This is a genomic window from Archangium sp. (genome assembly GCF_045802675.1).
In the GTDB taxonomy this organism is placed as follows: Bacteria; Myxococcota; Myxococcia; order Myxococcales; family Myxococcaceae; genus Archangium.
In genome coordinates, this window is the sequence record NZ_JBJMQO010000101.1 from 1 (window position 1) to 54,962 (window position 54,962).

At 69.6% G+C, this 54,962-nt stretch carries 51 protein-coding genes (1 of these 51 running past the window's edge); 31 read left to right on the forward strand and 20 right to left on the reverse strand.

Features of this window, described 5'->3' with window-relative positions:
- Positions 1-188: helix-turn-helix domain-containing protein (locus tag ACJ8AN_RS28810; protein WP_407758708.1), on the reverse strand; the 188-nt coding region annotated here is incomplete at its 3' end.
- 149 nt (positions 189-337) lie between these two features.
- Positions 338-1,159, reverse strand: a complete 822-nt coding sequence (locus tag ACJ8AN_RS28815) for a TonB C-terminal domain-containing protein (protein WP_407758709.1) — start codon at positions 1,157-1,159, stop codon at positions 338-340.
- 399 nt (positions 1,160-1,558) lie between these two features.
- On the opposite strand from ACJ8AN_RS28815, the gene ACJ8AN_RS28820 reads away from it, so the two are divergent.
- The 10 genes from ACJ8AN_RS28820 to ACJ8AN_RS28865 all read left to right on the forward strand — a co-directional run bounded on the left by ACJ8AN_RS28820 (position 1,559) and on the right by ACJ8AN_RS28865 (position 11,157).
- The gene (locus ACJ8AN_RS28820; RefSeq protein ID WP_407758710.1) at positions 1,559-3,013 is read left to right on the forward strand and encodes a nicotinate phosphoribosyltransferase; all 1,455 of its coding nucleotides are present in this window, start codon (positions 1,559-1,561) and stop codon (positions 3,011-3,013) included.
- Positions 3,014-3,031: 18 nt separating this feature from the next.
- Positions 3,032-4,006: a nicotinamidase gene (locus ACJ8AN_RS28825; RefSeq protein ID WP_407758711.1), complete on the forward strand. Its 975-nt coding sequence runs from the start codon at positions 3,032-3,034 to the stop codon at positions 4,004-4,006.
- 10 nt (positions 4,007-4,016) lie between these two features.
- Positions 4,017-5,042: a DUF2169 domain-containing protein gene (locus tag ACJ8AN_RS28830; protein ID WP_407758712.1), complete on the forward strand. Its 1,026-nt coding sequence runs from the start codon at positions 4,017-4,019 to the stop codon at positions 5,040-5,042.
- A gap of 16 nt (positions 5,043-5,058) precedes the next feature.
- Positions 5,059-5,523 (forward strand): DUF4150 domain-containing protein, encoded by a 465-nt coding sequence (locus ACJ8AN_RS28835; protein ID WP_407758713.1) that lies wholly within the window; start codon positions 5,059-5,061, stop codon positions 5,521-5,523.
- 24 nt (positions 5,524-5,547) lie between these two features.
- Entirely contained in the window at positions 5,548-6,084 is a 537-nt protein-coding gene (locus ACJ8AN_RS28840) for a DUF6484 domain-containing protein (RefSeq protein WP_407758714.1), read from the forward strand.
- Positions 6,085-6,089: 5 nt separating this feature from the next.
- The gene (locus ACJ8AN_RS28845; protein ID WP_407758715.1) at positions 6,090-7,412 is read left to right on the forward strand and encodes a TIGR02270 family protein; all 1,323 of its coding nucleotides are present in this window, start codon (positions 6,090-6,092) and stop codon (positions 7,410-7,412) included.
- On the forward strand, positions 7,409-8,602 hold the full coding sequence (locus ACJ8AN_RS28850) for a hypothetical protein (RefSeq protein ID WP_407758716.1): 1,194 nt from the start codon (positions 7,409-7,411) through the stop codon (positions 8,600-8,602). The genes ACJ8AN_RS28845 and ACJ8AN_RS28850 overlap by 4 nt, the downstream gene beginning before the upstream one ends.
- The gene (locus tag ACJ8AN_RS28855) at positions 8,544-9,665 is read left to right on the forward strand and encodes an AHH domain-containing protein (protein ID WP_407758717.1); all 1,122 of its coding nucleotides are present in this window, start codon (positions 8,544-8,546) and stop codon (positions 9,663-9,665) included. The genes ACJ8AN_RS28850 and ACJ8AN_RS28855 overlap by 59 nt, the downstream gene beginning before the upstream one ends.
- 70 nt (positions 9,666-9,735) lie before the next feature.
- Positions 9,736-10,335, forward strand: coding sequence for an imm11 family protein (locus tag ACJ8AN_RS28860; RefSeq protein WP_407758718.1), 600 nt, complete (start codon positions 9,736-9,738; stop codon positions 10,333-10,335).
- Positions 10,336-10,350: 15 nt separating this feature from the next.
- On the forward strand, positions 10,351-11,157 hold the full coding sequence (locus ACJ8AN_RS28865; RefSeq protein ID WP_407758719.1) for an Imm49 family immunity protein: 807 nt from the start codon (positions 10,351-10,353) through the stop codon (positions 11,155-11,157).
- A 416-nt stretch (positions 11,158-11,573) separates the two neighbouring features.
- Here the strand turns inward: ACJ8AN_RS28865 and ACJ8AN_RS28870 are convergent, their stop codons facing one another.
- Positions 11,574-13,844 (reverse strand): type VI secretion system Vgr family protein, encoded by a 2,271-nt coding sequence (locus ACJ8AN_RS28870; RefSeq protein WP_407758720.1) that lies wholly within the window; start codon positions 13,842-13,844, stop codon positions 11,574-11,576.
- 245 nt (positions 13,845-14,089) lie between these two features.
- Between ACJ8AN_RS28870 and ACJ8AN_RS28875 the strand changes: the two genes are divergently transcribed.
- The 4 genes from ACJ8AN_RS28875 to ACJ8AN_RS28890 all read left to right on the forward strand — a co-directional run bounded on the left by ACJ8AN_RS28875 (position 14,090) and on the right by ACJ8AN_RS28890 (position 19,065).
- Positions 14,090-14,548: a hemerythrin domain-containing protein gene (locus ACJ8AN_RS28875; protein WP_407758721.1), complete on the forward strand. Its 459-nt coding sequence runs from the start codon at positions 14,090-14,092 to the stop codon at positions 14,546-14,548.
- 52 nt (positions 14,549-14,600) lie between these two features.
- Positions 14,601-15,407, forward strand: coding sequence for a methylase (locus ACJ8AN_RS28880; protein ID WP_407758722.1), 807 nt, complete (start codon positions 14,601-14,603; stop codon positions 15,405-15,407).
- 67 nt (positions 15,408-15,474) lie between these two features.
- Positions 15,475-18,144 (forward strand): TonB family protein, encoded by a 2,670-nt coding sequence (locus ACJ8AN_RS28885; RefSeq protein WP_407758723.1) that lies wholly within the window; start codon positions 15,475-15,477, stop codon positions 18,142-18,144.
- A 3-nt stretch (positions 18,145-18,147) separates the two neighbouring features.
- Positions 18,148-19,065, forward strand: a complete 918-nt coding sequence (locus ACJ8AN_RS28890) for a hypothetical protein (RefSeq protein ID WP_407758724.1) — start codon at positions 18,148-18,150, stop codon at positions 19,063-19,065.
- Between the two features lie 22 nt (positions 19,066-19,087).
- Here the strand turns inward: ACJ8AN_RS28890 and ACJ8AN_RS28895 are convergent, their stop codons facing one another.
- From ACJ8AN_RS28895 to ACJ8AN_RS28915, 5 genes are all read right to left on the reverse strand, one after another.
- Positions 19,088-20,434 carry a hypothetical protein gene (locus ACJ8AN_RS28895; RefSeq protein ID WP_407758725.1) on the reverse strand — a complete coding sequence of 449 codons (1,347 nt, stop codon included), beginning with the start codon at positions 20,432-20,434 and terminating at the stop codon, positions 19,088-19,090.
- Between the two features lie 100 nt (positions 20,435-20,534).
- Positions 20,535-21,635 carry a glycerate kinase gene (locus ACJ8AN_RS28900; protein ID WP_407758726.1) on the reverse strand — a complete coding sequence of 367 codons (1,101 nt, stop codon included), beginning with the start codon at positions 21,633-21,635 and terminating at the stop codon, positions 20,535-20,537.
- Entirely contained in the window at positions 21,632-22,015 is a 384-nt protein-coding gene (locus ACJ8AN_RS28905; RefSeq protein ID WP_407758727.1) for a hypothetical protein, read from the reverse strand. The genes ACJ8AN_RS28900 and ACJ8AN_RS28905 overlap by 4 nt, the downstream gene beginning before the upstream one ends.
- Complete coding sequence (locus ACJ8AN_RS28910; RefSeq protein ID WP_407758728.1) at positions 22,012-22,503, reverse strand: YkgJ family cysteine cluster protein; 492 nt, start codon at positions 22,501-22,503, stop codon at positions 22,012-22,014. The genes ACJ8AN_RS28905 and ACJ8AN_RS28910 overlap by 4 nt, the downstream gene beginning before the upstream one ends.
- Before the next feature lie 87 nt (positions 22,504-22,590).
- Entirely contained in the window at positions 22,591-23,883 is a 1,293-nt protein-coding gene (locus tag ACJ8AN_RS28915; RefSeq protein ID WP_407758729.1) for a class I SAM-dependent rRNA methyltransferase, read from the reverse strand.
- Positions 23,884-23,938: 55 nt separating this feature from the next.
- Between ACJ8AN_RS28915 and ACJ8AN_RS28920 the strand changes: the two genes are divergently transcribed.
- The 3 genes from ACJ8AN_RS28920 to ACJ8AN_RS28930 all read left to right on the forward strand — a co-directional run bounded on the left by ACJ8AN_RS28920 (position 23,939) and on the right by ACJ8AN_RS28930 (position 25,556).
- Positions 23,939-24,424 carry a hypothetical protein gene (locus ACJ8AN_RS28920; RefSeq protein WP_407758730.1) on the forward strand — a complete coding sequence of 162 codons (486 nt, stop codon included), beginning with the start codon at positions 23,939-23,941 and terminating at the stop codon, positions 24,422-24,424.
- A gap of 52 nt (positions 24,425-24,476) precedes the next feature.
- Positions 24,477-24,938 carry a dirigent protein gene (locus ACJ8AN_RS28925; protein WP_407758731.1) on the forward strand — a complete coding sequence of 154 codons (462 nt, stop codon included), beginning with the start codon at positions 24,477-24,479 and terminating at the stop codon, positions 24,936-24,938.
- 87 nt (positions 24,939-25,025) lie between these two features.
- The gene (locus ACJ8AN_RS28930) at positions 25,026-25,556 is read left to right on the forward strand and encodes an FxsA family protein (protein WP_407758732.1); all 531 of its coding nucleotides are present in this window, start codon (positions 25,026-25,028) and stop codon (positions 25,554-25,556) included.
- Between the two features lie 38 nt (positions 25,557-25,594).
- Here the strand turns inward: ACJ8AN_RS28930 and ACJ8AN_RS28935 are convergent, their stop codons facing one another.
- Complete coding sequence (locus ACJ8AN_RS28935; RefSeq protein WP_407758733.1) at positions 25,595-26,317, reverse strand: hypothetical protein; 723 nt, start codon at positions 26,315-26,317, stop codon at positions 25,595-25,597.
- Between the two features lie 312 nt (positions 26,318-26,629).
- Here ACJ8AN_RS28935 and ACJ8AN_RS28940 point away from each other — a divergent pair, with 312 nt between their 5' ends.
- On the forward strand, positions 26,630-27,688 hold the full coding sequence (locus ACJ8AN_RS28940; protein ID WP_407758734.1) for a hemolysin family protein: 1,059 nt from the start codon (positions 26,630-26,632) through the stop codon (positions 27,686-27,688).
- Positions 27,681-29,018 carry a hemolysin family protein gene (locus ACJ8AN_RS28945; protein ID WP_407758735.1) on the forward strand — a complete coding sequence of 446 codons (1,338 nt, stop codon included), beginning with the start codon at positions 27,681-27,683 and terminating at the stop codon, positions 29,016-29,018. The genes ACJ8AN_RS28940 and ACJ8AN_RS28945 overlap by 8 nt, the downstream gene beginning before the upstream one ends.
- An 11-nt stretch (positions 29,019-29,029) precedes the next feature.
- Here the strand turns inward: ACJ8AN_RS28945 and ACJ8AN_RS28950 are convergent, their stop codons facing one another.
- The 3 genes from ACJ8AN_RS28950 to ACJ8AN_RS28960 all read right to left on the reverse strand — a co-directional run bounded on the left by ACJ8AN_RS28950 (position 29,030) and on the right by ACJ8AN_RS28960 (position 31,179).
- Entirely contained in the window at positions 29,030-29,500 is a 471-nt protein-coding gene (locus tag ACJ8AN_RS28950; RefSeq protein ID WP_407758736.1) for a DUF2019 domain-containing protein, read from the reverse strand.
- A 91-nt stretch (positions 29,501-29,591) separates the two neighbouring features.
- The gene (locus tag ACJ8AN_RS28955; RefSeq protein WP_407758737.1) at positions 29,592-30,179 is read right to left on the reverse strand and encodes a hypothetical protein; all 588 of its coding nucleotides are present in this window, start codon (positions 30,177-30,179) and stop codon (positions 29,592-29,594) included.
- Positions 30,180-30,192: 13 nt separating this feature from the next.
- Entirely contained in the window at positions 30,193-31,179 is a 987-nt protein-coding gene (locus tag ACJ8AN_RS28960) for a class I SAM-dependent methyltransferase (protein ID WP_407758738.1), read from the reverse strand.
- 136 nt (positions 31,180-31,315) lie between these two features.
- Between ACJ8AN_RS28960 and ACJ8AN_RS28965 the strand changes: the two genes are divergently transcribed.
- The 3 genes from ACJ8AN_RS28965 (at position 31,316) to ACJ8AN_RS28975 (ending at position 33,614) form a co-directional block, all read left to right on the forward strand.
- Positions 31,316-32,458: a cystathionine gamma-synthase gene (locus ACJ8AN_RS28965; RefSeq protein ID WP_407758739.1), complete on the forward strand. Its 1,143-nt coding sequence runs from the start codon at positions 31,316-31,318 to the stop codon at positions 32,456-32,458.
- A gap of 261 nt (positions 32,459-32,719) precedes the next feature.
- Positions 32,720-33,175, forward strand: a complete 456-nt coding sequence (locus tag ACJ8AN_RS28970; RefSeq protein ID WP_407758740.1) for a VOC family protein — start codon at positions 32,720-32,722, stop codon at positions 33,173-33,175.
- Between the two features lie 64 nt (positions 33,176-33,239).
- Complete coding sequence (locus tag ACJ8AN_RS28975) at positions 33,240-33,614, forward strand: DUF488 domain-containing protein (protein ID WP_407758741.1); 375 nt, start codon at positions 33,240-33,242, stop codon at positions 33,612-33,614.
- Positions 33,615-33,621: 7 nt separating this feature from the next.
- On the opposite strand, the gene ACJ8AN_RS28980 is transcribed toward ACJ8AN_RS28975, so the two are convergent.
- From ACJ8AN_RS28980 to ACJ8AN_RS28995, 4 genes are all read right to left on the reverse strand, one after another.
- A complete protein-coding gene (locus ACJ8AN_RS28980; RefSeq protein WP_407758742.1) occupies positions 33,622-35,223 on the reverse strand; it encodes a DUF4403 family protein in 1,602 nt (533 codons plus the stop codon).
- A 120-nt stretch (positions 35,224-35,343) separates the two neighbouring features.
- Complete coding sequence (locus ACJ8AN_RS28985; protein ID WP_407758743.1) at positions 35,344-36,561, reverse strand: MFS transporter; 1,218 nt, start codon at positions 36,559-36,561, stop codon at positions 35,344-35,346.
- Between the two features lie 55 nt (positions 36,562-36,616).
- The gene (locus tag ACJ8AN_RS28990) at positions 36,617-37,213 is read right to left on the reverse strand and encodes a manganese efflux pump MntP family protein (protein ID WP_407758744.1); all 597 of its coding nucleotides are present in this window, start codon (positions 37,211-37,213) and stop codon (positions 36,617-36,619) included.
- 168 nt (positions 37,214-37,381) lie between these two features.
- Entirely contained in the window at positions 37,382-38,746 is a 1,365-nt protein-coding gene (locus tag ACJ8AN_RS28995; protein ID WP_407758745.1) for a pyridoxal-phosphate dependent enzyme, read from the reverse strand.
- A gap of 313 nt (positions 38,747-39,059) precedes the next feature.
- Between ACJ8AN_RS28995 and ACJ8AN_RS29000 the strand changes: the two genes are divergently transcribed.
- Both ACJ8AN_RS29000 and ACJ8AN_RS29005 read left to right on the forward strand, forming a co-directional pair.
- Entirely contained in the window at positions 39,060-40,097 is a 1,038-nt protein-coding gene (locus ACJ8AN_RS29000) for an aminoglycoside phosphotransferase family protein (protein WP_407758746.1), read from the forward strand.
- Between the two features lie 21 nt (positions 40,098-40,118).
- The gene (locus ACJ8AN_RS29005; RefSeq protein WP_407758747.1) at positions 40,119-41,147 is read left to right on the forward strand and encodes a sugar phosphate nucleotidyltransferase; all 1,029 of its coding nucleotides are present in this window, start codon (positions 40,119-40,121) and stop codon (positions 41,145-41,147) included.
- 32 nt (positions 41,148-41,179) lie between these two features.
- Here the strand turns inward: ACJ8AN_RS29005 and ACJ8AN_RS29010 are convergent, their stop codons facing one another.
- The 3 genes from ACJ8AN_RS29010 to ACJ8AN_RS29020 form a co-directional block, all read right to left on the reverse strand.
- Complete coding sequence (locus ACJ8AN_RS29010) at positions 41,180-42,442, reverse strand: hypothetical protein (RefSeq protein WP_407758748.1); 1,263 nt, start codon at positions 42,440-42,442, stop codon at positions 41,180-41,182.
- 333 nt (positions 42,443-42,775) lie between these two features.
- Entirely contained in the window at positions 42,776-43,540 is a 765-nt protein-coding gene (locus tag ACJ8AN_RS29015) for a Stp1/IreP family PP2C-type Ser/Thr phosphatase (RefSeq protein ID WP_407758749.1), read from the reverse strand.
- A gap of 119 nt (positions 43,541-43,659) precedes the next feature.
- Positions 43,660-44,016: a DUF192 domain-containing protein gene (locus ACJ8AN_RS29020; RefSeq protein WP_407758750.1), complete on the reverse strand. Its 357-nt coding sequence runs from the start codon at positions 44,014-44,016 to the stop codon at positions 43,660-43,662.
- 18 nt (positions 44,017-44,034) lie between these two features.
- Here ACJ8AN_RS29020 and ACJ8AN_RS29025 point away from each other — a divergent pair, with 18 nt between their 5' ends.
- From ACJ8AN_RS29025 to ACJ8AN_RS29050, 6 genes are all read left to right on the forward strand, one after another.
- Positions 44,035-44,538 carry a tRNA (cytidine(34)-2'-O)-methyltransferase gene (locus ACJ8AN_RS29025; RefSeq protein ID WP_407758751.1) on the forward strand — a complete coding sequence of 168 codons (504 nt, stop codon included), beginning with the start codon at positions 44,035-44,037 and terminating at the stop codon, positions 44,536-44,538.
- Positions 44,539-44,571: 33 nt separating this feature from the next.
- The gene (locus tag ACJ8AN_RS29030) at positions 44,572-49,056 is read left to right on the forward strand and encodes a DnaJ domain-containing protein (RefSeq protein WP_407758752.1); all 4,485 of its coding nucleotides are present in this window, start codon (positions 44,572-44,574) and stop codon (positions 49,054-49,056) included.
- A 308-nt stretch (positions 49,057-49,364) separates the two neighbouring features.
- On the forward strand, positions 49,365-52,046 hold the full coding sequence (locus ACJ8AN_RS29035; protein WP_407758753.1) for a DUF4388 domain-containing protein: 2,682 nt from the start codon (positions 49,365-49,367) through the stop codon (positions 52,044-52,046).
- A gap of 34 nt (positions 52,047-52,080) precedes the next feature.
- Positions 52,081-53,079, forward strand: a complete 999-nt coding sequence (tsaD, locus tag ACJ8AN_RS29040) for a tRNA (adenosine(37)-N6)-threonylcarbamoyltransferase complex transferase subunit TsaD (protein WP_407758754.1) — start codon at positions 52,081-52,083, stop codon at positions 53,077-53,079.
- Positions 53,080-53,092: 13 nt separating this feature from the next.
- Positions 53,093-53,923 (forward strand): 16S rRNA (adenine(1518)-N(6)/adenine(1519)-N(6))-dimethyltransferase RsmA, encoded by an 831-nt coding sequence (rsmA, locus tag ACJ8AN_RS29045; RefSeq protein WP_407758755.1) that lies wholly within the window; start codon positions 53,093-53,095, stop codon positions 53,921-53,923.
- 61 nt (positions 53,924-53,984) lie between these two features.
- The gene (locus ACJ8AN_RS29050; protein ID WP_407758756.1) at positions 53,985-54,383 is read left to right on the forward strand and encodes a hypothetical protein; all 399 of its coding nucleotides are present in this window, start codon (positions 53,985-53,987) and stop codon (positions 54,381-54,383) included.
- On the opposite strand, the gene ACJ8AN_RS29055 is transcribed toward ACJ8AN_RS29050, so the two are convergent.
- On the reverse strand, positions 54,380-54,664 hold the full coding sequence (locus ACJ8AN_RS29055; RefSeq protein WP_407758757.1) for a hypothetical protein: 285 nt from the start codon (positions 54,662-54,664) through the stop codon (positions 54,380-54,382). The genes ACJ8AN_RS29050 and ACJ8AN_RS29055 overlap by 4 nt on opposite strands.
- A gap of 210 nt (positions 54,665-54,874) precedes the next feature.
- Between ACJ8AN_RS29055 and ACJ8AN_RS29060 the strand changes: the two genes are divergently transcribed.
- Positions 54,875-54,962: the beginning of a deoxynucleoside kinase gene (locus ACJ8AN_RS29060; protein WP_407758772.1), read on the forward strand. It continues 557 nt past the right edge of the window; 88 of the gene's 645 nt are visible here — the first part of the coding sequence; it begins with the start codon at positions 54,875-54,877; its stop codon lies beyond the right edge, outside the window.

The window sequence follows — 54,962 nt, forward strand, 5'->3', positions numbered from 1 at the left end:
CACTCGTACACCGTGCGCGCGCTCAGCCCCAGGGTTGCTGCAATGCTGGCTGCACTCTGCCCCTGCGCACTCAGCAGGACGACGCTGGCCCGCAGTGCCACTCCCCCCTGGCCTCTCTGCCGCATGGCCCTCTGTAGTACCAGCCGCTGCTTGGGGGTCAGCCGGATGCTACTCTGCTCAGGGGTCATCGCCCCTCCTCACTCCTACCGAGCGGCGATGCTACCCCCTGAAAGAACTTAGTTCCTATGGCTTAGCCGCGCTTCGAGATGAAGGTCGATGGCCAGGCGGGCCAGCGGGTGCTCTCCGAGGACAAGCCGCTGGAGCCGACGGCGCGGAACTAACGCACCTCGAGCAGCCGCACGCGCTTGTAGAGGCGCCGGTCGAGCGGCAGCCGCATGTCCGCGAGCTTCATCTCCGCGTCGAACTCGACGCTGACGGTGGGCACGGGCGGGCTGATGGAGATGATGAGCTCGATCTGCCACAGGCTCACCAGGTGCGTGCGGCCCTGGAGGGCCTCGGGGGGCGGAACGGGGAGGCTCGCCGCGGCGGCGCGGATGTCGGCGATGGCCTCGCGGTCCACCTGCACGTCGTTGCTCGGGGTGACGAGCTCCACGCTGAGCAGTCTTCCCTCGGTGTCCTGCACCACGCGCACGGTGGCGCGGCGGGTGGCTCGGAACTGCTCCTTCATCTGCTTGCGCAGCGTGCGGCGCGCCTCGAGCAACGCGTCTCCTCCTGAAGGCAGCCGGTCGTAGGCCTCGGGCGTGTCCTCGTTGAGCGGTGAGCCGGTGTTGGCGTAGGCCGAGGCGCGATCGGACCAGACCTTCATCCACTCCTTGGAGTTGCCGCGGGTCTGGCCGAGGAAGCCCTGGACGCCCTTCGCGGTGACGGCGCGCTCGGCGTCCCAGTGCTTCAGCAGGGATTTGCCCAGCGCGGAGAAATAGGGGTGCACGAGGCCTCGATCCACCTTCCCGCGGCGCACGCCATCCATCACCATGTCGGCGACCTTCTCCTCCGGCGTGGAGGGGACGGGCACGCCCGCGTCCGGCACATCGACGCCCCGCTCCGGGCTCCACGACAGCGAGGGCGAGGGCAGCAGCCGCGAGACGCCCAGGCCAGGACCGTCCGCACGAGGCGCGTCCGCCCGAGGCACATTTGCCATGGGAGACGCCGGGGCCTCGGTGACGGTGGGGGGCTCGACCGGAGTGGGGGCGGGCGCTTCTCGAGGCGGGGGCGGGGGCTTTGTCGCCTGCGCGACTTCGGGGGGCGCGCGGCGGGGCGGCTTCGACGGGGGAGGCCGTGAGGGTTTCGGAGGCTCGGGCGGGGGCGGGGGCGCCACTTCCACCTCGACGAACTGGAGCGTCGCCTGGGCAGGGGCCGGAGGGGTTCGCTGCTCCGCGAGCGGGGAACGCCACGACTCCATCCACAGCCAGAAGCCGGCGTGCAGCCCGAGGCTGAGGAGGAGGGTGTACAGCAGGCGGCGCCGCGCGTCCGTCATCGCGGGTTGGATTCAAGCACCCTTCGCGCCCATTGGTTAGAGTCGTCTCCCTGGAGGCAATACATGGGGAGCTCGCTGCTCGCGACGGACGGCTACAAGTTCAGCATGGCGGAGGCCGGCTGGCCGCTGCGTCGGGAGACGTTCTACTACTCGCACCGCAAGGGCGGGCAGCAGGTGGTGCCGTTGGACCTCGAGTCCCATGTGCGCGCGCTGCTCCCGGAGCCGAGCGAGAGTGACTACGTCTACCTGGCGCGCAACAGCTACGAGATGGGCGCGGGCTTCAAGGCCGCCATCCAGCAGAAGCACAAGCTGGTCGTCCGTGCCCTGCCCAGGGGCGCCCGCTTCTACCCGCGCGAGCCGGTGTTCACGCTGACGGGGCCCTCGGCGCTGGTGTCGTGGTTGGAGCCGCTGCTCCTGCAACTCAATTTCCGCATCCAGGTGGCCACGCAGGCGCTGGCGGACCGCGAGGCCCTCGCGAAGGCGATCGCGGTGCTGTCGTGCGAGGAGGAGAAGCGCATCGCCCTGGAGACGCTCGACGCGGTGGGGGTGAAGCCGGTGCCCATCACCGTGGACTCCGAGGGCTATTACGCCCGGGTGCTGGCGGTGGTGCGCGAGCTGGTGGATGCGGTCCAGGACCCGAGCCGCATCTTCGAGGTGGGCCTGCGCGCGGCCACGTGCCTGGAGCAGCATGAAATCGCCCTGCGCGCCTGCAAGGACGCCGGCGTGACGCGCACCAGCAACGTGTTCGGGGCGCAGAAGCTGGGGATGATTCCGGTGGGCACCATGGGCCATGAGCACGTGCAGCGCTACGGCTCGGACGAGCTGGCCTTCCGCGCCATCCGTGAGCGGCGTCCGGAGCGCTCCAGCTACCTGCTCGATACCTACGACACGGTGACCTCGGGCCTGCCCACCGCGTTCCGCCTCGTCCACGAGGAGCCCAACGCGGGGGACTCCATCCGCTTCGACTCGGGGGACAAGAAGAAGCAGTACACGCTGGCGGTGTCGCGGGCGAAGGAGGAGGGCATCAAGCCGGTGCTCATCCTCGAGGACGGACTGGACGCGCAGGCCACGCGCGAGTTCGAGGCGCTGCGGAGCCAGTACGGCTGGGAGCCCTCGAAGCAGTTCTACGGCTACGGTGGCTTCATCGTGGCGCGCACCATGGCGTGCCCCTACACGCGCGACCGGGTGGCGGCGGTGTACAAGCTGTCGCGCACGGGCCACGTGCCGACGATGAAGTTCGGCAACGAGCTGGCCGAGGGCAAGCAGAGCATCCCCGGCGCGCCGGTGGTGTTCCGTCGCCGGAGCGGCTCGGGGCCCATCGGGCTCATCGGTCAGGAGGGCGAGCCGGTGCCTGAGGGCTATGAGTTGCTCTCCGGTGCCACGCCCGAGATCGCCGCCTCGATTCCCGCGCCGGGTGGGGCCGAGGAGCTCCGCGTCGCGTACACGCCGGCCACGCAGGCGCTGGTGGACGAGCTGCGCCAGCGCCATTTCCCGCGCGCCGCCGCGCACCCCGCTTGAGATTCCCCGGAGGACGCCATGCCGTTGCCCATCCCCGAGTTCCATGACGACAAGCGCGTGGGCTCGCTGTACCTGGAGCGAGCCGCGCAGGTGACGGAGGAGGCCCGCCGCTACGCGGTGGCGCACCAGGTGAAGCCAGCGCGGGAGGATGGCGTGCGTATCGCCGCCTTCGGCATCGACGTGCAGGTGGCGTTCTGCCAGCCCGAGGCGAGCCTCTTCGTCCCGGGCGCGGTGGAGGACACCCAGCGCACGCTGCGTTGGCTCTACGCGCACCTGGCCCGCATCACCGGGCTGGTGTTCTCGCTGGACACCCACCGCGTCTTCCAGGTGTTCCACCCGGCGTGGTGGCAGGACGCCGAGGGCCGGCCGCCGCCGCCGATGACGCCGATTACGTCGGCGGACCTCCGCGCGGGGAAGTGGAGGGCCACGCGCCACCCGGAGGAGAGCCTCGCGTATTGCGAGCGGCTGGAGGCCACGGGCCGGTACGTGCTGACGGTGTGGCCGTACCACGCGCTGCTCGGGGGGCTCAGCCACGCGCTGCTGCCGTCGGTGATGGAGGCGAGCCTCTTCCACTCGGTGGCGCGGGACACGCAGACGCGCTTCGAGCAGAAGGGCGAGGAGCCGCTGACGGAGAACTACTCGGTGCTGTCGCCCGAGGTGACGGAGCTGCCGGGGGGGCGCAAGGTGGGCGAGTTCAACCAGGAGCTCTTCGACCACCTGCTCACGTTCGACCGGGTGTACGTCTTCGGGCAGGCGAAGTCGCACTGCGTGCTGTCGACGCTGATGGACCTCCAGCAGCACATCGAGGCGACGGACCGCTCGAAGATGGGGCGCATCCACATCCTCGAGGATGCGATGAGCCCGGTGCCGGCGCCCCCGTTGAAGCCCCTGCCTCCGGGGCTGGACTTCCCGCGCGTGGCCGAGGAGGCGATGCGGCGCTTCCGGGCGTCGGGAATGAAGGTGGTGCGGACCACCGATCCCCTGGACGGGTGAGGGCACTCGCATGGGACATCCAGCGGTCGAGAACACGACGCCGTTCGTCTTCGACTTCATGGGGCTTGCGGATGAGGAAGGGAGGCCCGTCCTCCTCCTGCTGGTGAAGGCCACCTATGAGTTGGGAGACACGGGGCTGAAACTCGCCGAGCAGCAGGTGCCGGTGAACTGGGGTGGAGAGCCCTGGGGCAAGCCAGGGGAGTCCAGCGACAAGTACGAGCCGGAATGCGCCTTCATCAAGCCGGCCACGGACGTGGTCCTCATCGGCCACGCATATCCCTCGAAGAATGATGCCTCCGAGGTGCTGGTGTCCTTGCAGGTGGGACCGCTGAAGAAGGTGATCCGGGTGGTGGGGGAGCGCACATGGTTCAAGAGCCTGGGTCAGGTCTCCATGACGAAGCCGTTGCCCTTTGAACGCATGCCGCTCCTCTGGGAGCGTGCCTTCGGCGGCTGGGACCGGACGAACCCGGACCCGAAGAAGCACTCCTTCGAGCCATGCAATCCCGTAGGAGTGGGCTTCCGGGCAAGTCCGAGGAACTTCGAGGAGGGACTGCGGTTGCCCAACCTGGAGGATCCATCGCTTCCGCTTCGTGAGTTCGGGCAGCGCGTCCCTCCGGTGGGGTTCGGCTTCACCTCACCGCACTGGCAGCCGCGTACGGCCTACGCGGGGACTTACGACGAGGCGTGGTCCAAGACACGCAAGCCGTTGTTGCCAAGGGATTTCGACCGGCGCTTCTTCAACGCCGCGCCACCGGGGCTCGTGGCTTCGGGCTACCTCCAGGGAAACGAGCCCGTCACTCTATCCAATGCCTCGTCCCGGGGCCGGCTCGGCTTCGCGTTGCCCGGCCAGCCAGCACCGAAAGTTACAGTCGTCGCCGCAGGTGGCGCGGACATGCGGCCCGAGATGCGCCTGGACACCATCATCCTCGACACGGACGCCCATCGCGTCCTGCTGCTGTGGCGGGGTAATATCTCTCTGCCCGGGGGAGTGCGTGACGTGCGGACCATCTCCTTGTCGTCCGTGAACGCCCATTGAGGGGGACAGAAACCACATGGCCAATACCGTTGGTGTGAACAAGATGTCCGTGGTGACCAAGGACTCCAACGGGGTCTCGACGGCCTTTCCGGATGTCTGCAAGACGCCCAGCCCGGGCGGGCCCGTCCCCATTCCCTATCCCAACGTCGCGAAGTCCTCGGACACCGCGCAGGGCACCAAGAAGGTCTCGGTGGAGGGCAACCCGGTGTGCGTGAAGGACTCGAACTTCAGCACCAGCACGGGCGACGAGGCTGGCACCGCGGGTGGTGGCGTGGCCTCCAGCAAGACCAAGGGCAAGGCCGAGTTCGTCAACTTCTCCTTCGACGTGAAGTTCGAGGGCAAGAACGTGGCGCGTGCCATGGACCTGATGCTGCACAACGACAAGAACACGCCACCCTTCCCCCTGATTCAGCCGCCTGTCATCGGCATCGGGAAGGACGATGACAATGCGGTCTGCGGCGTTTGTGACAAGGATTTGTAGGCCGGACCGGAGGAGGGCTTCGACATGGGAACACGCTCGGGCAGTTCGGAGTCGGAGGTTCAGGAACTGGCGGCTCGTACGGAGAGCCGGGAGCCCATCTTGGGGAGCCGCGCCGGCTGCGTCGTCGGCATCGACGACGCTGGAAGGCCGCTGGTCGATTTCGAGGGCAACGCTGATGGACCCGTGGCCGCGCAACTGGCTGCCCCAGTGGACTCCCAGGCACTGCGGGCCGCGGCGACTCGTCGGCAGCGGGCGCTCCTTCTCTTCGAGAATGGGGATCCTCGCCGCCCCTTCGTCGTGGGGCTCATCCAGGAGCCAAGCCCGAGTCCTCTTACGGACGAGCTGCTCGATAAGGCGCAGGAGGCACCGCGCCGGCCGGTGGAGGCCTGGGTCGATGGTCAGCGGGTGACCATCGAGGGCAAGGAGGAGGTCGTCATCCGCTGTGGTGCGGCCAGCATCACCCTGAGGCGCAACGGCAGGGTCGTCATCCAGGGCACCTTCGTGGAGACGCGCGCCAGCGGTAAGAACCGCATCAAGGGTGGTTCTGTCGAAATCAATTAGGAGCCATGAGTTACCGTGCCGACCTCATCCTGAATTGGGACATCTACGAGGAGCACCTCGACGAGGCTGCCTTCTTCTGGGGCCGGTGGGAGCGTTCCCTCTCCGCGCCCGACGAGGTGCTGCCCGAAGTCGTTGCCAGCGAGGAGCGGCTGCTGGCGCGTCTGGATGCGCTCGTGCTGGGAGGGGACGCGGTGGCCGAGCGACTCCTGTTACCGGCGCTTGCCTCGGATGAGCCCGAGCGCCTCGCTTCCGCTGCCTTTGCGCTCCTCTGCGACGGTTCGTCACGGAGAGGGCGCGATGCGGTGCTCACGGCCCTCGAGGACGCGAGTCCCGCGGTGCTCACGGTCCTCCAGCGAGCACTTGAGCTGCTCGACACCGCCGCCCTTCCGCCCTGGCTGATGCCGGTGCTGCTCCAACGCCAGATCCCGCTCCGAGCCCTGGCGCTGGATGTGCTCGGCGCTCACGCCATCCCTCCCGAGCTCGCGTTGGCGGACCTGCTCGTGGAAGGGGAGCCGCGGGTGTCCGCCGCTGCGCTCCGTGCCGCGGCGCGGCTCCGGGTCCGCCTGGAGCCGAGGGTGCTGCAACGTTTCTTCTCGTCCTCCGAATCCACCGTGCGAGATGCCGCCCTCGTCGTTGGACTGCTCCAGGGGCAGCGGGATGCGTGGGTGTTTTGTCGGCGGGTGGTGGAGGCGCGGGGCCGGGACCTGGAGACACCCCTGTTGCTACTCGCGCTAGGAGGGGACGCCGGGGAGCTGGACTTGCTCCAAGGCCTGCTCGAGGTGGAGGCGCTTCGTCCCGACGTCCTCTGGGCGCTCGGGTTTGGTGGACGCGTGTCTGGAGCCGAGGCCTGCCTGGAGCTTTTCGGTGATGAAAGGGTGGGCCACCTCGCGGCCGAGGCGTTCTGCGCCATCACGGGACTCGTGCTCGAGGGCCAGTACGTGTCTGGGGAACAGCCCCAGACGGGTGAGGAGACAGCGCCGGAGGAGCCCTCCAGCCCGCTCCGGCATCCCGAGCCGGGCCCGGGCCTGCCCCGTGCCGAGGTGGGGGCGGTGCGTGCCTGGTGGACGGAGTCCAGGAGCCGCTTCAATGCTCATACGCGCTACCTGCGGGGGCGGCCCTGGACTCCGGCTGTCCTGCTCCAGGGGCTCTGGACGGAGCCCATGCGGCGGCGGCATGTCCTGGCGCTGGAGGCCGCCTTCCGCAGCCAGGGGGCTGTCCAGCTGCGCACACGGACCTTCGCGCGCCACCAGCTCGCGGCGTTGGAGCTGCTCCGCACCGCGGCTCCCTTCCTGTCCTCGGGTCCGCTCGTGACGAGGCTCTCCGCATGATGTCCTCCCACCCTGCTCCCTCCGTGTCTCCAGGCGCCATCGCCATCACCGGCCTGGGGCTGACCACCTCGATCGGATTGGATGTGGTGGCCAGTTGCGCGTCGGCGCGGGCGGGCGTGACGCGCTGGATGCCGCTCGACATCGAGGAGCCGGATATCGAGACGTTGGAGAGCATTCCCTTGAAGGGGCACGCCGTGCGTGGCCTTACCGATGGCTTCGAGGGGCTCGGGCGGCTCATACGGCTCGGGAACGCGGCGCTGGCGGATCTGGTCGGCTACTCGGGCTTGACTTCGGCGGTCCCGCCGCGCACGGGCTTCTTCGTGTGCCTGCCGGGAGACTTCCATGCCACCCAGCGGCTCCAGGCCGGGCTGTTGGCGGGCCCCGCGCCGGACGAGGTCGCGTGGGACGAGCTTCAGGCGCACTTCGCGGAACAGCAGCGACTCCGGGAGAAGATGACGACGCACCTGATGTCGGCGCTGCTGTCGTTGAACGGGCTGTCCATCCACTCCTCGCTCCGGGCCTGTTTCTTCGGCGGGCCGGCTGCCTTCTCCCGGGCCGTGGAGCAGGCGGTGGCGCGGCTGCTGGCCAGGGAGCTCGACCGGTGTATCGTGGGTGGCATCGACTCGTACGTGCATGGTGCCGCGTTGGCGGACGCCTACGAGCTGGGCTTGTTACGGACGGAGGACCAGCCCTCCGGCTTCTTCCCAGGAGAGGCGGCCGCTTTCCTCCTGTTGGAACGGGCCGATGCTGCCCGCGCCCGTGGTGCCCGCACCGAGGCCCTGCTGGGACCCGTGGCGACCGCGGAAGAGCCGTTCCATCGCTTCACGGGAGTGGCGCCGCAGGGGGTGGCCCTCGCCACCACGGCGGAGGCGTGTCTCCGTGAGAGCCAGGCTCGGCCCGGTCTCGTCATCGTCAATCTCAACGGGGATGACTTCCGGTCCCGGGACTTCGGTGGCGCGCTCGTCCGTCTGGGCCAGTCGCATCTGCCCGAGGTCTTCCAGCAGTGGTACCCGCCCGCATCCTTCGGGGAGATCGGCGCCGCGACCGGTGCCGCCTCCGTGTGCCTCGCCGTCCGGGGATTCGTTCGCGACCATGCGGGCAGCCGCAGTGCCCTCGTCTTGCTACAAGGGGATGACGAGGCCCGCGGCGCTCTGCTCATCGAAGCTGTCCGGCCGTCAGGATCGAGGTGAATCCATGAGCAACCGTGAAGCGATGCGGCGTGCGTTCGAGGAGTACAAGCAGCGAGCCGATGCGGCTCGTCAGGCCAGGCAGGAGGCGAACCAGACTCGCCAACTCGCTGACAAGGCCGAGGGCAAGCTGCAACAGGCCGAGCAGGACTACGCCAAGGCGCAGCAGGAAGGGAAGGGGAAGACCAAGGCGAAGGAGGCCCTCAAGGAAGCCGAGAAGCCCTCCAAGGCGGCCAAGAAGGCCGAGGACAAGGCAAAGACAGCCGAGAAGAACCAGCACCTCTCCAAGCTGAAGACGAAGGACAGCCATCAGGAGGGAGAGGACAACGGGTGTGTCACGCGCTGTGTCTGGGAACAGGGAGGGCGCCCTCCCAACTACCGGCCCCGGTGTCTTTTCGAGGGACACAATCACAAAGAAAACGCCATCAAGTACCACGTCGCCAATAACCAGAGCTGGTTCAACCCGAGCTTCGAGCGGGCGGGAAGCCGGGCCCGGAAGCGGCTCGAGTCCCAGGCCAAGGCCGTCCATCTCTCCCAGCGGGCCCAGAAGAACAACCCCCTCCTGACGCCCGGAGCCTGGGACATGGGGATGGGTGGTGAGAACTTCTGGGGGGGGTCCAAGAAGCCCTGGTCGCACGAGGCGCACCACATCATCCCGACGGATGTGCTCTATCAGGCTTTCAAGGAAGACCTCGGCCTGCTGCAGCAACTCAAATACAATATCAACAAGGGCATCAACATCATCATCCTGCCCAGGCGGATGGCGTTCGCCAGGGTTTATTTGCTTCCCGCCCACAACAACAGCCACGGCGCTTACAGTGTCGATGTCCAGAAGCGCGTCAAGAGGGTGCGCGACGCCGCGAGCAAGCAGCAGGAAAAAAAGGAGGGTCACCCGGAGGTGTCCGATGCTCCCAACAACAGCTGGAAGTCCCAGCTGGAGAACCATTCGAAACAGCTCCGGAGGGTCATCCGCCGGGAAGGCATCCGGATGGGGCTGACCGCCGAGGCTTCCAACACGCTGGATGACGTCTTCAAGCCCCGGGACACTGCTTCAGCGTCCGGCTAGGCGCCTGGCATCGGGTTCGATCCTCCCTTCTGCTACTTCGCCCAACCCCATCCTTTCGATTCAGTCTTCCATGACCGCAGCCACGCACGCCTACTTCATCCTTTCCGCTGACTACAGCGACCAGAACTGCCGCATCGATGAGCTCCCCAGGCCCCTGGACAAGAAGGGCTGGAGGGCGACGGAGGGCGAGCGGATGGGGGAGCATTTTCCAGCGGGGGTCCGGCTGGAAATGTCCAGAGAACATCGGGGACTGGTCATCCCCGATTACATTCCCAATACCCTCCTGATGCCTATGGTCACCGGCAAGCTCAAGACGTTGCTCGAGCAGGAGTCCGGGGCCGAGATCGAGTTCCTCCCGTTCGCGCTCTACAATCACAAGGGCCGGGTCGTCGCCCCGGAGTGCTTCATCGCCAACGTCATTGGCAGCAGGGACTGGGCCGACATGAAGAAAACCCGGGGCGAGAAGTCCATCATCTCGCCAGGGACCTTCGAGGCGCTCTTCCAACTCCAGCTCGATCCCGAGAAGGTGGACCCGCAGGCGAAGCTCTTTCGTCTGAACATCATTCCCCGCTTCCTCATCGTCCGGGACGACCTGCGCGCCGCTTTCGAGCAGAACGGCATCACGGGAATGAAATATACCGCCATGGGCGAGAGGTGCCGGCTCGTCTGAGCCTGGGAGCTGGGTATGCCGATGGACCTGGAGACGATCGAGGACAATGCCCGTTTCTCCCTGGAGCAGGCCCTGCGCATCATCAAGCACGGAGGCGTGGCCAAGCGCTCCGGAAAGGCCTACGGCGCGGCCGCGCTCATGTACCACCGGCTCGCCCTGTGCTCGCTGCTCGCCGAGGCCCGGGCCGATCGCTTCCAGGTCCATCTGTGCAAGTCCGCGCTGGTGCGGCTCCACCTCGTCCAGCTCGTCGCGGGGGGATTGTCCGTGCATCCTTCCACCACGTGCGCGAGCGCGAACTTCTCCTTCGTGGATGCGGTGGTCGCGGGGCAGCTCAAGCTGGCCGCGGACGTCGCACGCCTGACGACGGACACCCACGAGCCTACCTGCGAGTACGAGGACGATTTCCTCCTGCACCGTTTCCTGCAGAGGTACTTCCTGCACCTGCATGCCGGGGCTCCCCACGGCTTTCCGGCCCTCTTCGAGCGCTGGGAGCGGGTGCTCGAGGGGGAGCACACCCCGTACTTCGACGTGTGCCGCGCCCTGTTCCATCGGGATGCGGCCGGGTTCGACGAGGCCTTGCGCGAAGTCATCGAAGCGCGGGCCCGCTCCTTCCGCCAGCGGGACGTGCACTCGGAGGAGGCTCGCCGGACGGACGGGGCGGTGTTCATGAATGGCCTGGCGCTGGTGAGGATGGCGGAGCTGAGCGGTCTGCCCACGCACCGGGAGTACCCGAACATCCCCGGTCTGGCGCGCCTGCCGTCCAATCAGCTGCCGCTGTCACCCGCTGCCTGGATGAATCCTGACGAGGGATACCCTGCGTAGCCTCGCTGGGTGAGGCCTGGCGGGCAGGCCTCCACCCCGGGCCGGGGACTGCTCGACTCAAGAGCATTCGATAAATCCCGGAGCTCGCAAGTTGGGTGATCCAGAGGGCGGAGGCCAAGGCGGTGGAGGGACACCCCGGGCGCCCGGTGACAAGCCCGCGGCTGTTGTTGGCGCTGTGGGTGTACGGGATTCAGCAGGGAGTGGGGTGTCGTTGCACCAGTCCCCGCGGCCCTCGAGCGCAGCCGAGCCCTCCAGGCTGCATGTTGAAGGCCCGCTCGCGATTGCCTCTGCCAGAAGAACACCGGCTTGGCGCTGCTACGCACCACCGCATGGGCGCTCGAGTCGCCCCTTCCCCCTGCCGCTCCTGATCCAGCCCCCTCTGGCTCACCGCTGGCGAGCGACTTATCGACTGCCCTTCAGTTCTCGGAAATCTTCGAGCCCTTGATGACGACGTCGCCGCTGGCGGTGATTTCAATCTTGGCGCCCTTGATGACCACGTCGCCGTTCTTCTTCACCTGCAGGGTCGCCGAGCCCACCTTGAGCGTGAACTGCTCCTGCGCCACCAGGGAGATCTCCTTGGCCGACAGCGTGTAGCTGTCCTTCACGGCGTGGTTGTGTTTGCCGCCCACGCTCACCAGCAGATCCTTCTCCACCTTGAGGGTGCGGTTCTTGTCGACCTGCTCGGACAGGTCCCCGCCCACCTGCAGCGTGCGCGAGCCCTTCACCGTCTCGGACTTCTTGGCGCCCACCACCTCCACCTTGGCGCCGCCCACCTGCTCGGACTTGAGGCCACCCACCAGCTGGTTGAGCGCACCGCCCACGGTGACGGCATAGGCCCCGCCCACGTTGAGCATCTTCCCCAGCCCCACCGTCTCCGCGGAGGCCATCGCCACCGTCACGTTCTGGTTCTGGCCCACCGAGATGGACTGGTCTCCCACCACGGACTCGGTGTGGTTGCCCATCACCGTCGTCGAGCGATCCTTGACGACCTCCAGCGACTGGTTGCCGCCAATCACGCTGTCGTCGTTCTTCTTCACCTCGAGCGACTGGTTGCCCTCGATGGTGCGGCTGCGGTCCTTCTTGACGAGCAGCGTCTCGTTGCCGCCCACCAGCTGCGTCTTGTCGTTCTCGACGACGATGTTGAAGTCCTTCTGGGCGTGCAGGTAGATCTCCTCCTCGCCCGCCGAGTCCTCGATGCGCAGCTCGTTGAAGCCATCGCCGCCGGGGCTGGAGCTGGAGCGCAGGGTGCTCCGCGTCTTGTTGTCGGGCAGCGCGATGGGGGAGGGGTTCTGCCCGTTGTAGACGCTGCCGGTGACGATGGGCCGGTCCGGGTCTCCCTCGAGGAACTCCACCACCACCTCGTGCCCGATGCGCGGCAGGTACAGCGCGCCCCAGCCCGGCCCCGCCCAGGCCTGGCTCACGCGAATCCAGCACGAGCTCTTGTCGTTGTTCTTGCCCTCGCGGTCCCAGTGGAACTGGACCTTGATGCGGCCATGCTCGTCGGTGTGGATCTCCTCGCCGGAGGGACCCACCACCATGGCCGTCTGGGCGCCCGCGATGGTGGGGCGGGCCGTGGCGCGCGGCGGACGGTAGGGCACCGAGGCGGGGATGCAGAGGAACTCGTTGCGGTAGCCCTCCCTGTCCCGGGTGTCGTGCGCCGCCTGCCCGTGGGTGAGCACCTCCGGCTGGTGGCCCGAGTGCCTCACGGACAGCAGCAGGTAGCCGCGGTTGTGCGCGGAGGAGGGGTGCTCGTCCAGCTCGAAGGTGTGGCCCGCCAGCAGGCGCCGGCAGTTGCTGGCACCGCTCACCTGCTCGGCGCGCGCGCGCAGCTCCTCCATGCGCACCTTGGCCAGCCCCTTGCCCACGCCCGTGTCCTCGTAGCGCGCCGGGTAGTCGTAGATTTCGAGCGCGGCCTCGCCCTCGCTGGCGTTGTGCGCGGTGGTCAGGTCCAACGAGGGCCGGGTGAAGTCGAAGTCGCGCAGGGTGACGGCGCCGGGCTGCACCTCCAGCCGCGCGGCGAACTCGTGCACGGACTCCTTCTCCGCCACCATGTTGCCGCGCTCGCGGAAGACGAGCTTCGCCTCGCCGGCGATGGCCGGGCTCGTGAGCGAGGCGTCGTTGAGCACCATCTTGTGCCCCTCCTCGGTGTGCTCGAAGGAGTAGAAGATGCCCTCCTCCTCGAGCAGCCGGGACACGAAGTCCAGGTCGGACTCGCGGTACTGCACGCAGTAGTCGCGTTTGGCGTAGGAGCCATTGAGCTTCAGCTCGTGCTCCACCGTGCCCTCGGCGAGCACCTTGTGGACGATGTCCGGGACGGTCATCTCCTGGAAGATGCGGCTCTTGCGGGTGTGCCGCAGCGTCCACAGCCGGGGCACCACCGTGACGCGGTAGCGCTGGCGCTCCGGCCCCCGGTTGGCGTCCCAGCGCACCACGCGTGACACGATGCCGTTGAAGAAGCGCGCCGTTCCATCCCCGAGCTGCACCAGCAACAGGGCGCTCTGGCCCAGCAGCGCCTTCTCGTCCACCTGCACGTCCGGCGGCGTCGCCAGGGTGACCTCGACGGAGTAGGGCTGGGAGACCGTCTCGTCGGCCTCGAATCCCACGACGGCCAACTCCCCCATGGCATGAGGGCCGGCCTTGAACTCGAACTCGGGCTGGTTGGCCTGGAGCGCGGCGGTAGCGATCATGAAAGTCCCCCCTCTTCCGGGTCTCTGGATGAGAGCGCCGGAGTGTACCCCCTTCACCGGCAATATGTGCAGCGCTTCTTCTCGAGGGGTGAAGCCAGACGTTCGCTCGAGGGCGCTCGGCACAAGCTGCGCCCGGCCGGGTGCAGGGAACGCAAAATCTTCGCGTCCGGGGCGATCTCCCTCCCCGTCACGGGCGCTCCGCCTGGAGGGCAGGAGGCGGCCTGGGCCTTGCAATCTTTCAGGGCATGACGCTCGACGAAAACAAGATGGAAGTGCTGGCCCAGCACCACATGCTTCGCGCGCTGCTGGTGAACGTGGGCGACCTGGCCCGGCAGGTGGCGGAGGGCGATGGCGCCCACGCGGAGCTGCTGCGTGACGGGGCGCGCCAGCTCGTCCGTGGGCTGCTGAGCCACATGGCGGACGAGGAGCGGCTCCTGGAGGAGATGCATCGCGAGGGACAGGCCCCAGACGCCGAGCACCTCGCGGCGTTCCAGCACAACCACGTCCATCAGCGCGAGCTGATTGTCTCCATCAACGCGCGGCTCGAGAGCATCCATGCGACGAAGCGGCTCGGGGAGCTCGTCGAGGCCCTGACCCACGCCGTCACCCTGGACATGGAGCACGAGGAGGAGTCGCTCTTCGGTACGCCGCCCCAGCCCCTGGCACCGGCCGAGGTGACGCCGATGGTGGCCGCCCGAGCCTGAGCCCGGCCGGGCCGTCGCGGGCATGACCCGAATATAGTCCCGCGCCGCCACCATGAGCTCCCTCGACAGGAAGACGCGCGGGCGCACCTCCCACGGGCGCCTCCATGCACTCGACGTGTACCTCCTCCACCAGGAGCGCGAGCTGCTGGCCCGAAGCGAGGGCGCGTGGGCCCGGGCCGCCTTCGTGGACCTCGGTTTCGGCGAGCACCCGTGGACCACGCTCGAGAGCGCCCAGGCCTTCCGGGAGCTCCACCCGGGGCTGCCCGTGGTGGGCGTGGAGCTGGAGCCCGAGCGCGTGGCCTCCGCCCAGGTGCATGCCGATGCGCTCACGGACTTCCGGCGGGGAGGCTTCGAGCTGCCCCTGCGGCCGGGGGAAACCGTGCGCCTGCTGCGCGCCATGAACCTGCTGCGCGGGTACCGCCCCGAGGAGGTGCCCGGCATCCACCAGAAGCTGGGCGGGGCGCTGCTCGAGGGCGGGCTGCTCGTCGAGGGCAGCACGGACACCGAGGGGGCCGTGCTGGTGACGCACCTGCTGCGGCGCGGGGCGGAGGGGCTCTCGCGCGAGGCGCTGCTCTTCCACACCGACTTCAGCCGCGGCTTCGCGCCCGTCCTCTTTCGCGACTGGATGCCCCGGGACTTCCGCCGCCGGGTGAAGCCCGGAGAGCCCATCCACGCCTTCTTCGCCGACTGGACGGCGGCGTGGCAGGAGGCTCGCGAGGCGGGCCCGCTGGAGCCCCCCGAGGCCTTCCGCCACGCCGTCCTCCGGCTGGCCTCCCGCGTGGACGGCATCGTGACGGACGCCTGGCTGCTGGAGCACGGCTATCTGCTCTGGAAGCCCCCGGGCGGCGTCTTCCGCTAGCAGGCAACCGTGCTGGGCGCGAAGACGGATAGAATTCCTGGTGGTCTGGCAAGGAAGTGCCCCTTAAATGCCCCCCACCGTGGCTCCCATCCGCTCCGCTCTCTGGTTACTGCTCGCCGTCCTCTCCCTTTCCTCCGCGCACGCGTGGGCGCAGGCCTATGACGGCGCGCGACGGGAGGAGGTGGACGCGGGTGTCCATACTCCGGTGCTGACGAAGGCACCCGAGCTCGTCCACTTCGAGGAAGCCGTCTTCCCTCCCGAGGCCGCCGCCGCGGGCAAGACGGCCTCGGTGGAGATGCTCGTCACCATCGACGAGAAGGGCCAGGTGTCCGACGCGCAGGTGGTGACGCCCGTGGGCGATGGCTTCGACGAGGCGGCGCTCGCGGCGGTGCGGCGCTTCCAGTTCACCCCGGCCGAGGTCGACGGTGCGCCGGCCCCCATCCAAATCCAATACGTCTACAACTTCGTCCTCCAGCCGCCGAAGGTGGAGGAGTCCGCTCCGCCGCCGCCTCCGCCCGAAGCCACCCTCACCGGGCAGCTGCTCGCGCGAGGCAGCCGGACGCGCGTGGCCGGGGCCACGGTGCGCTGCGGCGACGACCCCGAGGCCCCCGAGTCGCTCTCGGACGAGGACGGCCACTTCTCCCTGAAGGTGACACCCGGCGTCTGTGACGTGCGCGTGGTGGCCAACGACTACCACCTCTTCACCACGCAGGAGACGCTCGCGCCCAACGAGACGACCGAGGTCATCTTCTACCTGATGCCCAAGGCCCCCGGCTTCGAGACGGTGGTGCGCGGCGCGCGCGAGAAGAAGGAGGTGGTGCGCCGCACCCTGGAGCGCCAGGAGCTGCAGAAGGTGCCGGGGACCTTCGGAGATCCCATCCGCGTGGTGCAGAACCTGCCCGGCGTGGCCCGCGCGCCCTTCATCTCCGGCCAGCTCATCGTGCGCGGCGCGGCGCCGGACCAGACGCTCACCTTCTTCGACGGCGTGCAGGTGCCGCTGCTCTACCACCTGGGCGGCGGGCCCTCGGTGCTCAACGCCGAGTTCATCGACCGGGTGGACTTCTATCCGGGCGGCTTCAGCTCGCGCTACGGCCGCGCGGTGGGCGGCGTGGTGGACGTGGCCACGCACAAGGGCGCGAGCGACACGTTGCACGGCTCGGCGAAGATCGATCTGCTGGACTCGGGCTTCTTCCTCGAGGCCCCCGTCAAGGACGGCATCTCCGTCTCGGGCGCGGCGCGGCGCTCGTACGTGGATGTGCTCCTGCCCTTCGTGCTGCCCGATGACCCCGAGGGCGGCACGCTGCTCGTGCTGCCGCGCTACTGGGACTACCAGGTGCGCATGGACTTCGGCCCCAAGCGCGGGAGCGAGCCCGGCGCGGGCGGCCGTCACAGCGGCTACCTGATGGCCTTCGGCTCGGACGACCTGCTCAACGTGGTGGCCTCGGGCGGCGGGCGCAACCGCGACGTCACCGTGGACGTGCACACGCTCTTCCACCGCGTCACGGGCAACTGGACGTACCGGCTCGGCAACCTCACCTCGGTGTTCACCCCGTACTCGGGCTATGACCTGGCCGGCTTCGGCTTCGGCGAGACGAAGCTCGCCGCCAACGTCTGGTCGCTCGGTGGGCGCGAGGACGTGGGGCTGGAGCTGACGCCCTGGCTCACCGCGCACGTCGGCGCGGACGCGCGCTTCGAGCACACGGTGGCCGAGGGCAAGCTGCCCGTGCTCGGCGGCGTCCAGTACCCGGCCTTCCCCGGCGCCGAGCCCAAGGCGGAGCTGCAGGACCTCAAGCGGGTGGTCAACGCCTTCGATGGTGCGCTCTACGGAGAGGCGGACCTCAAGCTGGGCAAGGTGACGCTGACGCCCGGCGTGCGTGCCACCTACGCCCGCATCTACGGCCAGACGCGCTTCGTCACCGACCCGCGGCTGTGGGCGCGCTTCCAGGCCACCGAGAAGACGTCCGTCAAGGGCAGCGTGGGCCTCTACAGCCAGCCGCCCCAGGCCTACAACCTGGAGAAGGCGCCGCTGGGCAACCCGGACCTCACCCACGAGCGCGCCTTCCAGACGAGCCTCGGCGCGGAGCAGCAACTCACCGACGCCCTCAGCGTGGACGTCACCGGCTACTACAACCGGCGCTATGACCTGGTCGTCTCCCCGGGCCAGACGGTGCAGAACGACGACGGCTCCATCACCCGCTATCAGTACGGCAACGTGGGCCTGGGGCGCGCCTACGGCCTGGAGGTGATGCTGCGGCACGCGGTGACGCGCAACTTCTTCGGCTGGCTGGCCTACACCTTCAACCGCTCGGAGCAGCGGCGCGCGGGCGGCGACGACTACCGCCTGACGACGTGGGACCAGACGCACATCGTCACCGCGGTGGCCAGCTACCGGCTGCCCTATGGCCTCGAGCTGGGCGCTCGCATGCGCTACGTCACCGGCCGGCCCACCACCCCGCTGCAGCACGTCTTCGATGTCTACGGCGCGGATCGCAACCGCTTCTACGGCACGTACGGCGACGCCAACTCCATCCGCTTCAAGCCCTTCCAGCAGCTCGACATGCGGCTGGAGAAGAGCTGGCTCTTCAATCGCTGGACGCTCGCCGCGTACATCGACGTGCAGAACGTCTACAACGCCTCCAACGTGGAGGCGACCTTCAATGACTACCGTTTCCGAGAGACCTTCGAGGTGCCCGGCATCCCGGTCCTCCCAGTCATCGGCGTCAAGGGGAGCTTCTGAGTCATGCGTCACCTGTCCGCCGCCCTCCTGGGCCTGTTGCTGTGCTCCGCCTGCGTGGGGTCCGAGGACTCCCCGTCCAACGTGAAGGACCTGCGCGTGCTCGGCATCCGGATGGATCCTCCGGAGCTGCTCGCCGAGACGTGCTCCACGGATCCCGCCGTGCTCGCCGACACGCTCGTGCGTCCGGTACGCCTCACCGCGCTCATTCCCGACCCGGCCGGGGATGGCCGAGACCTCGACTACACGCTGTGGGCCTGTGCCGATCCGGATGACCGGACCTGCAAGGAGAACCGCGTGGAGCTGGCGCGCGGTGTCACCAAGGCGGGCGAGCTGGTGATCAACCTGTTCCCCGGGCCGGGCGCGGCGCGGCTGGCCGATGGCACCTTCCTCGTGCAGAAGGTGCTCGAGAACGACACGTACCGGGGCCTGGGCGGCGTGCGCCTGCCGCTGGTGCTGTGGGTGCGCGGCGGCGGCGAGCAGGTCTACGCGCAGAAGCTGATGGTGTACGGCTGCCGCTTCTTCCCGGAGATGAAGCCCAACGTGCAGCCGGAGGTGCCGGGCCTGTTGCTGGAGGGCGAGCCGTGGGACCCCGAAGTGCCGCGCGAGCTGTCCGGCCCGGGGCCCTTCCAGCTGGAGCCGCAGGACTTCTCCTCGCTGGAGGAGGCGTACATCGTGCCCTCCTTCCAGCTCGAGCCGGTGCACCTGGAGGAGGCCTGGGAGCTGAGCTGGCAGAGCACGCTGGGCACCATGTCGCCCAACAACACGGGCGGCGCGGACCTGGGCGGAGGCAAGGAGCGGCACCGCGTGGAGTGGCATCCTCCAAAGGACGCCCAGGCCCAGGAGGTGCGCTTCTGGGTGGTGGCGCGCGATGGGCGCGGCGGCCTGTCCTGGGTGACGCGGACGGTGAAGTACACGCCGTGAGCCCCGGGCGGGCTCGGGGCGCTCAGGGCATCGCCGTGACCGAGAGCTCCTCGGGCTTCATGGCCTCCGGGGAGAGGAGCAGCTTGCCGCCCTCGCCCGCTTGGAGCTTCAGCGCGGTGGGTAGCAGTACCTCCTGTCCGGGGTAGAGCGTGAGGGGCTCGGTGGGCCACGTGCCGCTCTGCGCGCGCTGCTGCTTCACCAGGGCCAGCGCGAGCAGGAGATCCAACTGCGCCCGTTGCTGGTCCACGCGCGCGGCGAAGGTCCCGTAACTCATGGTGCTCTCGCGGATGAGGCCGATGAGCGGGTTCCAGGAGCTCATGAGGGCGCGGGTCTGTTCCGCGAGCCGGGGATTTCGCTGCTCCGGGGGAAGGTCCATCACCGCCATGGCCTGACCGATGTGCTCGTGCATGAGGGGCCACGCATGCAGCCTCACCTCGTGCGCGAGGATGGGCGGCATGCTGATGGCGGCCTGGCTCTGGGCGGACATCTGGGTAGCCACGGCCCTGGCACCGGCCGGGAGCGCGTCGAGCTGGCTTCGTTCGAACAACCCGCCAGCCAGGTAGAGCGGCATGTAGGCGCGCTCATCGCACAGGGCGGTGGAGAGGGGGGCCACGCTCGAGCGGATGCGCCGCAGTGCCACCTCGGCCCGCTGCCGGCCGCCGGGTGAGGCCTGATCGAGCGCCTCGGCGCAAGGGAAGAACAGGAGGCGGTGACTGGTGACGGAGGCCATCGCCCCGACGAGTGCGTTGCCGTAGGACAGGTCCCGCGCGAGCGCGAGCCCGTCGAGACAGGTCTCCAGGGCCGCGTCGGCCTCTCCTCGCGCGGTCTGGAAGCGCGCCTCGAGCGCGGCGAGCTCGAGGATGCGCCGCAGCGGCGACAGGCCCGTGCGCTGGTAGGGGTGCTGGGGGTCATCGAAGAGCCGCAGCCCCTCGGGCAACCCGCCCACCTCGGCGCGGGAGGCTTTCAGCGCCCGCTGCATCAGCGGCCGGCCCCTGTCGAGCGCCTCGCGGCACTCGTGGGGCAGCTCCGAGACAGGACGCACGCCGTTGCGGACGTCGGTGCAGGCCGCGTCCACCTTCTCCGAGAGTTTGGGCTCGGAATCATGGAGCGCGATGAGCTCTGGCATCAGCGGCCCGAGTGCCTCGGCGAGGGTCCCGGGGACGGGCGCGTCCACATGGGAGGGGCGCACCACGCGCTCCGCGGCGGCGATGCGCTCGCGGACTTCCACAACGACCTCGTCCGCGGTCTCGCGGGACCGTTGCTCCAGCCGCCAGCGCGCGCCGAGGGCCAGCAGAATGACCAGCAACAGGCTGCTCGCCACGATGATGAAGACGGTGGGGAGCCTGCTTTTCGCGCTTGGAGTCGTCATGCCCGGCATTGTGCGGAGGAGTCACGCCGGGCCGCAAGGGCACGGTCAGCGGGGCAGGGGATGCGGTCTTCCAGCGCGGCGTCTCATGTCTGCTCCGTTCCTATCTCCGCCGGGAGGCCCACCAGGTCCCGGCGTGGCGCAGGGCTTCCGCATGGGAGGCGTGGGGCGGGGCGAGCGCGGAGACCTCGACCACCTCGTCGAACGGGGAGCCGCCTTCGCCCGCGTCGGGCGCGACGATTCCCGCGAACATCACCGTGTGCTTCCCGAGCGCCCGCGCCTCCCGGGCCAGCGAGCCGGGCCCCTTGCCGAGCGCCGTCTGCCGATCGAAGCGTCCCTCGCCGGTGAGCACGGCGTCGGCGGCGGCGAGCCGCTCGGACAGCCGCAGCGTCCGGGCCACCAGCTCGTAGCCGGAGACGATCTTCCCTCCCGCCAGGGCCGCGAGCCCGTAGCCGAAGCCTCCGGCCGCGCCCACGCCAGGGACCTGGGCCAGCCCGGGAGCGACGACCTCCGCGAGGTGGGCCAGCGCGGACTCCAGCTCGGCCACGGCGTGCGCGTCCGCGCCCTTCTGCGGCCCGAACAGACGCGAGGCCCCATCCGGCCCGAGCAGCGGCGCGGTGACATCCGTGGACACCAGCACCTCGACGCGGGCGAGCCTCGGGTGACCTCCGCTCGCGTCCACGCGTGCGAGCCGCATCAACGCGGCGCCTCCTGGAGGCAGGGGCACCCCGTGCTCATCGAGGAACCGGAACCCGAGCGCCGCGAGCGCTCCCGTGCCCCCATCATTCGTGGCACTGCCCCCGAGCCCGAGGATGAGGCGCTCGCAGCCCCGGTCCAGCGCCGCGCGCATCAGCTCGCCGGTGCCAACGGTGGAGGTGCGCCGGGGGTCTCGCTCGCCCGGAGTGAGCAGGGACAACCCCGAGGCCGCGGCCATCTCGATGACCGCCGTGCGCCCCGAGTCCAACAGCCCGTAGGTGGCGCGCACGGGCATACCGAGCGGCCCCTGCACGGTGCACGTCACCCGCTCACCGCCCAGGCCCGCGAGCAGCGCCTCCACCGTGCCCGGCCCACCATCCGCGAGCGGCGCCACGTCCAGCTCCACCCCGGGCGCGCCCTGACGCAGTCCCTCGGCGAGCGCGGAAGCGGCCTCGGCGGCGGTGAGCGTCCCCTTGAATTCCTGGGGCGCGACGAGCCAGCGGCTCACGGTTGGGGGTCCGCGGGCTTCTGCTCGGCGGTCGGGGCGTCAGAGGGCTTCTGCTCGGCGGGAGGATTGACGATGATCTTCCCGCTCCCCGGGCTCCGGGCGACGCACCGGTAGGTCAGCCTCTCCTCGATGCACTCCTGGAAGGGATCGCACTCGCCGCGGCAGGGGAGGGGATCGCAGTAGCCGGTGGTCTTGTTGCAGGTGGTCCCCACGGGGCACGAGGCATAGCAGCCGCCCTGGGAGCGAGAGGCCGCCGATGCACCGACCGCGATGCCCGTGTTGAGCGCGGCGGTGAGCAGCGCGCCCCCGCTGGCGCCAACACATCCGCACAGCGAGAGGACCACCGCCATTACGGCACCGCGCCACGACGTGGGACTCATGGTTGCTCCTTCCGGGAAGAGGCTTCCGCATGCCACTCGAGGATGGGACGAGGGCCGGTCAACGAGGGGAGGATGCGCTGGGAGACGCGCTCCAGGCGGATCAGCAGCGCGGTCACCGTATCGGCCGGCTGGCGTGCCGGGCCACGGATGCGCTCGCAGAAGAAGGTGCGGCAGCCGAACGGGCGATCCGCGTACACGGTGCAGCGCTTTCCCGCCGCGTCCAGGTAGGGACAACCCCCGTCCTCCCTCGGAGGAGGCAGCGGGTGGTTTCGCGCGAGCAGCAGCCACTCGGGGTACCACAGCCAGGGCTGCCGCTGCGTCTTCGAGAGCTGGCAGCACTCGCCGCTCGCCGGGCACGAAAAGGGCGCGTACGCCGCATCCGCCTGCCGGTAGATGGCGCGCACTTCCTGGAGGGCTCGCGCCTGCTCGCGCGCGCCCGCGGCCGTGGGGGCCTCGTCGATGTCGTCGTCCCAGTCGGGGGTGTGCATGGCGGTCCCCCTCCCAGGAGGAGAGGGAATGGCGTCAGTCTCGCACGAGGGGCGTGACGGGAGGAATCCCGCCCGCCCGGGTTTCACTCAGAGCACGCGGAGCACGAAGCACTTGAGGTAGCGCGTCTCGCGCAGATTGAGGAGCACCGGGTGGTCCTTGCCCGCGCCGCGCTTCTCGATGATCTGCACGCGCCGCTTCGCGTCCGCCGCCGCCGAGGCCAGCATGTCCTCGAAGCCCTGCTCGTCGATGTGGTACGTGCAGCTCGCGGAGATGAGGTAGCCGCCCGGCCGCAAGAGCTGCATGGCGCGCAGGTTGATCTCCTTGTACCCGCGCAGCGCGCCCTCGATGGCGTCCTTGTTCTTCGCGAACGAGGGAGGGTCCAGCACGATGGTGTCGAAGCGGCGGCCCTCGTCCACGGCATCGCGCAGGAAGTCGAAGGCGTTGGCGACCACCACCTCCACGTTGCCGAGCTTGTTGGACGCGGCGTTCTCGCGCAGCTGCGCGGCGGCCTGGTCGGAGATCTCCACGGCGGTGACGCTCTTGGCGCGCGTGGCGAGCTGGAGCGCGAAGCCGCCCACGTACGAGAAGCAGTCGAGCGCCTCGCCGAAGGCGTACTGCGAGGCCACGATGTGGTTCTCGCGCTGGTCGAGGAACGCGCCCGTCTTCTGGCCCTCGAGCAGGTCCGCGCGCACGCGCACGAGCCCCTCGTCATAGGCCACGGGCCCGGGCAGCGTTCCGTACAGCACGCCCTTCTCCTGGGGCAGGCCCTCGAGTCCGCGCACGCCCACGTCCGAGCGGTTCACGATGGCGCGCGGCTTGTACAGCTCCACGAGCAGCTCGGTGATGAGTTGCTTGCGCTGCTCGGTGCCCGGGATGAGGAACTGCACGCTGAGACAGTCGCCGTAGCGATCCACCACGAGTCCGGGCAGGAGGTCCGCCTCGCCGTGCACCGCGCGGTAGGTCGTCTCGCCGGGAAGGGCGCGCTGGCGCATCGCGTCGGCGAGGGCCAGGCGCTGGCGGAAGAAGTCCGTGTCCACCGCCACGTCCTCGTAGGACAGCCAGCGCAGGGAGATCTTCGAGAGCTTCGAATAGAAGGCCTTGCCGAGGAACCAGCCGCGCGCATCCATCACGCGGACGATCTCCCCGCCCTGGAGGCCGGGGTCCCCGTTGAGGTCGGCGCGGTAGATCCACGGGTGGCCGGCCTGCCAGCGCTCGACGCCCCGGCGGATGAGCGAGACCTGGGGCAGCCCGTCCGGGCCCATCTCCGGAGTGGTCCGGTCCGGGGCGATGACCTCGGGGCGGTGCGGGGGGCGCTTGCGGCCGGGAGGGGCTCCGGGGCGGCGGTCATGGCGGGGGTTGTCGCGAGTGGGCTTGGGCATGGCTCGAGGGGCGTATACTCCAAACCGCGTGAGATACGACCTGCTCCTTCAATCCATGGTCCCCGGGACTCCTTTCGACAGTGCCCGGGTGGAGGCCCTCCTGGAAGCCCGGGGGGCGAAGGCCCAGCCGAGCGGTGGGCGTTCCTGGCTGCTGGCGCACGGCTCGGTGGAGTTCCACCCGCTGCGCGAGGGCGGCCAGTGGATAGCCACCGAGGTGCGCGTGCCCCTCCTGGACCGGGAGGACCTGGTGCGCGAGGTGGTCTCCAAGGCGGCGGAGCTGGCGAAGGAGGCCGAGGTCCGCCTCGTGGATCCACAGCTCGGGCGTGAGCTGTCGGCCCACGACGAGGGCGCGGTGGCGGACCAGTACCAGCGCACCGCGCGCTACGCGGCGGAGATGGCGGGAGTGGCCTCGGCCATGCCCATCAGCACCACCGAGAGCGAGGGCTTCCAGCCGACGACGAAGGTCGTCTTCGGGGCCCTCGCCGTCTTCACCCTGCTGTACCTGCTGGTGAACTGGATCAACGAACAGCTCGGGGGCTGAAGTAGGGTGGGGCGCTCGCGCGATGAACGCGCGGAACCCGAGGACACACCCGATGCGCAAGCTCCTGCCCCTGGCCGTTTTCGCCGTCCCCCTGGCCCTGCCGATGCTGGGCTGTCATGCGGCCCAGGCCCAGGACACCACGACGCTGACCACGATCGCCGACGCCCGCAGCGGCATCGCCACGCCGGTCGACGTGGGGCCGACGGGGGACTCGCCGGGCGACATGTTCGTGTTCGACCAGCCGCTGTTGAACGCGGCCGGGCAGAACATCGGCTCGAACAGTGGCTACTGCATCCGGACGCTGCCGGGCCAGTTCAGCGAGTGCCAGTGGACGCTCACCATGTCCGACGGGACCATCACCGTGGCGGGCCGGGAGGCCGAGACGGGCACCTCGCTGATTCCGGTCATCGGTGGCACGGGCGCCTTCGTGGGCGTGCGCGGCGTGCTGGCCACCACCCCCAACGGCGACCGGACGTTCACCCAGGTGCTCACGCTGATGACGGCGAATCCGTAGGCCCACGGGCCCTTCCCGGTGGTGGAAGGGGCTGGATTGGGTGAGAAGGGGCAGGCGTTGGCGGGCGCCGGGCATTAGGTTGGACAGGTGTTCAAGTCGCTCGTCCTCGCATTCGTGGTGCTCCCGTTCGTCGACCTGTACCTGCTGCTGCTCATCGGCCGGGAGGTGGGCTTCTGGCCCACGGTGAGCCTGGTATTGGCCGCGGGCCTGATTGGCTCCTTCCTGGCCAGGAAGGAGGGCGTGCGCGTCCGCCGCCGCTGGCAGGAGTCGATGGCCCGGGGACAGGTGCCGCAGGAGGGCCTTCTGGGTGGGGCGCTCGTCCTCGCGGGCGGGGTGCTGCTGGTCATACCGGGAGTGCTCACCGACGTGCTGGGCCTCTTCCTGCTGTTCCCCCCCACGCGCCGGCTGGTGGCGGGGTTGGTGCACCGGAGGCTCGAGCGGGGCATGGCGGAAGGCACGGTGCGAGTCACCACCTTCCAGTCGGGCCCGTTCCCCGGAGGCCCCTTCGGTCCGCCCGAGCAGGACGAGCCCCTCACTCACCGTCCCTCGAGGCCGAGCCTGAATCGCGGGCCGGGGGAAGAAGTGGACGCCGAGTTCACCGAGGAAGACGGGCGCTAATCGCCCCTCGCCCTTCCACTCCGTGCCTCACCCGTGCGTCAGAAGACGCGCTGGTTCTCGCGAACGAGGACCTTCACCTTGCCCTCGCAGATGCCATTGAGGCGCTGGCAGTCGAGCTCGCGTGTCTCCCCGAGCTTCACCGTGTCATCCAGGAGCGGCTGTTTCCGAGCGTCCCAGAGCTGAAGGTGGACGTGCTCGTCGTCGGTCCAGGAGACCTGGATGGGGAGGGACACGCGCTTGCCCTGGTGCTCGAAGTCCACCGAGGTGGGCTCCGCGGGCGCGAGGGTATAGACGCCGGTGACGGTGGGGAGCTGGAAGAGGAGCTGCACGGGACGCTGGTGCTCCTCGGACGTCTTGAGCTGGAGCGTGTGCTGGCCGGTGATGCGCAGGCTCATGAAGTCGAGCGTGGGTGGGTGCTCCTCGGCGAGGGGCTTCACCTCGAGCTGCTTCGGGGTGCCCTGGACGGTGGCGATGGCGCCGTCCTGGGTGCGGACATACCCCGAGCAGCGCTCCTTGGAGGAGCAGTCGATGGTGAGGCGCCAGTTGGCGCGGGCATCGGGACAGTCCTTGGGGACCTCGAGCTGACCCTGGGCCTTCGGGGTGAGGACGAGGCTCTGGGTAGTCTGGGAGCGGCAGACGTAGTCCACGTCGACCGCGAGCGCGGTGACCTCGACGGGGGAGGGCGGCTTCGGGGACTCGCTCTGGGGCGGGGTCCCGTCCGCGGCGAGCACCAGGGCGAGCACGGAGAGAGCGGAGCGCATGGCCCCGGTGTCTACCACGGCGCGAGCGGCCCGCCCTCTTTCGGGCGAGCGCGGGGCGAGCGGCACGAGTCGGCGGAACGCGACCCCATTCCAGGCAGGAGAGCGGCCCGTCGAAGTCCTGGCGCGCCTGCTCCACACCCCACCCTGAACTCAGGGACATGGGACTGAAGGACAGTCTCCCTGCTCGTGGCCGACCCAGGCGGCAATGCCCATGCTCGTAGGGTGCAACCTACACTTTTCAAATCTCCGCACGCCGATCCATCCACCACCGCACGCGTGTGCCTGGGCGTGTGGCCCTGGGAGTGAGGCGCGATGGCCTGGCTCGTCATTTTCCTGCTCATCGCCGTCAATGCGCTCTACGTCGTCGCGGAGTTCACCGCGGTGGGCCTGCGCGTGACGCAACTGCAGCCGCTCGCCCAGCGGGGGAACCGCCGCGCGGCGGGGCTTCTCGCGGTGCTCGAGGATGGGGCCCAGCTCGATCGCTACGTGTCCGCCTGCCAGATTGGCATCACGCTCGCGAGCCTCATCGTGGGCGCGTATGGCCAGGCCACGGTCGCGCTGCAGCTCACGCCCGTGCTCGAGCGCCTCGGAGGGCTGCATCCCGTGGCGGCGCACTCGGCGGCGGCGGTGGCCGTGCTCGTGCTGCTCACCGTGGCGCAGGTGCTCTTCGGAGAGCTCGTCCCGAAGGCCATCGCGCTGCAGTTCCCCGTGCAGTCGGGACTGCTCACGTACCCGGCGATGCGCGTGTCCCTCAAGCTGTACGCGGGCTTTCTCAAGGTGCTCAACGGCAGTGGGTTGCTGCTCCTGCGCCTCTTCGGGGTGAAGCCCGGGGGCCATCACCACGTCCACTCACCCGAGGAGCTGGACCTGCTCATCGAGGAGAGCCATCAGGCGGGGGTGCTCAAACCCGAGCAACAGCACCGGCTCCACCGCGCGCTGAAGCTGGGGGAGCGCACGGCGGCGGACCTCATGGTGCCGCGCAAGCGCATCGCCGCGCTCGAGCTCTCCACCGCGCCGGACGAGGTGCTGCGCCGGGCCATCTCGAGCCCCTACACGCGCCTGCTCGTGTACCAGGGCACGCTCGACAAGGTGCTGGGGATGGTCCACACCAAGGACCTGGCGAGCCACTTCGCCCGCCAGGGCGCCCTGCCGCCGCTGTGCGACGTGCTGCGTCCGCTGCCCACGGTGCGCCGCGGGCTGAAGGCGGACCAGTTGCTCGAGCTGCTGCGCGAGCGGCGTGCCACCCAGGCGCTGGTGGTGAATCGCAACGGAAGGGTGGAAGGGCTCGTGAGCATGGAGGACGTGCTCGCGGAGCTGCTCGGCCGGTTGGGTGATGAGCTCAAGCCCGCGATGGAGCCCTCCCATGCCTGACCTCGTCGCGCCCCTCATCATCGCGCTGCTCATCGGTATCAACGCGTTCTTCGTCACCGCCGAGTTCGCCTTCATCGGAGCGCCGCGTACGGCCATCGACCGGCGGGCCGCGAGCGGGAGCCGGCGGGCCCGGCGCGTGAGCAAGCTGTTGCGCGACCCCAAGCTACAGGACCGCTACATCGCCACGGCGCAGGTGGGCGTCACGGTGGCGAGCCTCGGGCTCGGCATGTACGGCGAGCACATGGTGGCCGGGTGGCTGGCGTCGCTCCTCGAGTCGCTCGGAAGCTCGCGGTGGGTGGCCGCGCACTCGGTGGCGAGCGTCGCCTCGGTGGCGCTGCTGACGTACCTGCACATCGTGCTCGGCGAGATGATTCCCAAGACGCTCGCGCTGCACCGGGCGGAGCACGCGGCGCTGTGGATCAACACGCCCATCCGGTGGGTGAGCACGGCCCTGTTTCCGGTGGTCGCCCTGTTGAACGCGATGGGCAATGGGGTGCTGCGCCTGCTGGGCGTACGCCGCACCGGAGGACCCACGGGTCACTCGCAGGAAGAGCTGCGCTTCGTCGTCGAGGAGAGTCAGCGCGCGGGGCAGCTGAGGCGGGAGTCGGGCCAGGTGCTGACGGAGCTCTTCCGGTTCGGGGAGCGGACGGCGGGCGAGGCCGCCATGCCGCGCGTGCGGCTGCTGGGGATTCCGCTGGGCGCCACGCCCGAGCAGGTGCGGAGCGTGCTGCGGCAGTCGAACCACACGCGTTATCCCGTGTACGCGAGGGACCTGGATCACATCGTGGGGATGGTGCACATCAAGGACCTGCTGCGCGTGCTGTCGTCGGGAGAGCCGCTGACGTATGGGAACGTGCGGGCGGTGCCCTTCGTACCGCGCACGGCGAGGCTCGACAGCGTGCTGTTGGTGATGCGCCGCGAGAAGGTGCAGGTGGTGGTGGTGATGGATGAGCTCGGAGGGACGGCGGGCCTGCTCACCGTCGAGGACCTCTTCGAGGAGGTGGTGGGAGAGATCGAGGAGGGCACACCGACCGCACCCGTGCTTCGAGAGGATGGGGATGGGCACCTCATCGCCTCGGGACTCCGCCGGCTCGACGAAGTGGGTAGGCAGCTGGGGCTCGAGCTCTCCAACGACGAGGTGGACACCGTGAGTGGGCTCGTGCTCGCGGAGCTGGGCCGGCCTCCGAATGTGGGGGACGTGGTGGACTACGGGGAGGTCCGCCTCGAGGTGACGGTCGTGGAGGGCCACGGCGTGAAGGAGTGCCGCATCACGCGCCTGCCGCCCCCGAGCCCGGCCGAGTTCGACGAAGGCTCCGCTCAGCCGGCCTGACGGGTTCGTGCTCAATCGCTGGACGTGTCCCCTTTGGGCCCACCGCGACGGCGCACCTGCCTGGCCTTGGGCCGGGCGCGCTGGGTGGTGGGGGCCTGGCGGGTTGGGCTTGCGAAGGGCCCGCTTGCTTCATCTACGGGGTCCAGGTTCCAGGTGCCTTCTTGCCAGTATTTCAGGGTCATGATTGCACCGATAGAAGAGATTCCGGTCCTGTCGGCGGCGGCTTCCAACACTGCCTTGGCCTCCGCTGTCCGATACCGCAGCAAGAAAGCAGCAGCCTTGACTCGTACATCCTGCCGAGGGTGCTTGAGCAGAACGGCGAGCGCATCACGTCCAGGATCGCCTGCGGACCGCAGTTTCCTGAGCGCGGCGATGTAACGATCCGCGTGCTTGTTGCCCATTTTGGCATCCCCTCTCATTATCGATTCCGACTGGGCTGCCACGTTCTCGGCGAACTCCTCTACGAGCTTTTCCAGATCCATTACCAGTTCCCACTCTTGATCATTTTGATGGCAAGCAATCCAAACGAGCGTTGCTCCTCATAGCTTTGAGTCCTGAGCCATTCCCTTACCGTCAGGCTGCTTGATCTGGTGATGTCGAAGTTCTTCGTGGAATAGAATGCACTGACGTCCGTGTGCAGGTTCTTCTCCGTCCCACGGCAAGGGCCACCGCGAGGCTGCGCTTGTCGTCGGCTTGCAGGTAGGGCCCGTCATCGAACAGGGTCAGGCAATCGCCGGGCGTGCCGCCTCTCTGGCAGAACCGTCCATAGGCTTGCGCCAGCTCCGACTGCCAGGCCCCGCCACTGAGAGGCGTGTCCGCGAGCGCCAACCTCCGGCCGGTGTAGAGCGAGGGGGTTGGGGTGGACACCCGCAGCGGGACGTTGAGCCAGAACGTCGTCAGGGCGGACGTCAGCTGGGTATCACTCACCTGAATGGGCCGAAAGTCCGTGGGCAGGTTGGAAAGGACAGCTTCGCCTTCGCCCGTGTCTTCGTCGTCGTCTTCCGGCTCCGGTGCCCACGTCCTGTGGGATTCTCCGGCTCTGGCCGGGGGGAGGTCCCTGGCGCATGAGGTGAACAGCATCAGCGCGGCCAGGGCGAGCGCGCCCACGCGCGAGCAGCGCCGCGTGCCCACGGGGCGCGAATGGATGGAAGGGGTGGACATCATCGCTCCTGGCTCAGCGGCTACCGGTGCGCGGTGCCACCAGGCGCCAGCAGCGGTGGATCTCCTTGCGCTGGAAGTCCTCGGGGAGGGAGCCGGGGGTGAGCTCCTCCACCTGCTCGAAGCCGCGCACGGCGGTGTCCTTCAACTCGAAGCCCAGGAAGTTGGTGGAGAAGTAGAGGACGCCACCGGGGGACAGCAGCTCCCGGATGCCCTCCAGCATCCGCACGTGGTCGCGCTGCACGTTGAAGGTGCCCTGCATCTTCTTCGAGGTGGAGAAGGACGGTGGGTCGCACACCACCAGGTCGAAGGTCTGCTCGGGGTCCTTGCGCTGGTCCTGCACCCAGGCCATGGCGTCCGCGCGCAGCAGGGTGTGGCGCACGTCCGACAGCCCGTTGAGCGCGAGGTTCTCCTCGGCCCAGTCCAGGTAGGTGTTGGACAGGTCCACGCTGAGGGTGCGCGAGGCTCCGCCCGCGGCGGCGTATACGGTGAAGGCGCCCGTGTAGCAGAAGAGGTTGAGGAAGCTCTTTCCCCTGGCCTCGTCGCGCACCCGGGCGCGCGTGAGCCGGTGGTCCATGAAGAGGCCGGTGTCCAGGTAGTCGCCGAGGTTCACCCAGAACTTCAGCCCCTGCTCCTCCACCACGAGGCGCTCGGAGCCCTCGCCCACGCGGCCGTACTGCGAGCGGCCCCACGGCTGCGGCAGGTGCGTCTTCACGTGCACGTGCTCGGGGGGCACCTCCAGCACCGCCGTCACCGCCGCGAGCACCTCGGCCCGCTGCTCCTCCAGGCTCTTCAACGCTCTGCGTCGTGGGTACTCCACCAGGTGCACCCGGTCCCCGTAGAGGTCCACCGCATAGGAGTACTCGGGGACGTCCCGGTCGTACACGCGGAAGGCGGTGAGCCCGCGCGCCTTGGCCCACTTGCGCAAATGCCGCGCGTTCTTGCGCAGGCGGTTCTCGAACATCCCCACCGCCGCCCCCGAGCCCTGGTCCGCTGTCGTCATGGCTGCCCTCGTCCTCTCCCGTACAAACGCCGCCCCCTCTTCCCCGAGTCCCCGCCGCCCGGCAAGCCTTCCCGACATGCCCCTCCGGCCCGGCTGCCACTCCCGAGGGGCGGGGGAGTGTGATAGGCCCCCGGCCATGCGCTTCGATACCCTCGCCATCCATGCCGGCCAGGAGCCGGATCCCACCACCGGCGCCATCATGACGCCGGTCTACATGACCTCCACCTACGTCCAGGCGGGCCCCGGGGAGCACAAGGGCTTCGAGTACAGCCGGACGCAGAACCCCACCCGCAACGCGCTCCAGGACTGTCTGGCGGCCCTCGAGGGCGCGAAGCACGGTCTGGCCTTCGCCTCGGGTCTGGCGGGCACGGACATGCTGATGCACATGCTGGAGGCCGGGGACCACGTCGTGGTGTCCGACGACGTGTACGGCGGCACCTTCCGCATCTTCGACAAGGTGTTCCGCCGCCACGGCCTGAGCTTCTCGTGGGTGGACCTGTCCAACCCGGACAACTTCGAGAAGGCCATTACCCCCAAGACGAAGATGGTCTGGGTGGAGTCGCCCACCAACCCGATGCTCAAGCTCATCGACCTGGCGCGCATCGCGGAGACGGCGAAGAAGCGGAACATCCTCTCGGTGTGCGACAACACGTTCATGACGCCGTACTTCCAGCGTCCGATGGACCTGGGCTTCGACGTGGTGACGCACTCGACGACGAAGTACATCAACGGCCACAGTGACGTGGTGGGCGGCTTCGTGTGCACGAGCAACGAGGAGCTCGCGCAGAAGATGTACTTCCTGCAGAACGCGGTGGGCGGCGTGCCGGGCCCCATGGACTGCTTCCTGGTGCTGCGCGGCGTGAAGACGCTGGGCGTGCGCATGGAGCGCCACGCGCAGAACGCGCTGAAGGTGGCGCAGTACCTGGCCACGCACCCCAAGGTGAGCAAGGTCACCTACCCGGGCCTGGAGAGCCACCCGCAGCACGCGCTGGCGCGCAAGCAGATGAAGGGCTTCGGCGGCATGATGACCTTCGACATCAAGGGCGGGCTGGAGTCGGCGCGCAAGTTCCTCAAGACGGTGAAGATCTTCGCGTGCGCCGAGTCGCTCGGTGGCGTGGAGTCGCTCATCGAGCACCCGGCGATCATGACGCACGCGTCGGTGCCGAAGGAGACGCGTGAGCTGCTGGGCATCTCGGACGGCCTCATCCGCCTGTCGGTGGGCATCGAGGACGCGCAGGACCTGATGGACGACCTGAAGCAGGCGCTGGACGTGGCCTGAGCCACTTCCCCTGAGCACCCTCTTCCTGGAGGCGGATGTGCACGAGGGCCGCGTCACGGCGGTGCGCGTGGGAGGCGCGTCGGTGCGCGTGGGCGAGGGCTTCCTGGAGCTTCCGTAGCCCGGGTCCCATCCCGGGCCCGGACCGGAGCACTCAACACGTCCACCGACGGCCATCCGCCTCGGCAGGCCCTTGTCCCGTGAGCGCGCTCCGAGCAGTCTCCCCGGCCCCCGCGTGGAGCGGGGCTTCACCCAGGAGCACACGTGCCCAAGGCGATTCCCGACGGATACCACTCCCTGACGCCGTACCTCGCGCTGCGCGACGCCGCGAAGGCCATTGAGTTCTACAAGGCGGCGCTCGGCGCCACCGAGCTGTACCGGCTGCCGATGCCGGGCGGGAAGATCGGCCATGCGGAGCTGCAGATCGGCAACTCGCGGCTGATGGTGTCGGACGAGATGCCCGAGTGGGGCAACAAGAGCGCGGCGGCCTATGGCGGCTCGCCGGTGGGGCTGTGCATCTACACCGAGAACGTGGATGCGCTCGCCGAGCGTTTCGTGAAGGCCGGCGGCAAGCAGGTGCGGCCGCTGGAGAACCAGTTCTACGGCGACCGCTCGGGCCAGTTCATGGACCCCGAGGGCTTCAAGTGGACGCTCGCGCAGCACGTGGAGGACGTGTCGCCCGAGGAGATGCAGCGCCGCATGGAGAAGATGGGCGGGTAGAGTTTCCACCCGCTGTGTCCGGGGCACCCGGGATGGATTCGAGCCGCCCGGGTGTTCAGCTGAAATGCCCATCAAGACCAAGCGCTGGTGCGTGCCCGCCGAGCCCGATGACGGGCTGCGCATCCTCATCTGCCGGTTCCGTCCCCGAGGGCTCCCCAAGGCGAAGGAGACGTGGGACGTGTGGATGAGGGACCTGGGTCCCAGTCCGCCGCTGCTCGCCGCCTTCCAGGGAAAGGGCCAGACGCCCATCACCCTCGACGCGTACCGCGAGCGCTACCTGCGCGAGATGGAGGCCCAGCGCGAGACGATCGCCGGGCTCGCGGCCCGTGTGGACCGCGGAGAGACGGTGACGCTGCTGTGCTCCAAGGACTGCATCATCGCCGAGGCCTGTCACCGCACGTTGCTCGCCGAGCTCATCGAAGCGGCGCGAGCGAAGTGACGCCCCGCTACTTCTTGCAGGGCATGTAGAGGCCGAGCTGCGCATCCACCGCCACGTAGATGCGCAGGAAGTTCGGGTGCGGGTAGACGCCCGTCACCTCGGTGCGTAGCACCTGGCCGCGCGCGCAGCCCGAGTCGTCGGCGAAGGACAGCTCCGTGGACATCTTGTCCTTCACCGCCGCGAGGCGCTCGGACACGTCCACCCGCAGCGCCTGCCGCGCCTGGTCGCGGATGGACTGGTAGTCCATGGCGAACTTGAGCTTCACCAGCTCGCTGGCCGTGCCCGGGGTGATCTCCAGGTCCGGCACGGACAACTGGTTGTCGATGACGTGCGGGTGGCCGGCGAAGTACAGCTCGCCGCCCACGCCGATGGAGTAGTCGCCCACCTTGGCGTTGCCCCCCAGGTTCATCTTGATGACCACCGTGTCATCCGACGGGTAGACCTGGGGCTTCTCCATGTACAGCTCGGGGTGCGACGCGGAGAAGTAGAGGCGGCCCTTCATGGAGGACTCGAGCGCCTTGGAGAGCTCCTCGTAGCGGGCGGCCACCGGGATGACGACCTTGAAGGGGCCCGAGGGCAGGGTGGAGACGTTCTGTAGCAGGGGCATCGTCACCTCCGTGGCCACCTGCGTCGCCGGAACGCCGGCGTCCACGCCCGTGCCCCCATCGTTGCTCGTGGGGCCCACGGCGTACGTGGCCGGCTGCATGCCCGCGTCCGGGCGGGGCGTGCCTCCATCCGTGCCCGCGCCGCCCGCGGTGTAGCTGGCGAACTGCGTGTTGCTGGCGCCCGGGGTGCCGCTATCGGCGCTGGCCTGCGCGCCTCCATCCGAGCCTGGGGTGCCGCCGTCGTTGCTCGTGGGGCCGGTGAGGCTCGCCACCGGGGTGCAGGGCAGCGTCACCGAGGGCATCACCACGATGCCGAGGTCCTTCTCGAAGCCATCGGCGAGCACGGTGGGCGCGGCCTCCAGGCTCGTCACCTTGAGCTCGGCGCAGGCCACCTGGTCGCCCACGGGAATCTCGATGGGGCGCGCGAGCCGCGAGAAGGCATTGGCCACCAGCGGGCGCACGTCGTAGCGGAAGTCGTCGAGCGTCTTGCCCACCACTTCCTTGAGCTTGCCCTCGATGGCGCGGTTGACGGCCTCCACCGGCCCGGAGGCCACCACCTGCACCTCGGCGGACTGCAAGAGCGCCTTGAAGTCCGCCGTCATGACGGGCTCGCCCGCGATGGTGACGGTGATGGGCATCTCCCGCTCGCCGAGCATGTTGAAGCGTCCATGCACGGTGACGCCCACCACGATGCGGCCCCGGTCGAAGCGGATGGTCAGCGGCTCGCGCGTCCAGGTGTAGTGGAGCGTCTGGCCGCCGAAGAGCTGCGCATCGCCCTCGCCCATGCGGGGCAGGCTCTCGGCCATCTTCTTGGCGAGGCCGTCGCGGAAGATGGTGGCGTGGATGACGATGCGCGAGGGCGGGGGATCCGACACCGGGCGGCCCCCATTGGCGGCGGGCGGAGGCGGCTGCAGCGTCTGCGCCTCGAGGCGGGGACCGCCGCAGGACAGGAGGGCGAGGGACGCGAGGAGCGCGGAGAGCGGACGGGAGCGCGAGGAAGGCATGGGAGTTGGTGGCCATTCTCCGCTACCCGGCCCGCCCGCCCAAGCCCCATGCGTGCGTGCTCCCCGGGGCGCCTTCACCCACCGTGTAGGCGAGCAGGCACCTCCGGGCCCGGCCGCCCCTCAGGACTCGGTGAAGTCCAGGTCCTGGTGGAACGTCTCCCGCAGCATCAGCGTGCACACCAGGCCGATGGCGCAGCACACCAGGGCCAGCATGCGCGTGGCGGGCAGCACCCCGAGCGTGGGCTTGAGGGTGAACCAGAGCGAGGTAATGGGGACGGCCAGGGCTCGCACCACGTTGGGGGCGCTCGTGGCCGCGGTGGCGCGCAGGTTCGTGCCGAACAGCTCGCTCGCCGTGGTGACGAAGACGGACCAGTAGCCGGTGGTCGCGCCCACCACGAAAATCATCGCGTAGAAGGGCGTGGCCCCGAGCGGCGCCACCTCGAGGAAGAGGAGCATGGAGAGGGCGAGCCCCACGAGGAAGGCCCCGATGGCGCGCTTGCGGCTGCGCAGCATCTGGCTGAGCCAGCCGCTCGTGAAGTTGCCCACCACCACGCCGCCGTACGCGAAGCCGATGACGCGGCCAGGCTGGATGGCCTCGGCCAGCCCCATGGCCCGGCCCAGCTCCGGCGCGAACACGAAGAGCACGCCCGTGGCGAACCAGATGGGCATGGCGCTCAGCACGATGCAGGCGAAACGCGCGAACCGCTCCGAGGGCCACAGCAGCGCCAGCGGGTTGCCTCGGGGCGCGCCGTCGCGGGCCATCTGCTCGAACATGCCGCTCTCGGCCACGCGCAGCCGCATGGCGAGCAGCACGAAGCCCAGCACTCCGCCGAGCAGGTAGCAGGCCTTCCAGCCCAGCAGCTCGGCCACGGCTCCCGCGACCACCGCGCCCAGCAGCCCCACCGAGGCCACGAGCGTCGTGCCCACGCCCCGCAGCCGCGTGGGCAGCAGCTCGCCCACCAGGGTGATGCCCGCGCCGAGCTCTCCCGCCAGCCCGAAGCCCGCCAGCGCCCGCAGCACCGCGTACGTCTCCACGTTGGTGACGAAGGCGTTGAGCAGGTTCGCCGTCGAGTACAGCGCGATGGAGGCGTAGAGCGTGCGCGTCCGGCCGTAGCGGTCTCCCGCCGCGCCGAAGGCGAAGCCCCCGAGCAGCATGCCGATGAGCTGCATGTCCAGCAGGTGCTTGCCGAGCCGCGCCAGTTGCTCGGGGTCCGTCACGCCAATCCCTTGCAGCGAGGGGATGCGGAGGATGGAGAACATGACGAGGTCGAACATGTCGACGAAGTAGCCAAGCGCGGCCACCATCACGGCGAGCCAGGGACGACGGTCGGGAGACATGCGCCCAACGGTAGCACGGTGGCATCTGGGGCCCGAGGGGGGGCCCGCGTGTCCCTCAGCCCGCCGAGAGGTGCTCGATGAGTGTCTTGACGCCGATGCCGATCAGCACCAGGCCGCCGAAGATGTCCAGCTTGCCCTCGAGCGACTCACCGAAGCGGCGCCCGATGCTCACGCCCAGCAGACACAGCACGAAGGTGACTCCACCGATGACCGCCGCCGCCGCCGCCAGCCGGATCTCCAGCAGGGGCAGCGTCACGCCCGCCGCCAGCGCGTCGATGCTGGTGGCCAGCGCCATCAGCGTGAGCCTCCCGAACTGGAACGGGTTGCGCTCCGGGGCCGCGTCGTCCTTCTTCCCGTCGGGACCTCCCGGGTGGTGGTGGGTGAGGGCCTCGTGGATCATCTTCGCCCCGATGCCGCTCAGCAGCACGAAGGTCACCCAGTGGTCCCAGGCCGCGATGGCGCCGGCGAACTGCGAGCCCAGCACCCATCCGATGACGGGCATGAGCGCCTGGAACAGGCCGAACATGAAGGACAGCAGCAGCGCGTCTCGCGCCCGGACGCGCGGGGTCGCCAGGGCACTCGCCACGGACACGGCCGTGGCATCCATGGCCAGGCCCACCGCGAGCAACAGCAGGGTCAGGAACGACGACATGTGCCGCCTTTTGCCCGATACCCGCGCCGGGCGGAAGCGGGATGAACGGGCACGCCCGTTTGAAGCACGAAGGCCCCGGGTCCGCTCTGGGAACCCGAGGCCCTCGTTACCCTCACCCCGTCCCTCTCCCGGAGGGGAGGGTGGGGGTGACTGCGCACCGGCTCGTGGCTAGGCCGCCGTGCGGTGCATGTAGTCGATCAGGTCGATCTTCGTGACGATGGCGATCACCTTCTCGCCCTCCTTCACCACCGCGACCTTGTCCTGGTTGAACACCTCGCGCAGCCGGTTGAGGCTCGTCTCCGGCGACACCACGCCCTGCAGCGGCGCCACGATGCTGTCGATCGTGTCCGAGAACTTCACCTTGTTCGCCACCAGCGCGTTGAGCAGGTCGTACTCGTGGATCATCCCCACCGCACGGCCCTCGTCGCTCACCACCGGCATCTGGCTGATGCCCCGGTTGCGCATGCTCTCCACCACGGCGTCCACCCGCTCGCCCTTGCGCGCGGTGATGACCTCGCGCTTGCCGCTGAGCAGCTCGCGCACCGTCCCGGCGCCCTTCTCCTCCAGGAAGCCGTTGTCGCGCATCCACTCGTCCGAGTGGAACTTGCTGATGTAGCTCATGCCCGTGTCCGGCAGGATGACGACGATCGTCTTGCCCTTGCCGACTTCCTTGGCCAGCTGCACCGCCACGTGCACCGCCGCGCCCGCCGAGCCACCCGCGAAGATGCCCTCCTCGCGCGCCAGCCGCCGCGCCGCCACGAAGCTCTGACGGTCATCCACCTGCCGGATGTCGTCCACCACCTTGAAGTCCATGGCACCGCACAGCATGTCCTCGCCGATGCCCTCGACCTTGTAGACGTGCGGCTCGGTGAGCTTGCCCGTCTTGAAGTAGCCCTCGTACACCGAGCCCTCGGGGTCCACGCCCACGTTCTTCAGGCCGGGGATCTTCTCCTTGAGGAACTTGCCCGCGCCGCTCATCGTGCCGCCCGTGCCCAGGCCCGACACGAAGTAGTCGATCTTCCCGTCCGTCTGCTCGTACAGCTCCGGCCCGGTCACCTTGTAGTGCGCCTCGATGTTGTCCGGGTTGTGGTACTGGTTGAGCATGAACGCGCCCGGGGTCTCCCGGTGGATGCGCTTGGCCGTCTCGTAGTAGCTGCGCGGATCCTCCGCCGGCACGTTCGTCGGCGTCACCACCACCTGCGCGCCCAGCGCCTTGAGGCGGTTGATCTTCTCCAGCGACATCTTGTCCGGCATGGTGAAGATGCACTTGTAGCCCTTCACCGCCGCCGCCAGCGCCACGCCCATGCCCGTGTTGCCGCTCGTGTTCTCCACGATGGTGCCGCCGGGCTTGAGCTTCCCCTCCTTCTCGGCCTTCTCGATGATGTAGAGGGCCATGCGGTCCTTGATGGACGCGCCGGGGTTCATGAACTCGCACTTGACCAATACGGTTGCGTCGTTGGGGCCAACCAGGCGGTTGAGCTTCACCAGCGGCGTGTGGCCAATGGCGGAAAGAATCGTGTCGTGGATTTCCATCGGGTGCTCTCGTCGGGGAGGTAAGACTGGCGCGCGTCCTTATAGCCGCACCGTTGGGCCCGGTCGACCTTGGTCGTCCGCCCGCCCCCTCTCTGGGGAAACACGGACGCCTCCCTGCTCCTTCCGACCCGGTGCGGCGTGGGAGGTGGGCTCAATCCGGGGCTCGGACAGCGGGCGGGCACCCGGGCCCTGGCCGCATGTCGGGGAGACGACCTGTCGCGGCACCTTCCCCAATTGAGCTTTGACCCGCACCGGGCGCACTCCCATACTCGCGCGCCTCCTCTGTACGAACCCCCAGGAGAACCGTTCACCTATGGAAATCGAGGCCGCGTTGCGCGACCAGGTGGGGAAGGCCATCGGCCGCCCCGTGTCCCAGGCCCCCATCAAGAAGCTCAAGGGTGATGCGAGCAACCGCTCGTACTACCGCGTGGGCACCGCCCCCGAGAGCTGGGTGGTGATGGTGATGCCGCTGGACGCCTCGAAGAAGAGCGAGGAGGCCTCCAAGGGCGAGCCGCCCAAGGAGCTGCCCTTCGTCAACGTGCACCGCTACCTGGAGAAGCTGGGCATCCGCGTGCCCCGCATCCTCCGCTTCGACGAGCCCGCCGGCATGATGGTGCTCGAGGACCTGAGCGACGTCACCTTCGAGGCGGCGCTCGAGGGCGGCAAGAACAACCAGGCCCTCTACACCCGCGCGGTGGACCTGCTCGCCCGCCTGCGCGCCCAGGCCGAGCGCAATCAGGACCCGGACTGCCTCGCCTTCACGCGCGCCTTCGACGAGGACCTCTACGACTGGGAGCTGCACCACTTCCGCGAGTGGGGCCTCGAGGTGTGGAGTGGCAAGAAGCCCACCGAGTCCGAGCGCGCCGAGCTGGACCGCACCTTCCGCGACATCGCGAAGCAGCTGGCCGCCGCGCCGCGTGGCTTCACGCACCGCGACTACCAGAGCCGCAACATCATGATGAAGGACGGCGAGCTGGTGGTCATCGACTTCCAGGACGCGCTCCAGGGCCCGCGCCAGTACGACCTGGTGGCCCTGCTGCGCGACAGCTACGTGGAGCTGGACCGCGACTTCGTGGACACCCTGCTCGACCGCTACATCGCCACGTTCTCGGACCTGACGGGCGAGCGGATTGAACCGAAGTCCTTCAAGGCCTTCTTCGACCTGCTCACCATCCAGCGCAAGCTCAAGGACGCGGGCCGCTTCGAGTTCATCAACCGCGTGAAGGGCAACCCGGGCTTCCTGGTGTCCATCCCCGCCTCGCTGCGCTACGTGCGCGACGCCTTCAAGCGGCGGCCGGAGATGGGCGGACTGCAGAAGCTGGTGGCGAAGTACGTCCCCGAGCTGGGCTGACAGGAAGGGGAGGGGCCGCACATGAAGGCGATGGTCCTCTGCGCGGGGCTGGGTACGCGCCTGCGTCCGTTCACCGAGCGCTGGCCCAAGCCAGCCATGCCGTTCCTCGGGCAGCCCCTCTTCCGCTACCACCTGGCGGTGCTGCGGGCCGCGGGCGTGCGGGGCGTGGGCATCAACACCCACCACCTGCCAGACGTGATGGCGGAGACGGCTCGCGCCGAGTGCGAGCGCGCCGGCCTGCCGCTGCACGTGGTGCACGAGCCCGTCATCCAGGGCACCGGCGGCGGCATCCGCGGCCTGAGGGACTTCCTCTCGGGCGAGGACTTCATCGTCTTCAACGGCGACATCCTCTTCCCGGTGGACCTGCGCCCCGTGGTGGCGGCGCACCGGGCCTCGGGCGCGGCGGCCACCATGGTGCTGCTGCCCATGCCCGAGAGCGAGAAGTACGCCGCGGTGGAGCTGGACGCCCAGCAGCGCGTGCGCCGCATCGCCAGGTTCGGGCCCGGCGGCGAGGGGCTCTCGCCCTGGCACTTCACTGGCGTGCACATCATGACCCCGCGCGTCTTCGACTTCATGACGCCCGAGGGCCCCGAGGACATCAACCGCGACGTCTACGTGCGGATGATGGAGGCCGGCCTCACCGTGCGCGGCGAGGTGGTGCGCTCGTACTGGTCCGACCTGGGCACGCCGTCGCGCTACCTGTCCACCGTGCGCGACGTGCTCTCCGGGCAGGTGGCGCTGGAGGGGCTGGGGGCGGACTCGCCTTTCGTGTCGGCGCCACGCGCGAAGGGGAATTACTGGGCGCACCCCACGGCGAGCGTGGGCGGCGCGCAGGTGCCGGGGCCGGCGTATTTCGACGCGGGGTGCTCGCTGGCCGACGGCGTGCGCGTGGGCGCTTCGGTGTCCGTGGGTGCTCGCGTGCGCGTGGGCGCGGGCGCCCGGCTCGAGCGCTGCGCCATCCTCGAGGGCACCGAGGTCGCTCCGGGCGAGGAGCTGACCGAGGTGATGGCTTGGGGCCAGCACCGGGTGCCCGCTCCGCTGGCTCCGTAGGGCCGGACGCGGGACGGGCACGGCTCGGGGGCCTACTTCCGGCAGCACCCCGTGGGCGTGACCGAGTCCGTTCCCTGGAAGGCGCTCCCGTCCCGGGTGCGGCCCGTGATCATCGCCGAGGCGCTGTGGCAGGTGAGGTCCGTCCGGTGGATCTCGAAGCACAGCACCTTGTCGGGGCGCCCGTCTCCGTTGACGTCCTGGCGGTAGGCATTCTTCGGACGGGCCTCGGTGCCCCGGCGGCCGAAGCGCACCGTGTCCGCATCCACCTGGGTGGCATCGAAGTCATCCGTCGTCAGGATGGCCACCTTCACCTTGCCGTGGTCCCGCACGTCGAGCTTGTTCGTGTCATGGCCCGGCTTGATGTCGAGGGCAATCCGGCGCCGCATGTCGCCCACCCGCGCGTACTTGTAGATTCGCTTACAGCCGAAGTTGTCGACGACGTAGAGGTTGCCCTGCCGGTCGAAGGCGCTGCCCATGGGGTTGCCGAAGTTCGGCTTGTCCGGCGGCGGGGGCAGCGTGTCGACGAGGCGGCCGCTCGCGTCGTACTTCGCGAAGCCATCCGCCCGGCTCCAGAAGACGTTGCCCGCCTCGTCCACCGCGACCGCTCCGGTGAACTGGCCGTTCGTGCCCTCGGCGAAGATGGAGGGCGTGCCGTCCGTGGCGATGCGGATGAGGAGCGGGCGCGCGATGTCGCGGTTCACGACGTACAGCGTCCCATCCGGTGCGCTGGCGATGGCCTCCGAGAAGCTGAAGAACTCCTCCCCGCTGCTGAAGGTGCTGAGCCCCAGCGGCATGAAGCTCACCCGGCTGACGCGCGAGGCGATGGGCTCGGTCACGAACAGGCTGCCCGCCAGCGGCCCCCGGCCCACCGTGATGGCGATGCCACCGGTGAGCCCGGAGAGGATGGGCGAGAAGGTGCTGCCCTCCTCGAAGGGGGCGGCACGGACCTCGTCCCCGGCCGGCGCGAAGAACATCTCCTTGTCCTCGTCCAGCGTGGCCCATTGATTGTCATGGCCCGTCGCGAAGAAATCCCGGTCGTCGACGCCATTGACCACCCTGCCGTCGCGGCGGATGCGGTAGATGCCCACCGAGTTGACCGGATAGAGATTGCCGCGTCTGTCGACGCTCAATCCCATCCAGCACGAGCCTTCGCCGGACTGGCCCCCGGTGGGATAGAAGACGCTGACGCTTCCCGGGGTGCCCTGCCCGCCGTCATCGGAGCTCCAGGTGGCGCGCGCGTCCGCTTGCCCGCTCGCGCCGGGTGTCGCCGGCCGATAGGTGAGCGTCCGCGGCATCGCGGGTGACGGTGATTCGTAGTGTTCTCGTGGCGCCGCTGGCGTTTCCGCCGCCCGGCCCGTCCGGGAACACGTCAGCAGCGCGAGCGCGGTGAGCACACACCGCACCCCCCTCGTCTCGAGGCTCTTGCTTCGCATGGATTGCCCCCTCCCTCGCCCACGCCTTCTCGTCGTGTGGGCATCCAGGAAGGTGAAGGCGGCAAGAGGGGCCGCCCATCGCTCCCGGGGGTGGCCGCGGCAACACGTACCCCACAGCCGCTTCGGCCGAGGGGGGTGTACTCCCTTTCCTCAGCCGGGCTCGCGGGGCACGTCAACGTCGGGTGGACGGCGCGCTCAGTTGTCGTGGAAGCGCGCGAGCACGCAGGTGACGTTGTCGTTGCCGCCCGCCGCGTTCGCCAGGTCGATGAGCTGCGAGCACGCCTTCTCCAGCTCCGTCGTGCGCGTGAGGATGTCCTGCATCTGCGGATCCGTCACCATGCCCGACAGCCCGTCCGAGCACAGCAGGAAGACGTCGCCCTGCTGCGCCTCCACCTTCGTCACGTCCACCTGCACCATGTCCTTCATCCCCAGCGCGCGGACGATGACGTTCTTGTGCGGGAAGTTCTCGATCTCCTCCGGCGTGAGCTTCTTCGCCTTGAGGTAGTCGTTGAGCAGCGAGTGGTCCTCGGTCACCTGCTTGAGCACGCCCTGGCGGAAGAAGTACACGCGGCTGTCGCCCACGTGCCCCACGTACGCCGAGTCCTGCGTGAAGTGCACCGAGACGATCGTCGTCCCCATGCCCTTGTACTTCACGTCCCCGCTGGCCTTGTCGAAGATGCTCTTGTTGGCCAGCTTGATGCCCGTGGCCAGCCGGTTCTCGTCGTAGTTTCGCGTCTTGTCCATCTTGAACGGCCAGGTGGCGTCCTGGTCGCGCGACGTCATCCGGAAGAACTCGCCCAGCTCGTCCACCGCGATCTTCGAGGCGATCTCTCCCGAGGAGTGACCGCCCATCCCGTCGGCGACACAGCACAGGTTCTCGTCGGTCAGAATGAGGTAGTTGTCCTCATTGTGGTTCCGCTTCATCCCGACGTGGGTGTAGCCAGCAACCTCGATGCGCATGCTCGCGGTGTCTCCAACAGGTCCAGGAAGGGGCCTTGGACAGGGGGGCAGGTTAACAAAGCGCCACGAGGGGGGTCAAAACCCCAGATGCCTGGAAGACGCCTGGAAGGTTGGCCCCTTCACGGCACCGGCTCGAAGGCGAGCACGTCCCCCGGCTCGGTGCCGCTGGCCTGGAGCGTCCCGGCCGGCAGCTCCAGCACCGACCTCGCCTGGAAGTACACCGAGGTGGCTCGCCAGGGCGGCAGCGCCGAGAACTGCTTGACGATTCTCCCCTCCGGGTCGAGGAAGGCCACGTCGATGGGGATGCGCATGAAGAAGGTGTGGATGGAGTTGCAGGGCAGGATGTGCATCCCCTCCCCGAAGGCCAGCGAGCGCCGGCCCATCAGCCCCACGAACCGGTCCATGAAGGACGTGGCCCTCTCGGCACGGTCCGCCAACAGGCGGCTTCGTGTCACATTGTTCACCCTCAGGCGCATGTCGCGCTTTCTACTCCAATGCTCCAGCCCCTGGCGCGTCCCTTCCACCTCGTCCTCGTCTCGCCCCAGATTCCCCCCAACACCGGCAACGTCGCCCGCCTGTGCGCCGTCACCGGCTGCCGCCTCATCCTGGTGGAGCCCCTGGGCTTCTCCATCGACGACCGGCACCTCAAGCGGGCCGGGCTCGACTACTGGGACAAGGTCTTCCTCAAGCTCTACCCGGACTACGACGCCTACCTGGCCGAGTGGCCCTCGGCCAGGCGCTGGCTCTTCTCCGCCCGCGCCGATACATCCCTGTATGCCGCCCCCTTCGAGCCGGGGGACCACCTGGTGTTCGGCTCGGAGACGCAGGGGCTGCCCGGGGAGATTCTCGCCGGGGGCTCGGGGCGGGCCGTCACCATCCCCATGCTCCCCGAGCGCCGCAGCCTGAACCTGTCCACCGCCGTGGGCATCGCCGCCTACGAGGCCCTGCGGCAGGTGCAATTCGCCGCGCCAGCCGGGCGGGCGGGCACGCCGAGTTGAGAGGAGGGGCGGACGGACTACACTGGGGGCCGCATGCCCCCCTCGCAGGTCGCCGAAACGCTGTACTCCGCCCACAAGTCCCGCGCCACCGGCCGGCTCACCCTGCTCGCCGGCGGGCGTGAGGCACTGCTGTTCCTCCACGAGGGAGACCTGGTGGGGACGCGGCTGGGCTTCGGGTTCCAGACGCCCGTGCAGGCGCTGATGCAGGCCGGGCGCATCCGCCCCGAGCTGCTGGATGCCCTGTGGGCCCGGGAGAGCGCGGGCACGCCGGACGAGGACGTGCTGGAGGAGCTCGGACTGGCGCCGGAGGCGGTGGCCGAGCAGCAGGTGCTCGCCGAGGTGCGCAAGCTGAGTCAGTTGGCCGAGCGCGCCGCCTTCGAAGAGGGCCGGGTGGAGGAGATGTTCCGCCCCATCGCGGGCACGCGCGTGGTGCGCGCCGCGCTCGAGCCCGCGGGCGCCGAGGCCCCCGAGCCGCGCATGTACCGGTGCGTGGACCCCGGGGCGTGTACCCCCTGGGTGGCCAGTGCCGGGGAGATGGCCTTCCTGCTGAAGCTGACGGAGTTCGAGCGGCTGGAAGGGCTGACGCCCGCCCAGGAGGTGCTGCTCCACATCCTCGAGCGCGAGGGCTTCGTCGAGTCGCTGTCCATCGAGGCCTGGGAGGCGCGCGAGCGGGCCCGGCGCGAGGAGGAGGCCCGGCTGGCCGAGGAGGCCCGGCGCCGCGCGGAGGAGGAGGCCCGGCTGGCCGAAGAGGCGCGACTGGCCGAGGAGGCCCGGCTGGCGGAAGAGGCCCGCCGTGCGGAAGCGGCTCGCCGTGCGGAAGAGGCGCGGCTGGCCGAAGAGGCGTGGCGTCGCGCGGAGGAAGAGGCTCGTCTGGCCGAGGAGGCGCGGCTCGCGGAAGAGGCTCGCCGCGCGGAGGAAGCCCGACTCGCGGAAGAGGCGCGGCTGGCCGAGGAGGCTCGCCGCGCGGAGGAAGCCCGACTCGCGGAAGAGGCGCGGCTGGCCGAAGAGGCGCGGCTTCGTGCTGAAGAAGAGGCGCGACTGGCCGAAGAGGCGCGACTGGCCGAGGAGGCTCGTCGCGCGGAGGAAGCCCGACTCGCGGAAGAGGCCCGCTTGGCCGAAGAGGCCCGCCTTGCTGAAGAGGCTCGGCTTCGTGCTGAAGAAGAGGCGCGACTCGCGGAAGAGGCCCGGCTGGCCGAAGAAACCCGTCGTGCGGAGGAGGCCCGCCGCGCGGAGGAGGCGCGGCTGGCCGAAGAGGCCCGCCTTGCTGAAGAGGCACGGCTCGCGGAAGAGGCCCGCCTTGCTGAAGAGGCACGGCGTCGCGCGGAGGAAGAAGCCCGGCTCGCGGAAGAGGCTCGCCGTGCCGAGGAAGCCCGACTCGCGGAAGAGGCACGTCTGGCCGAAGAGGCTCGCCGTGCGGAGGAGGCTCGGCTCGCCGAAGAAGCTCGGTTGGCTGAAGAGGCACGGCTCGCGGAAGAGGCGCGACTGGCCGAAGAGGCACGTCGCCAGGCGGAAGAAGAGGCGCGACTGGCCGAAGAGGCTCGTCGTGCGGAAGAGGCGCGACTCGCCGAAGAAGCCCGCCGTGCGGAGGAGGCGCGACTGGCTGAAGAGGTTCGCCTTGCAGAAGAGGCTCGGCTAGCGGAGGAGGCGCGGCTCGCCGAAGAGGCGCGCCTAGCCGAAGAGGCGCGACTGGCTGAAGAGGCGCGACTGGCTGAAGAGGCTCGTCTTGCCGAGGAGCGACGGCTCGCCGAAGAGGCGCGGCTCGCCGAAGAGGCGCGTCTCGCCGAAGAGGCGCGTCTCGCCGAAGAGGCTGCTCGCCGCACAGAAGAGGCGCGGCTCGCCGAGGAGGCTCGCCTCGCTCAAGAGGCTCGGTTGGCCGAAGAGGCTCTTCGCGCGGAGGAAGCCCGTCTGGCGGAAGAGGCGCGTCTGGCCGAAGAGGCGCGCCGCGCGGAGGAGGCCCGCCGCGAGGAAGAGGCCCGCCTCGCTGAAGAAGCTCGCCGCGCTGAAGAGACCCGGCTGGCCGAAGAGGCACGCCGCGCTGAAGAGGCTCGGCTGGCCGAAGAGGCGCGTCTGGCTGAAGAGGCTCGGCTCGCCGAAGAGGCACGTCTCGCAGAGGAGGCACGTCTCGCTGCGGAAGAGCAGGCCCGACTCGCCGAAGAGGCCCGACTCGCCGAAGAGGCACGCCGTGCGGAAGAGGCGCGTCTGGCTGAAGAGGCCCGACTGGCGGAAGAGGCGCGTCTCGCTGCGGAAGAGCAGGCCCGACTCGCGGAAGAGGCACGTCTCGCCGAAGAGGCGCGTCGTGCGGAAGAGGCCCGACTGGCGGAAGAGGCGCGTCTCGCTGCGGAAGAGCAGGCCCGACTCGCGGAAGAGGCACGTCTCGCCGAAGAGGCGCGTCTCGCCGAGGCGGCTCGGCTCGCTGAAGCCGCGCGCATCGCGGAAGAGAATCGCCTCGCTGCGCAGCGGCGCCCCTCCGAGGTCTCCCAACTGTCGGACGTGGCGTTCCTCACCGATGACGACGAGTTGCAGGAGCGTGGGTTGTTCCAGGCTCCGGCGCCCGGAGCCCAGGTCGAGAACTCTCTCTCCGAGGTAGCGCCCGCCTCCGAGGTCTGGTTCGACGCCTTGCCGAGCGAGCCCCAGCCCGCGACGGGAGCGGGTGAGCTGGAACTGGACAGGAGCTCCGGCAGTGGGGGGCTGCCTGTACAGGAGAACGAGGAGGCGCTCCGTCTCGCGCGCGAGCAGGCCAATGCCGCGATGATGCAGGACGAGCAGGATGCTCTGCGGCGGGCCGGGGTCTCGTCTCCCGAGCCGTGGCTCATCGAGGAGCCCGCTCCCGCCACCGCGCCGGTGGCCGCTGCTCCGGTGGCCGCTTCGCCCTCGGCTCCCGCCCCCCAGGTTCCGGCGATTGTGCCGGGCTCCGAGTTGGACTGGGCCGATCTCGCGGCTCCCGAGCCGCCCGCTCCCGCCGCGCCCGTTGTTCCCGCCCCCGCCGCGCCTGCCCCGGTCGTGCGTCCCCAGGCTGCCGCGCCAGCTCCGGGTGCTCGTCCTCAAACCGCCGCGCCAGCTCCGGGCGCTCGTCCCCAGCCCGCCGCGCCTGCCCCGGGCGCACGTCCTCCGCCCGCCGCTCCCGCTCAGGCCGCCGTTCCTCCGGGACTCCGCTCGCCCGCGGCCAGTGCGCCCGCCGCCGTTCCTCCGGGACTCCGCTCGCCCGCGGCCAGCGCGCCCGCCGCCGTTCCTCCAGGCCTTCGCTCGCCCGCGGCCAGTGCACCGGTGCCCGTGGCCAGTGCGCCGGCCCCCTCGGCCGCCGTTCCTCCGAACATGGCCGCCCGCGCGAGTGCTCCCCCCGCGCCTCCCCCGCAGCCTCTCCGGTTGGGGCCGGACGCACCTCGTTCCTCGGGTGATGACGACCTCTGGCGCATCGTCTCCTTCGACAACGCCGCTGCCGGCGAGGCTCCTGGCGACATCAGCGCCTCCTTCGAGGCCGCGTTCCAACAGGTCGATGCTCATCTGGAGTCGCTCGTCCGCGCGGAGGTTCCCCAGGCCGCAGCTCCTGTCGTGGAAGCGCCTCGGCCTCCGGCGCCCGCTCCCGTGGCCGCTCCGGTCCAGGGCGCCGGTGCCCCGGTGCCCGACAACTGGGGCGAGCTGTCCTTGGGCGAGGACGAGCTGGTGGGTGAGGCCTCCGACGAGGAGTCCAAGGTCCTCCGCCAGCGCCTGCTCCAGCGCGCCGTCGAGCTCGGGTCCCGTCCCGCCCCGGCCGCTCCCGCTCCGTCTTCCGGCGCGCCCGCTTCGCCTGGCGCCGAGGAGCTTCAGCAGCTCGCCCAGGCCATTGAGAAGCGCTACGCCGACGCACAGGAGAAGCGGGACCACTTCACCACGCTCGGTCTCGTCATCGGCCCGGAGGTGAAGCGCGAGCAGGTGAAGACCGCGTTCCTCGGGCTCGCCAAGCGCTTCCATCCGGACCGCCTGCCTCCAGCGCTCTCGGAGCTCGCGCCCAAGATGTCCACCGTCTTCGAGGCCATCCGCGACGCCTACGACGTCCTCTACGACGACACGAAGCGCGCGGCCTATCTCCAGGAGCTGCGCACTCCGGGCTCGCAGCAGGGCAACGCCCGCTCCACGGTGGAGGCGAACGACCTCTTCAAGATGGGCGAGGTCTTCTTCCGCAAGCGCGACTTCGCGGCCGCGGTGGACCATTTCGAGCGCGCCTTCAACGCGGACCCCAAGGCGGTGTACCTCGCCGCCCGCGCGTGGGCCATCTACATGGACCCCCAGCGCAAGGCCGAGCTCCCCAAGGCCAAGCAGATGATGGCCGAGGCGCTCAAGTTGGACCCCAACTGTGATCGCGCCCACTACCAGCTCGGGGTGATCGCCCGCGTCGAGAACGACATCGCCCGCGCCGAGCGCCACTTCCGCGAGGCGGTGCGCGCCAACCCCAAGCACCTCGAGGCCAACCAGGAGCTGCGCCTCATCGAGATGCGCAAGAAGAATCCGCCCCCCACCAAGAAGGGCGGCCTCTTCAGCTGAGCGCTGGCCCGGACGCCTGCTTCCGGCCCCCAGGAGTCCGAAGGCGGACGAGCCGTGTCCTGTCCGGGGTTTGATCCTGGTGGGCGCTCGTGCGGGGGCGCCGTACCCCCTGTAGCACGGGCCCGTTCCCCTGGAGGCCGGGCGGGTTCCCGGCCCCCTCGACCATTGACACGCCTGGAGAGCGGGCGTGATCATCCGGCCTTCTACGCGCCGGAGGCCCTCGTTGGGCCGTCCGCAGCGAAAGGCATTTGAACGTGGCCAAGCAGCACCTGCTCCTGGTCGATGGCGACCCGAAGAGTCTCCGTGTGATGGAAGTCAGCCTGAAGAAGGCCGGCTTCTCCGTCACCACGGCCATCCACGGTAAGGACGCGCTCGAGAAGGTGCAGATCAGCCCCCCGGATCTCGTGCTCGCCGACACGAAGATGCCGGAGATGGACGGCTTCGAGCTGTGCAAGGCGCTCAAGACGGACGAGCGCTACAAGCACATCCCCTACGTCTTCCTCACCAACCAGAAGGCGGTCGAGGCGAAGGTGAAGGGCCTGGAGCTCGGTGGCGACGACTACCTGACCAGGCCCATCTACATCAAAGAGATCGTCACCCGCCTGACGATGATCCTCCAGAAGGTGGACAAGGAGCGGATCGAACGGCGCGAGACGACCAAGGGCGGGTTCGCCGGCAACCTGGCCGACATGGGCGTGGTGGACCTGGTCCAGACGTTCGAGATCGGCCGCAAGACGGGCACCATCTCCATCAAGGGAGACCGGGTCGCCACCATCTACTTCAAGGAAGGCCGCGTCATCGACGCGGAGATGGGGCGGCTCAAGGGCGAGAACGCCTTCTACCGGCTGCTCAACGCCACCGAGGGCGAGTTCGAGGTGCAGTTCACCGCGCTCGACCGGCCCGAGCGCATCGAGGTCTCCACCCAGGGCCTGCTGATGGAGGGCATGCGTCGCCTGGACGAGTGGGGCCGCATGCTCGAGCAGCTCCCGCCCCTGGAGACGGTGTTCGAGATCGACTACCACCAGCTCGCGGACCGGCTCTCGGAGATTCCGGACGAGGTGAACGGGCTGCTGCGCCTCTTCGACGGCAAGCGCAGCCTGAGCCGGGTGGTGGAGGACTCGGACTTCGATGACCTGGCGGCGCTGGGCATCATCAGCAAGCTGTACTTCGAGGGCCTCATCCGCGAGCTGGGCAGCGTCTCGCAGGAGCCCGTGCAGAGCGGCAAGCCGGGCATCGAGGAGTGGCTGCACAACGCGCCCGCGCCGAGCGCTCCCGCCGAGCCCGCCCCCGAGCCGGTGGTGGCCGTGCCCGTGCCCGTGGTGGCGCCGGTGGCGGTGGTTCCCGCCCAGCAGCCCGTGACGCCGGCCGTGGCCGCGCCGGAGCCCCGGCCCCTGGCCGTGCCGGAGCCCACGCCCATGGCCGCCGCGCCGGAGCCCCGGGCCGAGGCGGAGCAGCCGCAGCTCGCCAGCGTCGTGGTGTTCGAGTCCCGGAAGCGCGCGCAGAACGCCCACGTCCCCGAGACGGACATCGTCGCGCCTCCGCGCACGGCCGAGGGCTCGGCGTTCCTCGTGGAGCCGGCGCCGGCCCACCGTGCCAAGGAGCTGGAGCGGCGCAGCCTGCTGCTCGACTGGAACCGGGTGGACGTGGATGGCCTGGGCTCGGCGGGCGGTTGGGGTCCGGGTTGGTCTCCGGCGCCTCGTGCTCCGTCGACCAATGGAGCGCCCGCGGCCACTGGAGCGCCCGCGTCGAGCGGCGCGCCCGTGTCCACGCCTTCGCCCGCGCCCGCGGAGCCGCAGGATTCCTCGCTGCGTGGCCCCATCTTCGGGGGCGCCGCCGTGGCCCCCAATCCGCTGCCGCCGGTGCCTCCTCCGGAGCCCGCGACTCCGGCTCAGGAAGTGACGCTGGTGACGGGTCCGCTGAAGCCCACCGCGGAGCCTCCTCCGGCCCCCAAGCCCGAGCCCGTCGCGCCTGTCGCACCTGTCGCCGCCGAGAAGCCCGCGGAGAAGCCGGTCGCGAAGCCCGAGCCCGTCGCGGCCAGGCCGGCCGAGCCGCCCAAGCCCGTCGAGCAGCCCAAGCCCGTCGAGCAGCCCAAGCCGGAGCCGAAGCCCGCTCCGGTGGTGGCGAGCAAGCCGGTCGAGAAGCCCGAGCCGCTCCCGACGCCCAAGCCCTCGCCGACGCGGCCTCCCGCGAAGGCGCAGGAGGACGTGCAGGCTCCGAAGCCGAAGCGTACGGGCCTCTACATCGGGTTGGGCATCGCGGCGATCGCCGTGGCCGCCGCCGTGGTGGTGTTCAGCCAGTCGGGTGGCTCGGGCAAGCCCACGCCCACCCCGGCGCCGCGGCCCGCGCCCACCGAGCAGGTGAAGACGCAGACGCCCGAGGCGAAGCCGCCCGAGACGAAGCCCGTCGAGGCGAAGGCGCCCGAGACGAAGCCGCCCGAGACGAAGCCCGAGGAGGCGAAGCCGCCCGAGACCCCGGTGAAGCCGGAGCAGCCGGCGACCGCCACCCAGACGGCCGGGCCCGACGCGGGGACTCCGCCCAAGACGGGCGAGCAGCCCACCGTGGCCGCGACGGGCACTCCGCCCGCCGAGGAAGAGGTCAAGGAAGAGGAGCCGCCGCAGGCCGACCCCGAGGCCCAGTACGCCAGTCTGTCGCGTCAGGCGAAGAAGCTGCTGCAGTCGGAGAAGTACGCCTCGGCGGCGCGCACGTACCGCAAGGCGCTCGCCCTCAAGCCGGGCTCCGCCGACGCCAAGGCGGGCCTGGGCATCTCCCTGGTGCGCACCGACAGCTACCGCGAGGCCGTGAAGCTGCTGGAGGACGCGCTCAAGGAGCAGCCCAACAACGCCCAGGCGTGGCTGTGCCTCGGCCTGGCCCGGCAGATGACCCAGCAGGACAAGAAGGCGATCGACGCCTACAAGCGCTATCTCTTGCTGGAGCCCAACGGGAAGTACGCGAACGACGTGCGCTTCTCGCTCAAGTCACTCGGCCAGTAGGCGGGGCGGCGGGCTCCTGGTAGAGAGGGTGCCCTTGCTCGTACTCGGACTCGAAACCTCCTGTGATGAAACCGCCGCCGCCCTCGTCGAGGACGGCCGGCGTGTGCTCTCCGACGTCGTCTCCACCCAGGTGGACATCCACCGGCGCTGGGGTGGGGTGGTGCCGGAGCTCGCCAGCCGCAACCACGTGGTGCAGGTCATGCCCGTCCTGCACGAGGCCCTCACCCGGGCCAACAAGACGCTCGACGATGTGGACCTGATCGCCGTCACCTCCGGGCCCGGTCTCATCGGGGCGCTGCTGGTGGGCGTGCAGGTGGCCAAGTCGCTGAGCCTCGCCACCGGCAAGCCCTTCGTCGGGGCCAACCACCTCGAGGGGCACCTGCTCGCCATCCGCCTGCTCGAGGACGCGCCGGAGCCTCCGTTCCTCGGGCTCGTCGTATCCGGTGGCCACACCAGCCTCTACGAGGTGCAGGACTTCGGCCGCTACCGGCTGGTGGGCAGCACGCGCGACGATGCCGCGGGCGAGGCCTACGACAAGACGGCGCGCATCCTCGGCCTGCCGTACCCGGGCGGACTGCCGATTGACCAGCTCGCGCGGCAGGGCAACCCCGCGGCCATCCGTTTCCCCCGGGCGCTACCGGGCGCGGAGAACTTCGACTGGTCCTTCTCCGGGCTGAAGACGGCGGTGCTGCAGCACGTGCGCAAGCACGGCGTGCCCCAGGGGCAGGAGCTGGCGGACCTGTGCGCTTCCTTCCAGGAGGCGGTGGCGGACGCGCTGTCGAAGAAGTTCGTGGCCGCCGCGCGCCGGCTGGGCCTCGAGCGCCTGGTGGTGTGCGGAGGCGTGGCGGCCAACTCGCGGTTGCGCTCGCTGTGCCAGGAGCGCGCCGAGGAGCGCAACCTGAAGCTCTACCTGCCGCCGGTGCGGCTGTGCACGGACAACGGCGCGATGATCGCCGTGGCCGGTTACGAGGCGTGGCGCCGGGGTCTGCGCGGCGACTTCAACCTGACGGCGGACCCCGCCTGGCGCATGTAAAGGGAGCACCCTCGTGGATACACCTCGTGAAATCCTCCAGCGCCATGGCCTGAGGGCCAAGCACAGCTGGGGACAGAACTTCCTGGGCGACCCGGACATCCTGGAGGCCATCGCCGACGCGCTCGAGCTGAGCGAGGGCGAGCCGGTGGTGGAGCTGGGCCCGGGCCTGGGACACCTCACGCGTTTCCTCGCGGCCACCAAGGCGAAGGTGACGGCGGTGGAGAAGGACCGCGACATGATCGCGGTGCTGGAGAAGGAGGCCATCCCCGGGGTGCGCGTGGTGGATGGCAACGCGGCCACGGTGGACTTCGCCAAGGTGGCGGGCGCGCCCGAGGTGAAGGTGGTGGGCAACCTCCCGTACCACCTGACGAGCTCCATCCTCTTCCAGGTGCTGGAGCAGCGCGAGCACGTGACGCGCGCCGTCTTCACGCTGCAGAAGGAAGTGGTGGACCGGCTCGCGGCCGAGCCGGGCGGGCGGGACTACGGCCTGCTCACGGCCATCCTGGGGCTCTACTTCACGTCGGAGAACCTCTTCGACATCGACGCGCGGCGCTTCCATCCGCCGCCGAAGGTGGACTCGGCGGTGCTGCGGCTCATCCGCCGTCCCGAGCCCCTGGCGCCGGTGGTGGACGGGGCTCGCTTCATCCGGCTGGTGAAGGCCGGCTTCGCGCAGCGGCGCAAGACGCTGTTCAACTCGCTCAAGTCGGACAAGACGCTGGGCACGGCGCAGCAGGTGCAGCAGGCGCTGGAGACGGCGGGCATCGACCCGATGCGTCGCGCGGAGACGCTCTCGTCCGAGGAGTTCGCCGCCATCGAGCGCGCGCTGGGGCCGGTGGCGGGGTAGGCCGTGATTTGGCGTCCGGGCCGCGCTGGTGCTAACCAGTGGAGCGGCTCGGAGAGACTCGATGACGCCCCTGCCACTGGAGCAGTTGGAGCCGGTGCTCAAACGCTTCGGCGTGGTGTACGCGGTGTTCGCCCGCCCGGATGGGGCGGTGCTGCTGCGTTGGGGGGATGCGAGCCCGATTCCGCTCCTGGACGAGCACTCCTTCGTGGGGGCCACCCAGGACATGGCGCGCGTCTACCGCTCGCTGGAGCGGATGCTGCTGCCGCAGATGGACGTGCAGGGCGAGTACCTCGGCATCCGCTCGAAGGTGGGCGACAAGATGGTGTACGCGCTCTTCTTCGAGACGCGGCGCTTCGAGGCGGCCACGCCGGTGGAGCGGCTGCGCACCGAGTACGCCTTCTGCAAGTCGCTCGGCAGCGCGGTGGACCTCTCGCTGCAGGGCTGGCTGGCCGGGCCCTAGGACTCGCCGCCGCCGAGCACCTTGGACAGCTCGCCCTGCTGCGCGAGCCAGGCGCGGAACTCGTCCTCGGGCAGCCGCATGCGCGCGAGCACGCCGCGCAGAATCTCCTCCGGCGAGCCATCCTGGCGGCGCTTGAGCTCCAGGGCCGTCTTGAGCAGGGCCACGCCGTAGAGCGGATCCGGCTCCATCGCCTTCGCGGGGGCCTGGGCCTTCTGCTCACTATCGGTGGTGCGACGAGGCTCCAGCTCGATGACCGTCTTCGCCCGTTGCCGTCGATTCATCTCCCTCGGTCCCCGCGCGTCCGCGTGTCCCGCACCGCGCGTGCGTCCCTGGTAGTGGACGCTCATCGAACCGTCAAGCGGGACGAGGGGTGCGTGCGGCGCGAACATTGCCCGGTCGCTGCTCCCGTGCTCTATTCCGCGCCCCGTTGCCCGCCGGGTGTGAAGAGGTGGGCGAGGGGTTTTCCGTTGCAGTCGGAGGTCTCGAAGCGGATGGACAACCGCTACATCGTGGTCGAGGGGCCCATCGGCGTCGGTAAGACGAGCCTCTCCAACATCCTGGCCGAGCGCTTCGGGGCCC

What these genes read in the sequence shown, in the direction of transcription:
- ACJ8AN_RS28815 (WP_407758709.1), bottom strand. Translation starts at nt 1,159, where the DNA reads ATGGCAAATGTGCCTCGGGCGGACGCGCCTCGTGCGGACGGTCCTGGC.
- ACJ8AN_RS28820 (WP_407758710.1), top strand. Translation starts at nt 1,559, where the DNA reads ATGGGGAGCTCGCTGCTCGCGACGGACGGCTACAAGTTCAGCATGGCG.
- ACJ8AN_RS28825 (WP_407758711.1), top strand. Translation starts at nt 3,032, where the DNA reads ATGCCGTTGCCCATCCCCGAGTTCCATGACGACAAGCGCGTGGGCTCG.
- ACJ8AN_RS28830 (WP_407758712.1), top strand. Translation starts at nt 4,017, where the DNA reads ATGGGACATCCAGCGGTCGAGAACACGACGCCGTTCGTCTTCGACTTC.
- ACJ8AN_RS28835 (WP_407758713.1), top strand. Translation starts at nt 5,059, where the DNA reads ATGGCCAATACCGTTGGTGTGAACAAGATGTCCGTGGTGACCAAGGAC.
- ACJ8AN_RS28840 (WP_407758714.1), top strand. Translation starts at nt 5,548, where the DNA reads ATGGGAACACGCTCGGGCAGTTCGGAGTCGGAGGTTCAGGAACTGGCG.
- ACJ8AN_RS28845 (WP_407758715.1), top strand. Translation starts at nt 6,090, where the DNA reads ATGAGTTACCGTGCCGACCTCATCCTGAATTGGGACATCTACGAGGAG.
- ACJ8AN_RS28850 (WP_407758716.1), top strand. Translation starts at nt 7,409, where the DNA reads ATGATGTCCTCCCACCCTGCTCCCTCCGTGTCTCCAGGCGCCATCGCC.
- ACJ8AN_RS28855 (WP_407758717.1), top strand. Translation starts at nt 8,544, where the DNA reads ATGACGAGGCCCGCGGCGCTCTGCTCATCGAAGCTGTCCGGCCGTCAG.
- ACJ8AN_RS28860 (WP_407758718.1), top strand. Translation starts at nt 9,736, where the DNA reads ATGACCGCAGCCACGCACGCCTACTTCATCCTTTCCGCTGACTACAGC.
- ACJ8AN_RS28865 (WP_407758719.1), top strand. Translation starts at nt 10,351, where the DNA reads ATGCCGATGGACCTGGAGACGATCGAGGACAATGCCCGTTTCTCCCTG.
- ACJ8AN_RS28870 (WP_407758720.1), bottom strand. Translation starts at nt 13,844, where the DNA reads ATGATCGCTACCGCCGCGCTCCAGGCCAACCAGCCCGAGTTCGAGTTC.
- ACJ8AN_RS28875 (WP_407758721.1), top strand. Translation starts at nt 14,090, where the DNA reads ATGACGCTCGACGAAAACAAGATGGAAGTGCTGGCCCAGCACCACATG.
- ACJ8AN_RS28880 (WP_407758722.1), top strand. Translation starts at nt 14,601, where the DNA reads ATGAGCTCCCTCGACAGGAAGACGCGCGGGCGCACCTCCCACGGGCGC.
- ACJ8AN_RS28885 (WP_407758723.1), top strand. Translation starts at nt 15,475, where the DNA reads ATGCCCCCCACCGTGGCTCCCATCCGCTCCGCTCTCTGGTTACTGCTC.
- ACJ8AN_RS28890 (WP_407758724.1), top strand. Translation starts at nt 18,148, where the DNA reads ATGCGTCACCTGTCCGCCGCCCTCCTGGGCCTGTTGCTGTGCTCCGCC.
- ACJ8AN_RS28895 (WP_407758725.1), bottom strand. Translation starts at nt 20,434, where the DNA reads ATGACGACTCCAAGCGCGAAAAGCAGGCTCCCCACCGTCTTCATCATC.
- ACJ8AN_RS28905 (WP_407758727.1), bottom strand. Translation starts at nt 22,015, where the DNA reads ATGAGTCCCACGTCGTGGCGCGGTGCCGTAATGGCGGTGGTCCTCTCG.
- ACJ8AN_RS28910 (WP_407758728.1), bottom strand. Translation starts at nt 22,503, where the DNA reads ATGCACACCCCCGACTGGGACGACGACATCGACGAGGCCCCCACGGCC.
- ACJ8AN_RS28915 (WP_407758729.1), bottom strand. Translation starts at nt 23,883, where the DNA reads ATGCCCAAGCCCACTCGCGACAACCCCCGCCATGACCGCCGCCCCGGA.
- ACJ8AN_RS28920 (WP_407758730.1), top strand. Translation starts at nt 23,939, where the DNA reads ATGGTCCCCGGGACTCCTTTCGACAGTGCCCGGGTGGAGGCCCTCCTG.
- ACJ8AN_RS28925 (WP_407758731.1), top strand. Translation starts at nt 24,477, where the DNA reads ATGCGCAAGCTCCTGCCCCTGGCCGTTTTCGCCGTCCCCCTGGCCCTG.
- ACJ8AN_RS28935 (WP_407758733.1), bottom strand. Translation starts at nt 26,317, where the DNA reads ATGCGCTCCGCTCTCTCCGTGCTCGCCCTGGTGCTCGCCGCGGACGGG.
- ACJ8AN_RS28940 (WP_407758734.1), top strand. Translation starts at nt 26,630, where the DNA reads ATGGCCTGGCTCGTCATTTTCCTGCTCATCGCCGTCAATGCGCTCTAC.
- ACJ8AN_RS28945 (WP_407758735.1), top strand. Translation starts at nt 27,681, where the DNA reads ATGCCTGACCTCGTCGCGCCCCTCATCATCGCGCTGCTCATCGGTATC.
- ACJ8AN_RS28950 (WP_407758736.1), bottom strand. Translation starts at nt 29,500, where the DNA reads ATGGATCTGGAAAAGCTCGTAGAGGAGTTCGCCGAGAACGTGGCAGCC.
- ACJ8AN_RS28955 (WP_407758737.1), bottom strand. Translation starts at nt 30,179, where the DNA reads ATGTCCACCCCTTCCATCCATTCGCGCCCCGTGGGCACGCGGCGCTGC.
- ACJ8AN_RS28960 (WP_407758738.1), bottom strand. Translation starts at nt 31,179, where the DNA reads ATGACGACAGCGGACCAGGGCTCGGGGGCGGCGGTGGGGATGTTCGAG.
- ACJ8AN_RS28965 (WP_407758739.1), top strand. Translation starts at nt 31,316, where the DNA reads ATGCGCTTCGATACCCTCGCCATCCATGCCGGCCAGGAGCCGGATCCC.
- ACJ8AN_RS28975 (WP_407758741.1), top strand. Translation starts at nt 33,240, where the DNA reads ATGCCCATCAAGACCAAGCGCTGGTGCGTGCCCGCCGAGCCCGATGAC.
- ACJ8AN_RS28980 (WP_407758742.1), bottom strand. Translation starts at nt 35,223, where the DNA reads ATGCCTTCCTCGCGCTCCCGTCCGCTCTCCGCGCTCCTCGCGTCCCTC.
- ACJ8AN_RS28985 (WP_407758743.1), bottom strand. Translation starts at nt 36,561, where the DNA reads ATGTCTCCCGACCGTCGTCCCTGGCTCGCCGTGATGGTGGCCGCGCTT.
- ACJ8AN_RS28990 (WP_407758744.1), bottom strand. Translation starts at nt 37,213, where the DNA reads ATGTCGTCGTTCCTGACCCTGCTGTTGCTCGCGGTGGGCCTGGCCATG.
- ACJ8AN_RS28995 (WP_407758745.1), bottom strand. Translation starts at nt 38,746, where the DNA reads ATGGAAATCCACGACACGATTCTTTCCGCCATTGGCCACACGCCGCTG.
- ACJ8AN_RS29000 (WP_407758746.1), top strand. Translation starts at nt 39,060, where the DNA reads ATGGAAATCGAGGCCGCGTTGCGCGACCAGGTGGGGAAGGCCATCGGC.
- ACJ8AN_RS29005 (WP_407758747.1), top strand. Translation starts at nt 40,119, where the DNA reads ATGAAGGCGATGGTCCTCTGCGCGGGGCTGGGTACGCGCCTGCGTCCG.
- ACJ8AN_RS29010 (WP_407758748.1), bottom strand. Translation starts at nt 42,442, where the DNA reads ATGCCGCGGACGCTCACCTATCGGCCGGCGACACCCGGCGCGAGCGGG.
- ACJ8AN_RS29015 (WP_407758749.1), bottom strand. Translation starts at nt 43,540, where the DNA reads ATGCGCATCGAGGTTGCTGGCTACACCCACGTCGGGATGAAGCGGAAC.
- ACJ8AN_RS29020 (WP_407758750.1), bottom strand. Translation starts at nt 44,016, where the DNA reads ATGCGCCTGAGGGTGAACAATGTGACACGAAGCCGCCTGTTGGCGGAC.
- ACJ8AN_RS29025 (WP_407758751.1), top strand. Translation starts at nt 44,035, where the DNA reads ATGCTCCAGCCCCTGGCGCGTCCCTTCCACCTCGTCCTCGTCTCGCCC.
- ACJ8AN_RS29030 (WP_407758752.1), top strand. Translation starts at nt 44,572, where the DNA reads ATGCCCCCCTCGCAGGTCGCCGAAACGCTGTACTCCGCCCACAAGTCC.
- ACJ8AN_RS29035 (WP_407758753.1), top strand. Translation starts at nt 49,365, where the DNA reads ATGGAAGTCAGCCTGAAGAAGGCCGGCTTCTCCGTCACCACGGCCATC.
- ACJ8AN_RS29050 (WP_407758756.1), top strand. Translation starts at nt 53,985, where the DNA reads ATGACGCCCCTGCCACTGGAGCAGTTGGAGCCGGTGCTCAAACGCTTC.
- ACJ8AN_RS29055 (WP_407758757.1), bottom strand. Translation starts at nt 54,664, where the DNA reads ATGAATCGACGGCAACGGGCGAAGACGGTCATCGAGCTGGAGCCTCGT.